Source organism: Ruegeria sp. YTSC325 (genome assembly GCF_059609525.1).
Genome location: NZ_JBXWLY010000015.1, coordinates 57,672 through 115,342 on the forward strand (window position 1 = coordinate 57,672; position 57,671 = coordinate 115,342).

General features: G+C 55.8%; 47 protein-coding genes and 1 tRNA gene (1 of these 48 only partly in view). 34 read left to right on the forward strand and 14 right to left on the reverse strand.

All coding sequences use genetic code 11. From position 1 onward, the window contains the following. Positions 1-205 precede the first annotated feature (205 nt). From AC2FF7_RS18330 to AC2FF7_RS18360, 7 genes are all read left to right on the forward strand, one after another. Positions 206-1,126: a LysR family transcriptional regulator gene (locus AC2FF7_RS18330; RefSeq protein ID WP_496906109.1), complete on the forward strand. Its 921-nt coding sequence runs from the start codon at positions 206-208 to the stop codon at positions 1,124-1,126. Positions 1,127-1,384: 258 nt separating this feature from the next. Beyond that, positions 1,385-2,968, forward strand: a complete 1,584-nt coding sequence (locus AC2FF7_RS18335; RefSeq protein ID WP_496906110.1) for an ABC transporter substrate-binding protein — start codon at positions 1,385-1,387, stop codon at positions 2,966-2,968. Between the two features lie 67 nt (positions 2,969-3,035). Then, positions 3,036-4,130 (forward strand): M24 family metallopeptidase, encoded by a 1,095-nt coding sequence (locus AC2FF7_RS18340; protein WP_480868253.1) that lies wholly within the window; start codon positions 3,036-3,038, stop codon positions 4,128-4,130. Continuing rightward, positions 4,130-5,137, forward strand: a complete 1,008-nt coding sequence (locus AC2FF7_RS18345; RefSeq protein WP_480868255.1) for an ABC transporter permease subunit — start codon at positions 4,130-4,132, stop codon at positions 5,135-5,137. The genes AC2FF7_RS18340 and AC2FF7_RS18345 overlap by 1 nt, the downstream gene beginning before the upstream one ends. After that, positions 5,137-6,039, forward strand: a complete 903-nt coding sequence (locus AC2FF7_RS18350; protein ID WP_480868257.1) for an ABC transporter permease subunit — start codon at positions 5,137-5,139, stop codon at positions 6,037-6,039. Before AC2FF7_RS18345 ends, AC2FF7_RS18350 begins: the two co-directional genes overlap by 1 nt. 4 nt (positions 6,040-6,043) lie before the next feature. Next, on the forward strand, positions 6,044-7,021 hold the full coding sequence (locus AC2FF7_RS18355; protein ID WP_480868259.1) for an ABC transporter ATP-binding protein: 978 nt from the start codon (positions 6,044-6,046) through the stop codon (positions 7,019-7,021). Next, entirely contained in the window at positions 7,018-7,974 is a 957-nt protein-coding gene (locus tag AC2FF7_RS18360; protein ID WP_170755775.1) for an ABC transporter ATP-binding protein, read from the forward strand. The genes AC2FF7_RS18355 and AC2FF7_RS18360 overlap by 4 nt, the downstream gene beginning before the upstream one ends. Positions 7,975-7,976: 2 nt before the next feature. Here the strand turns inward: AC2FF7_RS18360 and AC2FF7_RS18365 are convergent, their stop codons facing one another. After that, entirely contained in the window at positions 7,977-8,651 is a 675-nt protein-coding gene (locus AC2FF7_RS18365; protein ID WP_480868260.1) for a GntR family transcriptional regulator, read from the reverse strand. Positions 8,652-8,727: 76 nt separating this feature from the next. On the opposite strand from AC2FF7_RS18365, the gene psrA reads away from it, so the two are divergent. The 8 genes from psrA (at position 8,728) to AC2FF7_RS18405 (ending at position 18,153) form a co-directional block, all read left to right on the forward strand. Next, positions 8,728-9,981 (forward strand): iron-containing alcohol dehydrogenase PsrA, encoded by a 1,254-nt coding sequence (gene psrA, locus AC2FF7_RS18370; RefSeq protein ID WP_480868261.1) that lies wholly within the window; start codon positions 8,728-8,730, stop codon positions 9,979-9,981. 73 nt (positions 9,982-10,054) lie between these two features. Continuing rightward, positions 10,055-11,299, forward strand: coding sequence for a phosphonoacetate hydrolase (phnA, locus tag AC2FF7_RS18375; protein WP_496906111.1), 1,245 nt, complete (start codon positions 10,055-10,057; stop codon positions 11,297-11,299). 13 nt (positions 11,300-11,312) lie between these two features. Further along, positions 11,313-12,761, forward strand: a complete 1,449-nt coding sequence (phnY, locus tag AC2FF7_RS18380) for a phosphonoacetaldehyde dehydrogenase (protein ID WP_480868264.1) — start codon at positions 11,313-11,315, stop codon at positions 12,759-12,761. Between the two features lie 12 nt (positions 12,762-12,773). Then, the gene (locus AC2FF7_RS18385; protein WP_480868265.1) at positions 12,774-13,712 is read left to right on the forward strand and encodes a substrate binding domain-containing protein; all 939 of its coding nucleotides are present in this window, start codon (positions 12,774-12,776) and stop codon (positions 13,710-13,712) included. Positions 13,713-13,817: 105 nt separating this feature from the next. Continuing rightward, a complete protein-coding gene (locus AC2FF7_RS18390; RefSeq protein ID WP_496906112.1) occupies positions 13,818-14,522 on the forward strand; it encodes an NAD(P)H-dependent oxidoreductase in 705 nt (234 codons plus the stop codon). Between the two features lie 262 nt (positions 14,523-14,784). Then, the gene (locus tag AC2FF7_RS18395; protein ID WP_496906113.1) at positions 14,785-15,351 is read left to right on the forward strand and encodes a GNAT family N-acetyltransferase; all 567 of its coding nucleotides are present in this window, start codon (positions 14,785-14,787) and stop codon (positions 15,349-15,351) included. Positions 15,352-15,646: 295 nt separating this feature from the next. Then, the gene (locus AC2FF7_RS18400; RefSeq protein ID WP_496906114.1) at positions 15,647-16,297 is read left to right on the forward strand and encodes a GNAT family N-acetyltransferase; all 651 of its coding nucleotides are present in this window, start codon (positions 15,647-15,649) and stop codon (positions 16,295-16,297) included. A 110-nt stretch (positions 16,298-16,407) separates the two neighbouring features. Continuing rightward, a complete protein-coding gene (locus AC2FF7_RS18405) occupies positions 16,408-18,153 on the forward strand; it encodes an adenylate/guanylate cyclase domain-containing protein (RefSeq protein ID WP_209196227.1) in 1,746 nt (581 codons plus the stop codon). 54 nt (positions 18,154-18,207) lie between these two features. On the opposite strand, the gene AC2FF7_RS18410 is transcribed toward AC2FF7_RS18405, so the two are convergent. From AC2FF7_RS18410 to AC2FF7_RS18430, 5 genes are all read right to left on the reverse strand, one after another. Then, the gene (locus tag AC2FF7_RS18410; RefSeq protein WP_496906115.1) at positions 18,208-18,780 is read right to left on the reverse strand and encodes a hypothetical protein; all 573 of its coding nucleotides are present in this window, start codon (positions 18,778-18,780) and stop codon (positions 18,208-18,210) included. Between the two features lie 139 nt (positions 18,781-18,919). Beyond that, a complete protein-coding gene (locus AC2FF7_RS18415) occupies positions 18,920-20,221 on the reverse strand; it encodes a gluzincin family metallopeptidase (RefSeq protein ID WP_480868287.1) in 1,302 nt (433 codons plus the stop codon). Positions 20,222-20,252: 31 nt separating this feature from the next. Then, entirely contained in the window at positions 20,253-21,566 is a 1,314-nt protein-coding gene (locus tag AC2FF7_RS18420; RefSeq protein WP_496906116.1) for a TfuA-like protein, read from the reverse strand. Further along, positions 21,563-22,768 carry a YcaO-like family protein gene (locus AC2FF7_RS18425; protein ID WP_170754025.1) on the reverse strand — a complete coding sequence of 402 codons (1,206 nt, stop codon included), beginning with the start codon at positions 22,766-22,768 and terminating at the stop codon, positions 21,563-21,565. Before AC2FF7_RS18425 ends, AC2FF7_RS18420 begins: the two co-directional genes overlap by 4 nt. 1,349 nt (positions 22,769-24,117) lie before the next feature. Further along, positions 24,118-24,202, reverse strand: a tRNA-Leu gene (locus tag AC2FF7_RS18430). Positions 24,203-24,498: 296 nt separating this feature from the next. Here AC2FF7_RS18430 and AC2FF7_RS18435 point away from each other — a divergent pair. The 12 genes from AC2FF7_RS18435 to AC2FF7_RS18490 all read left to right on the forward strand — a co-directional run bounded on the left by AC2FF7_RS18435 (position 24,499) and on the right by AC2FF7_RS18490 (position 40,257). Then, positions 24,499-24,906: a hypothetical protein gene (locus AC2FF7_RS18435; RefSeq protein WP_174821893.1), complete on the forward strand. Its 408-nt coding sequence runs from the start codon at positions 24,499-24,501 to the stop codon at positions 24,904-24,906. A 3-nt stretch (positions 24,907-24,909) separates the two neighbouring features. Beyond that, positions 24,910-26,922 carry a dynamin family protein gene (locus AC2FF7_RS18440; RefSeq protein WP_496906117.1) on the forward strand — a complete coding sequence of 671 codons (2,013 nt, stop codon included), beginning with the start codon at positions 24,910-24,912 and terminating at the stop codon, positions 26,920-26,922. Positions 26,923-26,930: 8 nt separating this feature from the next. Beyond that, positions 26,931-28,634 carry a dynamin family protein gene (locus tag AC2FF7_RS18445; protein WP_496906118.1) on the forward strand — a complete coding sequence of 568 codons (1,704 nt, stop codon included), beginning with the start codon at positions 26,931-26,933 and terminating at the stop codon, positions 28,632-28,634. Positions 28,635-28,666: 32 nt separating this feature from the next. Beyond that, on the forward strand, positions 28,667-29,068 hold the full coding sequence (locus AC2FF7_RS18450) for a hypothetical protein (protein WP_480868294.1): 402 nt from the start codon (positions 28,667-28,669) through the stop codon (positions 29,066-29,068). 23 nt (positions 29,069-29,091) lie between these two features. Continuing rightward, positions 29,092-29,937, forward strand: a complete 846-nt coding sequence (locus tag AC2FF7_RS18455; RefSeq protein ID WP_496906119.1) for a hypothetical protein — start codon at positions 29,092-29,094, stop codon at positions 29,935-29,937. 67 nt (positions 29,938-30,004) lie between these two features. Next, a complete protein-coding gene (locus AC2FF7_RS18460; protein WP_480868297.1) occupies positions 30,005-32,047 on the forward strand; it encodes a dynamin family protein in 2,043 nt (680 codons plus the stop codon). Then, positions 32,044-33,330 (forward strand): dynamin family protein, encoded by a 1,287-nt coding sequence (locus AC2FF7_RS18465; protein WP_480868298.1) that lies wholly within the window; start codon positions 32,044-32,046, stop codon positions 33,328-33,330. The genes AC2FF7_RS18460 and AC2FF7_RS18465 overlap by 4 nt, the downstream gene beginning before the upstream one ends. Before the next feature lie 336 nt (positions 33,331-33,666). Next, on the forward strand, positions 33,667-35,808 hold the full coding sequence (locus AC2FF7_RS18470; protein ID WP_496906120.1) for a serine/threonine protein kinase: 2,142 nt from the start codon (positions 33,667-33,669) through the stop codon (positions 35,806-35,808). Between the two features lie 207 nt (positions 35,809-36,015). Next, positions 36,016-37,032, forward strand: coding sequence for an FHA domain-containing protein (locus AC2FF7_RS18475; protein WP_496906121.1), 1,017 nt, complete (start codon positions 36,016-36,018; stop codon positions 37,030-37,032). Positions 37,033-37,035: 3 nt separating this feature from the next. Further along, the gene (locus tag AC2FF7_RS18480) at positions 37,036-37,824 is read left to right on the forward strand and encodes a PP2C family protein-serine/threonine phosphatase (RefSeq protein ID WP_496906122.1); all 789 of its coding nucleotides are present in this window, start codon (positions 37,036-37,038) and stop codon (positions 37,822-37,824) included. Between the two features lie 19 nt (positions 37,825-37,843). Then, positions 37,844-39,106: a peptidoglycan-binding protein LysM gene (locus AC2FF7_RS18485; RefSeq protein ID WP_496906123.1), complete on the forward strand. Its 1,263-nt coding sequence runs from the start codon at positions 37,844-37,846 to the stop codon at positions 39,104-39,106. A 44-nt stretch (positions 39,107-39,150) separates the two neighbouring features. Next, positions 39,151-40,257: a transporter substrate-binding domain-containing protein gene (locus AC2FF7_RS18490; protein ID WP_170355103.1), complete on the forward strand. Its 1,107-nt coding sequence runs from the start codon at positions 39,151-39,153 to the stop codon at positions 40,255-40,257. Between the two features lie 227 nt (positions 40,258-40,484). Here AC2FF7_RS18490 and AC2FF7_RS18495 read toward each other — a convergent pair whose 3' ends face one another. From AC2FF7_RS18495 to AC2FF7_RS18530, 8 genes are all read right to left on the reverse strand, one after another. After that, positions 40,485-42,698: an NADP-dependent isocitrate dehydrogenase gene (locus tag AC2FF7_RS18495; RefSeq protein ID WP_496906124.1), complete on the reverse strand. Its 2,214-nt coding sequence runs from the start codon at positions 42,696-42,698 to the stop codon at positions 40,485-40,487. A gap of 239 nt (positions 42,699-42,937) precedes the next feature. Continuing rightward, a complete protein-coding gene (locus AC2FF7_RS18500; protein WP_480868309.1) occupies positions 42,938-44,098 on the reverse strand; it encodes a tetratricopeptide repeat protein in 1,161 nt (386 codons plus the stop codon). 111 nt (positions 44,099-44,209) lie between these two features. Continuing rightward, positions 44,210-45,235, reverse strand: a complete 1,026-nt coding sequence (locus AC2FF7_RS18505; RefSeq protein ID WP_480868310.1) for a trans-3-hydroxy-L-proline dehydratase — start codon at positions 45,233-45,235, stop codon at positions 44,210-44,212. 9 nt (positions 45,236-45,244) lie between these two features. Beyond that, complete coding sequence (locus AC2FF7_RS18510; protein WP_170754101.1) at positions 45,245-46,483, reverse strand: NAD(P)/FAD-dependent oxidoreductase; 1,239 nt, start codon at positions 46,481-46,483, stop codon at positions 45,245-45,247. Next, positions 46,480-47,412, reverse strand: coding sequence for a 4-hydroxyproline epimerase (locus AC2FF7_RS18515; RefSeq protein ID WP_480868312.1), 933 nt, complete (start codon positions 47,410-47,412; stop codon positions 46,480-46,482). Before AC2FF7_RS18515 ends, AC2FF7_RS18510 begins: the two co-directional genes overlap by 4 nt. After that, positions 47,403-48,362 carry a dihydrodipicolinate synthase family protein gene (locus AC2FF7_RS18520; RefSeq protein ID WP_496906125.1) on the reverse strand — a complete coding sequence of 320 codons (960 nt, stop codon included), beginning with the start codon at positions 48,360-48,362 and terminating at the stop codon, positions 47,403-47,405. Before AC2FF7_RS18520 ends, AC2FF7_RS18515 begins: the two co-directional genes overlap by 10 nt. 153 nt (positions 48,363-48,515) lie before the next feature. Next, positions 48,516-49,574 carry an ABC transporter ATP-binding protein gene (locus AC2FF7_RS18525; protein ID WP_209196247.1) on the reverse strand — a complete coding sequence of 353 codons (1,059 nt, stop codon included), beginning with the start codon at positions 49,572-49,574 and terminating at the stop codon, positions 48,516-48,518. Beyond that, a complete protein-coding gene (locus AC2FF7_RS18530; RefSeq protein ID WP_209196248.1) occupies positions 49,571-50,377 on the reverse strand; it encodes an IclR family transcriptional regulator in 807 nt (268 codons plus the stop codon). The genes AC2FF7_RS18525 and AC2FF7_RS18530 overlap by 4 nt, the downstream gene beginning before the upstream one ends. A gap of 139 nt (positions 50,378-50,516) precedes the next feature. On the opposite strand from AC2FF7_RS18530, the gene AC2FF7_RS18535 reads away from it, so the two are divergent. From AC2FF7_RS18535 to AC2FF7_RS18565, 7 genes are all read left to right on the forward strand, one after another. Continuing rightward, the gene (locus AC2FF7_RS18535; protein WP_496906126.1) at positions 50,517-51,776 is read left to right on the forward strand and encodes an ABC transporter substrate-binding protein; all 1,260 of its coding nucleotides are present in this window, start codon (positions 50,517-50,519) and stop codon (positions 51,774-51,776) included. Between the two features lie 96 nt (positions 51,777-51,872). Next, positions 51,873-52,796, forward strand: a complete 924-nt coding sequence (locus AC2FF7_RS18540) for a carbohydrate ABC transporter permease (RefSeq protein ID WP_480868319.1) — start codon at positions 51,873-51,875, stop codon at positions 52,794-52,796. 1 nt (position 52,797) lies between these two features. Further along, positions 52,798-53,646, forward strand: a complete 849-nt coding sequence (locus AC2FF7_RS18545) for a carbohydrate ABC transporter permease (RefSeq protein WP_170355113.1) — start codon at positions 52,798-52,800, stop codon at positions 53,644-53,646. Positions 53,647-53,668: 22 nt separating this feature from the next. Continuing rightward, a complete protein-coding gene (locus AC2FF7_RS18550) occupies positions 53,669-55,009 on the forward strand; it encodes an alpha-glucosidase/alpha-galactosidase (RefSeq protein WP_480868321.1) in 1,341 nt (446 codons plus the stop codon). Between the two features lie 13 nt (positions 55,010-55,022). After that, the gene (locus AC2FF7_RS18555) at positions 55,023-56,732 is read left to right on the forward strand and encodes an IlvD/Edd family dehydratase (RefSeq protein ID WP_353392030.1); all 1,710 of its coding nucleotides are present in this window, start codon (positions 55,023-55,025) and stop codon (positions 56,730-56,732) included. Then, a complete protein-coding gene (locus tag AC2FF7_RS18560; protein ID WP_480868323.1) occupies positions 56,732-57,496 on the forward strand; it encodes an SDR family NAD(P)-dependent oxidoreductase in 765 nt (254 codons plus the stop codon). Before AC2FF7_RS18555 ends, AC2FF7_RS18560 begins: the two co-directional genes overlap by 1 nt. 4 nt (positions 57,497-57,500) lie before the next feature. Beyond that, positions 57,501-57,671 carry the 5' end (the start) of a 2-dehydro-3-deoxygalactonokinase gene (locus tag AC2FF7_RS18565; protein WP_496906127.1) on the forward strand. 723 nt of this gene lie beyond the right edge of the window, so the window shows 171 of its 894 coding nt (coding positions 1-171); its start codon is at positions 57,501-57,503; its stop codon lies off the right edge, out of view.

Here is a 57,671-nt window from a genome sequence, read left to right on the forward strand (position 1 = left end):
CGCGAATACTCACAAAATCTGTGAGTTAGTAGTAAGTGAAATCAATAAGTTATCGTGCCTTCAATCACTTTGATCGCCTATTCACTAGCGGCTATTGACACTTATGTGTTTGAAAGTGATCGTTTCTTCATGCGCAACACTCACCGTCAGGGTATGAATCCGAAGGTGCATCAAGATGCGCGACTTGTATCAGTAGTTGGTGATCATGAATTTCAGAGACTTGGAATACGTTCTGGCCGTCGCCAAATATGGGCAGTTCAGTCAGGCGGCAGCAGCTTGCAACGTCTCTCAGCCTGCGATGTCCAATCAGGTCAAAAAACTTGAACAGGAGTTAGGGGCCGAACTGTTTTTGCGCCTCAATAACGAGGTTCGACCGACACTGTGCGGTGTTCAGGTGTTGCGCATTGCCGAACGCATTCTGAACGATGCGCAAAAGATCCGCGATACGGCGACCCAGTTCCGCGACCCCGAGGCGGTTCCATACACGATCGGAATGACGCCGACCCTCGCGCCCTACCTGACACAATATTTCTCAGATCTGTTTAGCGCATTGTTTCCCAATATGCGCGTGACGATGATCGAGGATTTGCCACAGAATATGTTGCGTATGGTCGAAGACCACACGTTGGATCTTGCTCTGGTCGCCAAGGTCAACAATTCCGAAGCGCTCGAGTTTACCTCGATCTGGTCCGAACCTCTGTTCTTGGCTGTTCGTAACGGTCACCCGCTAAGCACCTTGCCATCGATTGCCCCAGAGGACGTGCCCCGTCACGACTTCATCCGACTGCCGCATAGTTTCGGCTATGAACTGGAAAACCGCTTGCCCAAAATCGACCCGGCAAATCGCGCCAGCAAGCGGTTCGACCTGAGCGCGCTGCGGTTCGAGACGATCTGTCGGCATATTTGTCATTCCGACGATTGTACAATCGTGTCGGCCCTGGCGGCCGAGCAATTCAAACGCGACCGCTGGCCTTTGTGCTTTATCCCCTTTGACGCGCCGGGCAACCTGCGTGATCTGGGCGCGGCGACCCGTCCGGGCTGTCCAAGACGGCCGCTCTTGGATCGGATCGGGGCTTTCATTCTGGAACAGCCTCCGATCGGCGTGACCCCAACATTCCAGATGTGATCGCGGAAAGCCGGAAACTTGCGCTGTATCAAAGTCGGCGCGACTGATTCCCCTCAAAGCTAGGAACTGAACCGGGCCGTCCCGAGACGGATGGCTGTCTTTGCGGGTACGTGTTCGCGGAATCGTTAACTTTGTTGACAATGGATTTTGTATTTTGGATACATTGAGCAGTGATTTCGCGACGGCAAGCGTTGCCAAAGAGTGTTCTGACAAAAAAGCGCTAAGCGAAAACCAAGCAATATTTACTGGGAGAAACTCATGAAACTTAAGTTTTTGGCCGCAACCGCAGCGATTGCGTTGTCCAGCGCTGCGGCACAGGCAAATACGTTGGTCTATTGCTCTGAAGGCTCGCCTGAAGGTTTTGACCCGGCGCTGTTCACCGCTGGCACCACCTTTGATGCGTCCTCGCACCCGATCTATAACCGCCTGCTGGAATTTGAGACCGGCACCACCAATGTGATCCCAGGCTTGGCCGAAAGCGTCGAGGCCAGCGATGACGGTCTGGAATATACGTTCAAGCTGCGTCAGGGCGTCAAATTCCACTCGAATGACGAATTCACCCCAACCCGCGACTTCAACGCCGATGACGTGATCTTCTCGTTCATGCGCCAGAAGGATGAAGGCCACCCATATAATCAGGTGTCTGGCGGTACGTGGGAATATTTCCAGGGCATGGGTATGCCCGATCTCGTCGAGTCCATAGAAAAGATCGACGACTACACAGTGAAATTCACGCTGTCTAAACCCGAAGCGCCTTTTGTCGCCAACATGGCGATGGACTTTGCCTCGATCCTGTCGGCGGAATATGCCGACGCGATGATGGAAGCGGGCACACCTGAAAAGCTGAACACCGCGCCTATCGGCACCGGCCCGTTCTCATTCGTGGCCTATCAGAAAGACGCCGTGATCCGCTATGCGCAGAACGCTGATTACTGGAAAGCACCGGCGGATGTGAGCAATCTGATCTTTGCGATTACGCCTGATGCGTCGGTCCGTTATCAAAAGCTGAAGGCGGGTGAATGCCACATCATGCCTTATCCGAACCCCGCCGACATTCAAGCGATGCAGGATGACGCGGACATCAACATGATGGAGCAAGAAGGACTGAACGTGGGTTATCTGGCTTACAACACCACGATGGAGCCGTTCGACAACCCGAAGGTGCGCAAAGCGCTGAACATGGCGATTGACAAGCAGGCGATCATTGATGTGGTGTTCCAGGGTTCGGGGCAAGCGGCCAAGAACCCGATTCCGCCGACCATGTGGGGTTATAACGACGCCATCACCGACGATGCCTATGATCCCGAAGCGGCCAAAGCGATGCTGGAAGCCGAAGGCGTCAACGATCTGTCGATGAAGGTCTGGGCGATGCCGGTTCAACGCCCCTATAACCCGAACGCCCGCCGCATGGCCGAGCTGATCCAGGCAGATTTCGCCAAGATCGGCGTGGATGTCGAGATCGTCTCCTATGAATGGGGCGAGTACCTGTCGCGCTCAAAAGAGCTGAACCGCGACGGAGCTGTGCTGCTGGGTTGGACCGGTGACAACGGCGACCCGGACAACTTCCTGGCCGTGCTGCTGGGCTGTGACGGCCGCGAAGCCTCGAACCGCGCACAATGGTGCCACGAGCCCTTCGAAGATCTGATCCTGAAGGCCAAGCAGACCACGGATCAGGCCGAGCGCACCAAGCTGTATGAAGAGGCGCAGGTCATCTTCAAAGAGCAAGCCCCCTGGGCCACCATCGCACACTCGGTCGTTTACATGCCGATGCGCAACGAAGTGCAGGGCTACAAAGTCCACCCGCTGGGCGGCCACATCTTCTACGGCGTCAGCGTCGAATAAATCATCACTCACGGATCGGAGCCGCCCGCATGGCGGCTCCGGTTTTCTTTTTTGGAGGTCGGCCCCCATGCCGGATTTGTCCGAGTACCGTCAACTGGCAAAGGACATGTCAGTCGATGCCGTGGCCCTCGTGCCCGGTCCCAATTTCACCCGCGCGTTGGGGAAACCCTTCATGAGCCACGAGCGACCCTTTGTGGTCGTTATCCCGGCCCAAGGTAGTCCCGCCGCGATTGTCCCCAATCTGGAGCTTGGCACCTGGGCGCTGGTCGGCTTTGACGGTGCCGTGTTCGATTGGATGGACCAGACGGGCTATGACAGCGCTTTTGCCGCTTTGGCTGCGCACATGCCGCTGAAATCGCTGGCAGTCGAAGGGCAGGTGATGCGGGTCTTTGTGTCGAAGGCTTTCACCAACGCGCTGCCCGATCTGCGCATTGTGGATGCCGAACGCGAAATCTCGGGCTTGCGGATTATAAAGACCGAAGATGACATCGCGGCTCTGCAAGCGGCAATTGATATCTCGGAACGCGCGCTGGAGCGTGTGATAGCCGATGTGCGCGTCGGACAGACGGAAAAACAGATCGAACAGGCGCTGATTCAGGCACTGTTCGCCGAGGGTGCGGCCTCGTTGGCGTTCGCACCAATTGTGGCGGCCGGAGACAACTCGGCCCAACCGCATGGCAAGGCGCGAGCGGATTATCAGATCAACCCCGGCGACGCGTTGTTGTTCGATTTTGGCGCGCGCAAACACGGCTTTGCCGCTGATATCACCCGTACGTTCTTTGTGGCCGAGGTTTCGGACGAGGGCAGGGATGTCTACGACACCGTCCTGCGTGCCAACCTAGAAGGGTTCAACGCCTGCCGCCCGGGCACTACTGCGCATGACATCGACGATGCCGTCACTCGCGTTCTTGAGGCATCGCCTTATGCCGATCGTATCCGTACCAAGACCGGGCACGGGCTGGGCCGCGACGTACATGAAGCGCCCTATATCATGCGTGGAAATCATCAGGACATCCTTCCCGGCATGGTCTGGACCAATGAGCCCGGGCTTTATGACCTCGGAAATTTTGGTGTTCGGATCGAAGATGATGTTCTGGTGACGCAGGATGGCTGCAGGTCACTGACCCGCTTTCCCAAAGATCTCACAATCATAGGTCGCTGATGTTTGGCTACTTCCTTACGCGCCTTGGAATGTTCGTTCCTACATTTCTGGGCGTGACGCTGATTTCCTTCATGTTCATCCGGGTGCTACCGGGCGACCCCATCATCGTCATGGCCGGAGAACGCGGCATGACCGAGGAACGCTATCAGGAGATGGTGGTCAAGCTGGGCTTCGACAAACCGGTACTGCAGCAATACTGGGACTATCTGGTCGGCGTTATGCATGGCGATCTGGGTGAAAGCTTTGTCACCAAGAAACCGGTCTGGGATGAGTTCTTTGCCCTGTTCCCAGCCACGCTGGAACTGTCGATCTGTGCGATGATCTTTGCCGTGGCTCTTGGCTTGCCTGCGGGTGTGATTGCTGCCGTGAACAGAGGCAAGTTCTTTGATCGCGCGCTGATGTCCTCGGCTTTGGTTGGCTACTCGATGCCGATCTTCTGGTGGGCCCTGCTTCTGATCATCGTGTTTTCAGGTAATCTGGGCTGGACGCCGGTATCGGGGCGGATCGACCTGCTGTATTACTTCCCCAGCGTGACCGGTTTCATGCTGATCGACAGCCTGCTGTCAGGGCAGGAGGGGGCGTTTACGTCAGCCGTGCGTCACTTGATCCTGCCGACCATCGTACTGGGCACCATCCCGCTGGCGGTGATCGCGCGCCAGACTCGCTCGGCCATGTTAGAAGTTTTGGGCGAGGATTACATTCGCACCGCCCGCGCCAAGGGTCTTTCGCCCACGCGGATCAACGGGCTGCATGCGCTGCGCAACGCTCTGATCCCGGTGATAACAGTGATCGGCCTGTCGGTCGGCACGCTGCTGGCCGGCGCGATCCTGACCGAGACAATCTTTAGCTGGCCGGGCATCGGCAAGTGGATGGTCGACAGTATTTTCCGCCGCGACTATCCGGTGGTGCAGGGCGGGCTGCTGATGATCGCCGTGATCGTGATGCTGGTGAACCTGCTGGTCGATGTCCTTTACGGCATCATCAACCCCAAAATCCGGAGACGGTGATGGCCGAGCTTTCCGCAACTACGCCCAAGACCGAGGACCGCCCAAGCGCCCTGCGCGAATTCTGGTTCTATTTCAGCGAAAACCGCGGCGCGGTAATCGGATTGTATGTGTTCATGGCCTTCGTAATCTGCGCGGCCTTTGCGCCTTTGCTGGCGCCCCATGACCCGACCGAGCAGTTCCGCGACAACATTCTGCAACCCCCCGCGTGGCAAGAGGGCGGCAGTTGGGCCTTCCCGCTGGGCACCGACCCATTGGGCCGGGACATGCTGTCGCGGCTGATCATGGGATCACGCTATTCCTTCTTTGTGGGCATCGTTGTGGTCTGTGTGGCCGTGACAGGCGGCGTAATCATCGGGCTATTGTCCGGCTTTGCGCCGAAATGGGTCGATACGCTGATCATGCGGGTGATGGATATCATCCTGTCCTTCCCCTCGCTGCTGTTGGCGCTGGTGCTGGTGGCCATCCTTGGCCCCTCACTAACCAATGCTATGATCGCCATCGCCATCGTGTTCCAGCCCCATTATGTGCGCCTGACCCGCGCCTCGGTTCTGTCTGAACGGCAGAAAGACTATGTCACCTCGGCCCGTGTCGCGGGCGCGGGCAAGGCGCGGTTGATGTTCAAGACTGTGCTGCCCAACTGTCTGGCCCCGATCATTGTGCAGGCGGCGCTGTCATTCTCAACCGCTATTCTGGACGCCGCCGCCCTTGGATTTCTGGGAATGGGCGCACAGCCCCCCACGCCGGAATGGGGCACCATGCTGGCCGAAGCGCGCGAGTTCATTCTACGCGCCTGGTGGGTCGTCACGTTCCCCGGCCTTGCCATTCTGGTCACGGTGCTGGCGATCAACCTGATGGGCGACGGCCTGCGCGACGCGCTGGACCCGAAACTGAAGCGGAGCTGACGATATGAGTTTGTTGGACATCCGAAACCTCACTGTCGAATTCGCTACCGCCTCGGGTAAGTTCCGCGCCGTCGACGGGGTGGACCTCTCTGTCGACCGGGGCGAGCTGATGGCCATCGTCGGCGAAAGCGGCTCGGGCAAATCCGTGTCTATGCTGGCGTTGATGGGCCTGTTGCCCTGGACCGCCACAATCACCGCCGATCAGCTGAGTTTTGAAGGCATCGACCTGACCAAAATCTCGGCCCGCGACCGGCGCAAGATCATCGGCAAGGACATCGCCATGATCTTTCAGGAACCGATGTCGTCGCTCAACCCCTGTTTTACCGTGGGCTTCCAGATTAAAGAAGCGCTGCGCATCCATCTGGGCCTGAACCGCAAGGATCGTCACCAACGTGCGATCGAGTTGTTTGATCAGGTCGGCATTCCCGCGCCGGAAAGTCGGCTGAACACCTTTCCACACCAGATGTCCGGCGGGATGAACCAGCGGGTCATGATCGCCATGGCGATTGCGTGCAACCCCAAGCTGCTGATCGCTGATGAGCCAACAACAGCGTTGGACGTCACCATTCAGGCGCAGATTCTGGACCTGCTGGTGCGGCTGCGCGATGAACAGGGGATGGGTCTGGTGCTGATCACACACGATATGGGCGTGGTAGCGGAAACCGCCGAACGCGTGCAGGTACAATACGCCGGTCAAAAGGTTGAAGAACAGCCCGTCAAAGATCTGTTCCGCACCCCGCGCCATCCTTATACCTCTGCGTTGCTAAGCGCACTGCCGGAACGGGCAACTTCGAAAATGCTGCCAACCATCCCCGGTGTCGTTCCCGGCCAGTTTGACCGACCAAAGGGGTGCCTATTCAGCCCGAGGTGCAGGTTTGCGGATAACACCTGCCAATCTATCCCCCCCACACCACATAGTGAATCATTCGGCAAAGCCCGGTGTCACCATGTCGAAAGAATTGCAGCCGGAGAAATCGCATGACGGCCCCTATAGTTCAGGCAACTGCGTTGGCTCGGCACTACGAGGTCCGAGGTGGACTGTTGTCGAAATCCGCAACAGTCAAAGCCCTGTCCGGAGTAGATTTTGAACTGAAACCTGGCAAGACACTTGCCATCGTCGGAGAATCCGGCTGCGGCAAGTCCACATTGGCACGTGTCGTCACTATGATCGAAGAACCGACGTCCGGAACACTTACAATAGACGGCACTGATGTCACCCCATCGAAATGGGCCGAAATGCGTGAGACCGTTCAGATCGTATTCCAGGATCCGTATGGCTCGCTCAATCCCCGGCAACGGATCGGGCAGATTCTACAGGAGCCGCTGACCATCAACCGCCCCAACATGTCCGCCTCCGACCGCGAGGCGCGGGCGCGCGAGATGCTTAACCTTGTCGGCCTGCGCCCCGAACACTACGACCGTTATCCGCATATGTTCTCGGGCGGTCAGCGCCAACGGATCGCCATTGCTCGCGCTCTAATGTTGAACCCTAAAGTGTTGGTCCTGGACGAACCGGTCTCGGCATTGGATGTATCGATCCAATCCCAAATCCTGAACCTGCTGGTCGAGTTGCAGGAACGCCTGAACCTTGCCTATCTGTTCATCTCGCATGACCTGTCGGTAGTTAAACACTTCGCCGATGATGTGATCGTTATGTATCTGGGCCGCGCGGTCGAGCACGCCACGAAAGACCAACTGTTCGCCGCCCCCCGTCATCCCTATTCCAAGGCGCTGTTATCGACCACGCCGCGCGCGGACCCTGAGGCGCGCAAGGAACGGATCAAGCTGGAGGGCGAGTTGCCCTCACCCATGAACATCCCCTTGGGCTGTGCTTTCGCGCAACGCTGCTGGCTTGCAACCGAAGAATGCCGCGCCGCACCACCAGATCTGAGTGGTGAGTCGCATCAGGTGGCTTGCCTACACCCGCTGGATTGACCTTAGTCACCGTTGCGCGTGGCAGTCACCATCTCCAGCAACTGATCCTTGGTGCGTGCTATGTGGCGGGTCAACAGAGCGCAGGCGCTCTCGAACTGTCCGGCTCGGGCCAGCGATAACAGCTCGCGGTGGTCTTTCTTAGCAGGCTCTCGCTGTTTCATTACACTCAGGTGCATTCGGACATAGCGGTCCGACTGCAAGTTGACGCGTTGCAGGATTTCATTGCTCAACCCGCGATCAGCCGCAGCATATAGCGCCATATGGTAAGCATTGTTCAACCCGCCCCAACGGCCCACGTCATTGGCATCGTAAGACTTCTCCATCTCATCCAAAATGCGCTCACACTCGGAAAAATGGGTTAGGGTCATCCGCGGTATTGCGTGCCGGAACAGATCGACCTCAAGCAAAACGCGCAGATCGAAAATCTCGGCGATCTCGGACAGAGAATGTGTGGTCACCGACGCGCCACGGTTGTTCGTCAATTGAACAAGACCTTCGGCGTCCAGTCGTTTGAGTGCCTCGCGGATTGGCATCCGGGAAACGTCGTAATCCTCGGCCAGCGCTTCTTGCCGAATAACCTCTCCCTCGGCCATCTCCCCGCTTAGTATCCGCTCGCGCAGATCGTTTGTTATGACATCGGGCAGGCTTTGCCGTGGGATCGCGCGTGTTCCGCTCATGTGTTGTGTCTCGAGTGGTGAACTATGTATCCAAAATACAAAGTCACTTGCGTATTTCCAAGGCTCTCAATCAGTAATGTCACAATTTTACAATTCTATTGCAACACTCAATACTTATCATCCAAACAATCTATTGGACCGATGGAATAAAGTGATCCAAATTGCCGCCGAACAAAGTAGGCCAATTTCCTATGAGGGTCCAATGTGGCGCTATTCCAATCCGGTTGAAATCATGTTTGGCACCGGTTCCGTTTCGGAACTGCCAAAACTGATTGGCGGCCGAAATTATGCTTTAGTCACTTATCCAAGTGATCCTTTCCAGCGCCTGGCGCAGCGGGTCGAAGAAGCGGCTGGACCAGCTGCGGTAGTAATAAACAACATCGCACCCAACCCGGATTTCCAGCTGCTTGGGCAGCAGTGCGCGCAGTTAGCTGGAATACGGCACCAAATCGAGGTGATTGTAGCCTTAGGAGGTGGGTCCGTAATCGACTCGGCCAAGGTTTTTGCGGCCGCAGATGGCAGTTTTGACAATGTAGTGACGTATTTAGAAACCGGCGGCGGCGCGGCAAACTTGGGAACCATTCCCATTATTGCGGTTCCGACGACTGCTGGCACCGGTAGTGAGGTTACATGTTGGGCCACAGTTTGGGACGAGCAGCGCGGCAGAAAATACTCGCTTTCACGACAAAATCTCTACCCAGAAGCTGCGGTGATTGATCCTGAACTTATGGTCAACAAACCCCATGAACTGACCCTGTCCACTGGGTTGGACACACTTTCCCATGCTTTGGAAAGCATATGGAACATCAATGCAAACCCTATTTCGGCCAGACATGCCGTCCATGCAGCTGGCACCATTCTAGACACTTTGCCCGATCTGCTAAACGATCTAGGCAACCTTAGTCTGCGCACGCAGATCGCAGATGCAGCACTCAGCGCCGGGCTGGCCTTTTCCAATACAAAGACTGCCATCGCCCATAACCTGTCTTATCCAATAACCCTCGGCTGGGGTATACAGCACGGAATTGCTTGTTCGTTCACGCTGCCAGTGATCTTAAGTTCGGTCGACGGCATTGGCGGGTTTAGACAGGCTGCCCTGCACGATGTTTTCGGTTCGGATCTGAGTTCCGCTTCGATTGAACTGACGGCCTTCCTGAATCGGCTAGGTGTTTCCACCCGGTTTGCAGACTACGGCATATCCGATGCTCAACGAATGGATATTGTCGATGAAGCCTTTGCCGGTGAACGCGGTCGTAATTTTGCGGGCACAAAAGAGGCATTCCTGAAAACGCTGGACGCGCAGGATGGCAAAAAACCCAAGGTCGCCTGAACCATCTTTCAAAACAGACCCCGTGTGTCAGCTACTTTTGATCTGACCATCGCTCATACGCAAGGACCGCCCTATGACAGCTCAAACCCCGATCACCGCAAATGAACGAGTTTATCCGACGCCCAAAGTTCCCGCGATTGCGATTTGTCTCGATGGCTGCGAGCCAGAGTATCTGGATGTAGCCATCGCCAAAGGGCTGATGCCCACGCTCAAGCGAATACGTGAGACCGGCACGGACCGACTAGCGCACTCGGTCATTCCGTCCTTTACCAACCCCAACAACCTGTCAATCGCGACCGGACGTCCGCCAAGTATTCATGGAATCTGTGGGAATTACTTGATCGACCCCGACAGCGGTGAAGAAGTAATGATGAATGACGTTCGTTTTCTGCGCGCGCCTACTATCTTTTCAAAGTTCTACGAGGCTGGATACCGGGTCGCCATGGTGACTGCCAAGGACAAGCTGCGCGCTTTGCTTGGTGCCGGATTGAAGTTTGACGAAGAGCGCGCCGTCGCGTTCTCGTCCGAACGCTCGGGCGAGACGACAAAGGCCGAACACGGTATCGACAACGCAAGCCAATGGCTGGGAATGCCTGTGCCCGAAGTGTACTCGGCGGACTTGTCGGAATTTGTTTTCGCTGCGGGTGTGAAGCTGTTGGAGGAGTTCAAGCCTGATATCATGTACCTTTCGACCACAGACTACATTCAGCACAAATTCGCGCCTGACCAGCAGGGTGCACTGGATTTCTACGCGATGTTCGACCGGTATCTGGCGCAGTTGGATGCTATGGGCGCAGCCATCGTCGTCACTGCAGATCATGGCATGAAGCCCAAACACCATACGGACGGAACACCTAACGTAGTCTATGTCCAGGATCTAATGGACGACTGGATGGGGAAGGATGCAGCCCGTGTGATCCTGCCGATCACTGACCCTTATGTGGTTCACCATGGCGCGCTTGGCAGCTTTGCCACCGCTTATCTTCCTGAAGGTGCGAACCGTTCCGATATTGTGGACAAGCTGAAAGCGACCGACGGTATCACCCATGTCCTGACCAAGGAAGAAGCCATCGCGGAATACGAACTTCCTGGTGATCGGATTGGGGATATTGTCATGGTCTCGGGTGAGAATATCTGCATCGGCACCTCCGAGGATCGTCATGATCTGGCCGCCTTGAAAGAACCGTTGCGCAGCCATGGCGGCCTGACCGAGCAAGAAGTTCCCTTTATCGTCAACCGCGTCCTGGATTTACCCTCGCAACCAAAACTGAGGAACTTTGACGCGTTTTTCTATGCTACCACCGCCGCAGCGCAATAAAATGGACGGGATCATGAACGCTTCAGACATTCGCCACGAAGGAATGCGCATCGGAGGAGAGGTTGTCTTTACCGATGCCACTGTACCGGTCCACTACCCCTATACGAATGAGGTCGTGGGCACCGTCCCGGCAGGGACAGCGGAACACGCACGCAAGGCATTTGAGATTGCCGCAAACTACACGCCGAAACTGACTCGATACGAACGCAGCCAGATCCTGCAGCGCGCGGGCGAGTTGATCGGTGAAAAGCGGGACTACCTGGCCAAATGGTTGACGTTGGAACTGGGCATTTGCCATCAGCATTCGATTTACGAAACGAAACGCGCGCAGGACGTCTATCAGTTTGCCGCTGCCGAGGCGTTAAAAGACGATGGGGAGATTTTCTCGTGCGATCTGACCCATAACGGGAAAGAGCGTAAGATTTTCACCAAACGTGAACCCGTCAAGGCAATCAGCGCCATCACACCGTTCAACCATCCGCTAAACATGGTCAGCCACAAGATCGCTCCGTCAATTGCGACCAATAACTGTATGGTTTGCAAACCCACCGAGTTGACGCCGCTAACTTGTTTGGCGCTGGCCGATATTCTGTATGAGGCCGGTCTGCCGCCCGAGATGTTCCAGGTTGTAACCGGTTGGCCGCAGGACATTGGTGACCAGATGATCACCAACGAAAACATCGACATCATCACCTTCACCGGAGGTGTTCCGGTTGGCAAATTGATCGCGTCGAAAGCCGGATACAAACGCCAGGCGCTGGAGTTGGGCGGAAATGACCCATTGATCGTTCTGAACGATCTCAGCGATGCTGATCTGGACAAGGCCGCCACCATCGCGGTCGCAGGTGCAACCGGCAATTCGGGCCAGCGCTGCACTGCGATCAAACGCATTTTGGTACAAGAAAGCGTGGCCGACAAATTCGTTCCTCTGGTGTTGGAGAAAGCGAAGGCGATCCGGTTCGGTGACCCTCAGGACCCGGAAACTCAACTGGGCTGTGTGATCCATGACAAAGCCGCCGCGCTGTTTGAAAAACGCGTCCACATGGCCGAAGCCGAAGGTGCGGAAATCCTGTACCACCCCGGTCGCCAGGGGGCATTGCTGCCTCCGATTGTGGTCGACAAGGTTCCCCATGACAGCGAGTTGGTGATGGAAGAAACTTTTGGGCCCATCGTACCTATCGTGCGCGTGCCCGATGACGATGCGAAGGTTATGGAAATCTCGAACGGTACCGAGTTCGGCCTGTCCTCGGGCGTGTGCACCAACGATTTGAACCGGGCAATCGCCTTTATCAACGGGTTGGATGTCGGCACTTGCAACATCTGGGAACAACCAGGCTACAGGATCGAGATGTCGCCCTTTGGCGGGATCAAGGACAGCGGCAACGGCGTGAAAGAAGGCGTAATCGAAGCGATGAAGTTCTTTACCAACGTCAAAACTTATTCGCTGCCCTGGCCCGGCTAGTGGCGCAGATGGGTGTTTCGTATTATCCCTGACGCCATGTCATTTGATTTGAAAAACCTAAACCTGTTTGTCCGAGTGGCCACCCTAGGTGCTATTGGACGGGCAGGGGCGGAGTTCGGGTTCTCGGCCACCAACACCTCACAACGCCTGCAGGCGCTTGAGACCGAACTGGATGTCAAACTGCTGAACCGCACCACGCGGGCTGTATCCCTGACCCCGGACGGAGAGCTGTTTCTGGAGCATGCCAAGCGCATCCTCGAAGACGTCGAAGATGCGCGCACCATGCTGTCTGGAAACTCTGGAACAGTATCAGGCAAACTGCGGGTAACAGCATCCGCGTCATTCGGGCGGTCACATATAGTGCCACATGTACCCGAATTCCTTCGGCTCTACCCGCATGTAGAGCTTGATCTGAACCTAACCGATACGGTGCTCGACATTGTGGAACTGGGGTACGATCTGGCGTTTCGTCTGGGCGATCTTGGCCCATCCAGCCTGTTGGCCCAGAAACTGGACGATGATCCGCGTCTACTGGTTGCGGCACCTTCCTATCTGGAACATGCAGGGACGCCTGAAACTGCGGCCGACCTGGCCAATCACGCTTGCCTAACAATGCACCCACGCGAGGTCTGGCACCTGATTGATCAATCGGACACCATGCATGATGTGCGCGTGTCTGGCCCCGCGACCGTCAGCCTTGGTGATGCAGCGATGGATTGGACGCTGGCCGGATTGGGGATCAACAAAGCCTGCCTGTGGCAGACCGGAGATCATATTCGATCCGGGCGTCTGGTTCGGGTTCTGCCTCATCTGCGCGCCTGGCCGGATTCGAAAATCTGGGCCGTGCGCCCACCGGGCCGATTGATGCATGCCCGAGTCCGCGCGTTTTTGGATTTCATGCGTGTTCGGATCATCGCCGCCAACAAGGTGCTCTACGCCGATCTGATCTGAAGCTATTCTTCCGGTATACGGGATTATCATTTCCGAATTCTGCAGATAGCGGCAGACAATGGAAGGGCATAGATGCGGCTCATCACCAATTCGGAGCCTCATTCCATGAAAGACATCATCGAAACCAGCGATGTTCAGACTCAGATCATCGACGCCTTCAATTTCCGCCACGCAACTAAAGTGTTCGATCATGAGCGAAAAGTCACTGAGAGCGAATTCAACACAATTCTGGAAGCGGCACGCCTGTCGCCGACCTCGTTCGGGACCGAACCGTTCCAGTTGCTGGTTGTGCAATCCCCCGAGAAACGAGAGCTGTTTCGTGACTTCACCTGGGGCGCGAACGGCGCCACGAATGGTACTGCCGGACAGCTTGGAACCGCAAGCCATTACGTGATCATCCTGTCCCATACCGGCGCAACCATGAAAGCAGGGTCGGATTATTTGGCCCAGCACAACCGCGAGGTGAAACAGTTCCCCGAAGAAGTCATCGAGATGCTCGGGGGGGCTTACGCCAAGTTTCAAGCGCATGATTTCAAATTGGAAACCGACGCGGATATCAAAAAATGGGCTGCGCGGCAGGCTTACATCGTTCTCGGCAACATGATGACCGCCGGTGCGCTTATGGGAATTGATTCATGCCCCATCGAAGGGTTCGAGTTGGACAAAACCGAAGCTGTTTTGCGCGATCATTTCGGGATTGATACCAACCTCTACAAACCTGCCGTCATGGTGGCGTTCGGCTATCGTGCGGATGGTCCGATGTTCCCCAAAACGCGCCGCGAGATGGCCGATATCGTCACATGGGTGTGACGTATATGCCCGGCACGACGTGCCGGGCACCCCGCCTGCTACCTCACAAACACACAGCACGAGGCGCATGGTGCATAGCTGACTCATGTATCAAACAAGCATAATCGGACAATCTACTGACAGCTCAGGACAGAGAGCATCTGGAACGCTAGGTCAGTTCGAAAAAGTTTGCCAAATATGTCATAAGACTAAATTACAGAACGTGATTTGAAAGATCCGCGAAGACAAGAAAAACGGGGAACCAAACGAAAGCGGCGGCGCAATGGGTTCAACTTCCCTACATCTGGACAATGACCGAGGCTTCAAGGCAAGGTTGGACAACGGTGTCAGCATCTACGTGCGCCCAATGGGCGTTTCCGACAAACATCTGATTGCGCAAGCAATCCATGATCTGTCCGACCAATCCCGATACATGCGCTTCTTTTCTGCGTTTCACGACGCCCCAGAACCCGTTTTGGACCTTCTGGCCAACGTGGATGGCGACAAGCACGTAGCTTGGGGTGCCGTAGACACTGAACAGAATGGGCGGCCCATCGCCGCCGTGCATGCAATCCGGGGTAACCGGCAAGACAAGGATGTCGAAATCGCTTGTACGGTTTTGGACGACTATCACGGTCACGGCATATCCCACCTTTTACTGGCGGCCACCGTGTTCGACTGTCTGGCTTTAGGGGTCGAGCTCGCTCATGCTGAAGTTCTGTTCGGAAACTATAAGGCCAAGGGTTTGTTCGAAGGGTTGAATGCCGACCTCGTGGAAAGCGACGAAACACTGTTGTATCGCATGGAATTGCCTTCACTCTTACGGAAAAAGCGGCGGTCTCCGCGCTGAATGGTGAAGAAGTCCCGGCCCTGATTGACACCGGTTTCTACTATTACGACGCGTCGAACATGGACGACCCGAAGATCTCGGCCGTTCTGTACGACTAAAACCACCCACTCACGGTGACTTTTCCGGCCCGCCAATTTGGCGGGCCGGATTTCGTTTGGATTTTCAAAACGCAGTTTAAACTAAAGAATCGATCTGGCGATCGCTGCCAGTTTCGCAATGAAACTTAGAAATTGCGCAAGGAATGTGCTACTGTTCCCGATATAGTTGTTTTTATACGTTAAAGGTTATTACTTCTGTGTCCGATAAATCGAAAAATCTGTTTCGGCTTCGACCTTTGGAAAGGGCTGATGTAGAAACCGTCGCGCCTTGGTTCCAAAACATTGAAGACCTCGCTCTGTTTGATCGAACATCCCGCATTCCCCAAAACCGCCTCCAGACTGAAGACAGTTGGAAAGATGCCTTCACATCTGAAGGTTCCGGCTGCAAATGCTGGTTCATTGTTGAGTCCGAGGAAGAAGAAGCCTTGGGCATGGCTGGTCTCGAGGGGATTTCAAATATCAATCGCGACGCGGTCGTTGCAATGTTTGTACACAAGTCCGCACGTCGACACGGAGTTGGAATCCGAGCAACCGCGATGATCGTTGACTTTGCGTTCCGACAACTCGGCCTGAATCGCTTGACTTCATATTACCGCGCCGACAACCACAGCAGCCGTGACCTTGTCAGTAGAATTGGCTGCCAGGTCGAAGGTACAATGCGGCAAGCTTGGTTTGCGGATGGAGAGTTCCACGACATGATTGTTGTGGGCATCCTAAAGGACGACTGGATGCAGCACAGAGAAGTTCTCGCCTCGGAATTATCCACGGATACTGTCGTGGAAATGGGAGCATCGGCCTCATCAAACTGGTCATGGCCACCCAGGTTGGCAACAGGCAGCGAAAGGTAGAAACAGCCGACAGTCGAAAAAACTAAAAATTGCTATATGTTGAAACGGGTGCCTATTTGGCACCAACTAAACGAGTATTGCCTGTGAATACCTCTAGTCCGAATTTTTCAATGACGCAAAAGCTCGGTGCTGTTTTGTTCGCCGACGTGGTCGGCTATTCCCGCTTGATGAGCGAGAATGAGCTGGACACATATAACGCTCTGAAATCGTTACTATCTCATCTTGAAACATGTTGTGCAAAATATCAGGGGCGGGTCGTCGAAGTACGTGGAGATGGGCTGCTTGCCTTATTTGAAACGGCCACAAGCGCAGTTGAATTTGGCATCGAACTGCATCGGATCGCAAGCCAACACAACGAAACTCGAACAGATGATCAGCGAATCAAATTCCGCGCAGGCGTTCATCTCGGTGAAATTCTGATCGATGATCGCGGCATTCACGGCGACAATGTCAATATCGCGGCGCGGTTGCAGGAAATTGCAGAACCCGAGCGTGTTTACGTCAGCTCTGCAGTCTATGACCAAGTCTGCAACAGGCTGCGGTACGGCTACGAATTCCTGGGCCCCAAGCAGTTAAAAAACATACTCAATCCTGTCTCGACCTATTGTGTGCGCAGCGAAGTTGCAGGCGCGACAATGGCCGGCACCATGCGCCCGGAAACGCCCACGAGTCAGGTTCTGGAACGACCGGACACTCCGTCCGTTGCGGTGCTTCCCTTCGGCAGCCAAGGCGGAGATGAATCCGACAGTTGGATTGCCGAAGGCATGACCGACGACATCATCATGAATCTGTCAAAGTTCAGGAACCTTTTCATAATCGCGCGAAACTCCTCTTTCTTTTTCAAGGCACAATCGATGCCTCCAAAAGAGGCCGCCCAGCGATTGAATGTACGCTACATCGCGCGGGGTAGCGTCCGCCGGTCGGCCAGTCGAATTCGCATTTCGGCGGAACTGGTGGACGCCACCACCGAACGGACGATTTGGGCGGAACGGTTCGACCGCAGAATCGACGATATTTTCGACATATTGGACGAGGTGACCGAGTGCATCGTCGCAGCGACCGCCGTGATGATCGAGTCCCATGAAAAGCAGCGAATGATCCAGGCGATGCCATCCGACCTCGAAGCGTACAGCTCGGTTCTTCAGGGGCAGCATCACATCTTCAAGTACACGCGAAACGACAATCGCAAGGCGCAAAGCTTCTATCAATCGGCACTGGAACGCGACGAAGGGTATGCCCGCGCGGCCGCAGCGCTGTCGCGCACACTGAATATAGACTGGCGGTATTCCTGGACCGAAGACCCAAGCACCGCGTTGGATCAGGCTCTGAGATTTGCGCAACGTGCTATCGAGCTCGACCCGACTGACGCGCGTGGGTTTGGCGAACTGGGTTATGTCCACCTGTATCGCAAAGATCACGATGCATCGATCCAGTCATACCAGCGCGCCTTGGCGCTGAACCCAAATGATGCAGATATGCATTCGGACTATGCCGACGCGCTGGCGCATTCGGGCGACAACGAAACAGCAATCACCCATCTGCAACAAGCAATGCGGCTGAACCCGTATTTCCCGGATCAGTATCTGTGGCACCTTGGCGGGGCATATTACAACCTTCGCCGCTACGAGGATGTTATCGAAACAGTCAACAAAATGAACAACCCAACCGAAGGTCAACGAATGCTTGCAGCGAGTCACGCCCAGTTGGGCAATATGGAGATGGCCCGGTTGATTGCTGACAAACACCGAGAAGCGCATCCAAATTTTTCTTTGCAACGGTGGGCCAAGGTTATGCCCGACCGTTTGGAAGACGATACCCAGCATTTTGTCGAAGGATTGAAAAAGGCTGGGTTCTGAATAAGAAAAAGGGCGCGACGAGCGCGCCCTCGTTACATTGATCGTAAGCGACCCTCAGTCGCCGCCCCGGACTTTGGCCCCACTTACTTTGGCGCCGCTAACCTTTGCGCCTGATACTTTGGCACCGCTTACCTTAGCCCCGCTCACTTTGGCTCCAGATACCTTTGCGCCACTGATCGCCGGGCTATCGAAGCCGAAATAGATATCCAGTAGGACTTGCTCGAACTGGCCAGCCATCACATCCATGCGCATGGTCTGATCGGACTTGTCGTAGTTCCAAACACGTATGTCATCAGCAACCTGATAGTCTGCGGCTGCAACCCCACCAATAGACGGGTTTTTCGGGGCCCGTGATGCGTTGTCGTCTGGAACGTTTGCTTTTGCAACTTCCTTACCGTCACCATGCACTAGAAAAATCACAGGTTCGGGAACGTCATAATATGTGCCTTCGTAAGCAAACCCATAAATTTTTGCGAATTGTGCTTTGTTGTTTCCTTCATCGCCCAATTGCTTTTCCAGATGCTTGTTGTTGCCCTGGCCGTTGTTCGACTTTGCTGTATAGCTTAAGTCTTCCAATACTCTTCCGTAAATCAACACTTCTGAAAAACTGAGTAATGTCTCCGCCATAAACTCATCTCCCAATTGCGGTCGAGATGCACCAACCACCTCGCCCTCCACCACGACCCAAATTATCGACGGGCCAACAAATCCAAAAAATCATCCTATTCCTAAATGCCATAATTTGAATTGAAAAAAAAGAACTTACTCACTCTGTATCCGGCACCAAAGTTCGAACCGAATTGGCATGACTGTCTTCGTCTGGGTTCGGCAAGCGCGGACCTGCCGTCGTCAAACCAATATCGCGCATCCGAAAATTACCCTCGATTATTTGCCGGAATGCGCCGCCGGTAATTTCCTGATCCACAGTAACTAGTGCTTTTTCGACCCCAAAATAACTGAGGGTATCAGCATCCAATAGGCTCCAGGTATCAGCTAAATAGGTCCCCAAGTAGTCGCGCGCCTCAAGTAGGGCAACGCGGAAACCCTCGGGGTTTTCCGCGTATCGCTTGTCAAAAACGTTTTGCATGACAGCGCTGTAATCGGGCGAGTCTTCCAATTGGTCCGACAGATCCTCTTCCTCAGGTGAAATCAGACCGTGTAGCAAAAGGCGTTCGTGATAAATGTCGACGAAAATGTCGAACATTGCTCCGGTCAACGGCTCAGAAAGGGCATGTTCGCTGGACCAACCCGAGGAAAATTCCGAAAGGGATCTGTTATTAGCCGCCGTTCTGATTTGCGCGTTTTCGGACAATTCTGCAAATCGATTCAATCGGTTGAATGTGTAGAGATTGCCCCGAGTGTTTTCCAACAGCTTTTCAACAACTGATCCAAAATGCAAAGACGCCAACAGCGCGACCAGATCGGCAGCGGATTCATGAAACCCGTAATACTCGCCCGAAGCGTCGCCATCGGCTGGCATTCCAATCACGCTATAAATTATGGCGTGACCAATTTCATGCGCCACGACATCGAAATTCAGACTGTAGGGTCGGTATTCGTTACCGTGCTCATATGTTCCACCGGTTTCCAGAAAGCCCCACCCAATATGAGCATTGTCTAGGCTGGGTAATAAAGACAGTTCCAAACGGTCGAAATCACGCGCGAAATGCCACGGGATGGGGCGGTCGAAATAGCCTTGCCACACATCCATGGTGAAATGAGCGGAACCGAAAAGATGCGCCGCTTCGAAGGACGGATCGGATGGGTCGATATGGATGAAATTTCCCAGTTCATCTGGCATTGCGGGCGGTTGTATATAGCCATCCCACGGGGGTAGGTACATGCCCGGTCCGTTGGGACCTGGAACAATGGCACCATAGGGTGTCGTTTTACCAACCGGATTCACCGTGTACATACGCGGACCAGAAGGTCCGGGACCGATGCTGCCTTGTGGTGCAGATATCTCGACCAGTTCCAATTCTGCGTCAGGTTCGAGAAAAGGCGACTGTGGAAAAAGCAAAAACCGAGTGCCTGGTTCCTCATTCTCCGTTTCTTCGGGTAAGTTCATAATGCGCCCTCCCGCTTGGTTCGCTGGTCCGTCACGCGTCAGAAGGCGACGAGCTATCGGTCCTATGGCAAAATAAAAACTCGGCTTCTATCAAATCGAACAAGGCATCCCGATCGGGAAGTCCCAATGAAACTGCGTATGAGTCAAAATCATCCGGTATGTCCCGGTCAAGTATTGTTTCAAAATACCACAACACCATCGACAACCTTTCGGCGTTCGCCATTTGGCTGGTCGAGAGGGATAAGGCTGCCTTTTCTTTTGCCCGGTCGCGAAACTCGGCATAACGGCCGGCACGGCATAGTTCAGAAATGAGCTGAACCTCAATCCGGTTTTTTCTATCGGCAATCGCCCCTTCAATTCGAGTATTATCGATCAGCATGGCCTCGTAACTATCAAGACTTAGATCGTTGTCATCGAGCCACCGCATTAAATCGGAATGACGTGGCAGACCCACGCTGGCCCGGTGGAGCGACATTTGGTGCATGACCGCGTCTCGGTCTAGCGAGTTTCCAGTACGCACATCCGCTTCCTGCGCCAATAGGCTTAGCGCGGCGCGTTCGCGCAATCTGGAAAAAAGCTGAGGGTTCAGACGCAATTCATCCAACACCGCGTGACCGTTGGTTGTTTCTCCATCAACCCGGGCGCGCAACCCCTTCCAAACCAGCGTCCTTTCCATTCGAATTGGGTTTTCTAATGATGGGGTAGATCTGGCCAAGTGTTCGGCCATCTTTCGAAGCATTGCAAAAGCGTCCTGAGCCTTCGCATCGACCTGCCCGGTTTGCACCCAAGCTTGGAAGTCAGCGATACCCTTAAGATGACTGAGGGCCTGGCAGATACTTTCCCAGCTTCTTTGCTGGTAATGAATGCTTTTTGCCACGCCTAGCATTTCATCAGCATTCGCCAAAGACACCAGCCCGTCGGCCACCGCCTTTGCCACCGTCGCACGCACCGACACCATCGGGACACTAAGCGAAGGATATCCAAGCTCTGCTGGTCCATGCAGGACGGCAACTTCATCATCGTCCTGCAAAACATCCGCGCGGTAGTCTTCGAAAATCTGCCCGACACCGATCATTCCCATGTCCGACAGCTCTGCAGCCCTGAGCGCACCCATACTGGCGCTTCCGAAGACTGGTATACCCTGCTCCATAGCCCAAAGAATTTCCTTGTGCCAAACCGACGGCACCCCTTCGAAATATCCGTCGATAATCCCGATAGCATTTGGTCGGTCGCGCGCGGCCCGATAAACATCCCCCTGCCGAACCGGAGGGAGTATCGTGGCCTCCAAATACTCTGCTATCCTTTCATGGGGCAGAGTGGGGCCGACAAATACAACGACACTCATGCCTGGGCACCGCCAACAGCGTTCGCACGGCGCCCCGGAACATAATCGGGGTCATCATGCGGGGCCTCAAGACCGGGAATAATCGCCCTGACAACCGAAATATCCAATTCTGAGCGAGACAGATTGACGACTACTGTTTGAGCAAGTCCAACCTCGCGCAAACGGTTCAGTAACAACTCTATATCTTCGTCAAATGAATCGGTTGAGTAGGTGGCGCACTCTGAAAAATCCTGCAGCGGAGAGGTTTCTTTGATCAGGTTCTGTACAAAAGCGCTCCGATCAATTTTTGCCTGATCAGTAAACTCTGACGGATCCAAATCATCCCGTGCCCCAGAGATATAGGTCAGACGTGTCTGCGCAGCTTCGGTCACCGCGCGCAAAAGTGCAATCGCACGATCCGGGTGACACCCATCTCCGATGCCAATATGGCCGGTCTTACCTTCTGGTTCGCAGATCACACAACGAAAACAAGCGATGCCAACATCAGACGTCGTGTCCCAAAGACCAATCTCCAACCCCGCATGTGAGATCATGTTCAGAGCCTGTTGGCATCGGTCGTCTTCAATTGTCCTGACATCTATCCGATGTGGATTTACCATATGATGCCAGAGGGTTGTCGCGTCTCTCTCAATCACTTCACAGATTGCATGGCAACTTGCTTCGGTCACCGTATTTCCAGACGCCAGCCCATTGGTGGTTCTTGGAAAAGCGCAATGCCCTCCAACTGGGGCACTGGTGTAATCCGTGTCTACCATCTCTAAAGGAACCCAACAGTCTAACTGTGTATTCAGTTCATGGCCCTGAACCCACATAATAGCTTGATCTGGATCGAAACGCCCTCCGGCCACACGGGGCAGGGCGTCAATGTCAATAATAAAGGCCCGCCGGATCAGATCATTGTAACGGGCCAACTGTTGCGGAAGTTGAATCTGTTCTGCATGCCAGGACTCGATCGCCTCCATGACGCCTGAAGCCCGGGCCGCGCTAAGCGACAAGCCTTTTCCTAAAGACACTGCAACCGACCGAGAGTTTGGTCGCGTCACCATAACCGTCGGCAAGCCTATTCGATCCAGACCTGTCAGGTTGGCCACTCGCGTAATACCCATCGCCTTCAGGTGTGGCTTGACCAAGCTGAGCGTTTGTTCAGGGTCACGCGCCCGATGCGTGTCCAAAATGTATTTTTTCTGTGAGTTTAAGGACATGAGACGAACCCAGAACAAACCAATCAGGTGTTTAACATGATGTTGAAATCAATATGAAACACGATGGTTGATCAAAGATCAGCGGTCAACAGTAACACGTAGAGCCAAGCAGAGTTGTCACGATTTTTAACATAACTATCATTAAGCCTATCTGGCGAGAGGAAGCGAACACGTCCTAAACTAGGGTCGCCACAAATACCCTACCTTGCTCAAAGCAACTGAAACGAGGATGGGCCCAAACAGAGCTCAGTCTATGTGAGTGTCTGTCTGATGTCAGCGCCAATGGGACAGTTCGGGTCGATTTGATATGAGCGAGTTTCTGGCTCATCGTACGGCCCCAATGGCGGGCCACTTTTTCCAGGTCAAGGTCATCGGAATCGGTAACCGCTTGTCCCACCCGACAAAGTCGCAGGAGTAGTTGATATCGGCCCTGCCGTGGAATTGCTGCCTGTCCGCAACAGGTAAAACCCGTCTCAAACCGACGAGCATTTTCTTTACCAAAGCTCGCTCGACACCCTGAGCATTGGTTGTTGCCAACCTTTCGGCCATGTTCAAAATCTGGTGCTTTGCGTTCATAGCAGCCCCTTCTTTCTAAGCCAGCCCACAAAGCCGCCACGAGATCTTGGAGCCATTTTTTACAGCAACCATTGCTGCGGCCTTTAGCTCTGTATCAGAGGCACCAGCTGCCCATAGAAGCGTGATACTCAGCGCTTCTGACGCACCTTGAGGTCCAATGGCGGAACCAGTCGCTGTGGTGTCCGTTGGCTCTCTCTGCTACGTTATACGCGGTCTCAGTGGGTAACGATCTGAGGCAAATGTAAGCCAATCCTGCCAAATCTTCTTCGGACAACAGGCGCGCAAGGACGTTCTGAGACCTTAGCCAATTTTCGGTATCACCAAGCACAAAACAGGCCCTTGTAGTCATCATGGCGCGATCCCTGCGGTCCAGTTTTGCCAGCTCTGTGGGCCAGGAGGCAACAACTTCGGCAAAGTCCTTCATTCGCCCTGCCCCTCCACCATTTGAGCCGCTAAGGCGATGGATGCCGCCCTAGTCAACACAGGAGGGGAAGGATGACGATTCAGACACCGATAATCACAGACGAAGCTAAGTTCGTGACAGGCATTCAAGCCATTAGGTCAACCCGCTGGCCATTCGGCAGACGCAAATTCCATGAGATGGTTAAAGCGAATCTCGTAAAGGCGCATTTCGCGCATGCCGGCGCCCGGCCGCTCTATTACGTGGAAGAAATCGACGCCGTTTTTCAGCCCCTAGCGTGTGAAAAGGCGGGGCCACAGCGGGGGCCAAAACTATAAAAACACTAATTTAATTAATGATTACAATGAATACTTGGTGCGGGTGGAGGGACTTGAACCCCCACGCCTTGCGGCGCCAGAACCTAAATCTGGTGCGTCTACCAATTTCGCCACACCCGCATCCTAGACAGAACCTGTCAGAGTGATCGGGTGAATAGCAAAGCTTGAAAGCAAGTGCGAGAGGGAATTTCATCCAGAGCAAAGGTTTATTCCACGATTTTCAAAGAATCCTACGCACGAAATTCACGCACCACATTTGCGCCACAATTCAAACGCCAAAAAATCTTATTCGCGTCAAAATAACACCGCCTTGCCAGTAGTTGATGGGGGCTGAGGACTTACCGAGTCTTTTTGCCTCTGGGCCACATACGAGTTTCCAGCTCAACTTCAACAAAAGGGTCGTAACTGTGACCAACATGATGAACTCTGCTGCTACCGAGCAAGACGCCGTTGGTCTTGCACGCGAAAGTTTTCTTGGTGAACTCAAAACCCTGACCAAAGATCATCCCGACACAGGGTTTGGTATCTCATTGCGGACCCATTCGGGTGGCCACTACCTGTTAGCCAATTCCCGGATGCCTCTGCCCAAGACCAAATCCGCAGGTTTCCCGACCGGCCGTCGTCTTGCCTGCCTGGAAAACAGTGAGTGTTTCAGCTCGATCGAAGTGCTTGCCGATTCCGGAGCCTATGAAACAATCACCCCTGTCGACGAAGCGGCGATACTGGGGAATGCTTTGAACCTGATCGCACGCATCGATACGCTGACCAGCACCCAGCCCGATCAGGTCCCACACCATATCGCCGCGACCGGAACCGGAGGCTGAACTATGGCGCGCAATGACCATCTTTTGTCCGTTGGCAACGAAGCTCTGACGCCTATGACGTCGGCCATGTCCGCGCTGACGACGCAGATCGACCAGCTGACTGAGGTGGCAGACGCGCGCTCGACCGCCCGGCTTGCCACGCTGAAAACTAAGATCGAAAATTTCACTGCCAACGTTACGTTGGTTGGTCAGGTTAAGGCGGGCAAGTCTTCGATTGTGAACATTTTGGCCGGGCGCCCTGCCCTGTTGCCCTCTGATGTAAACCCGTGGACCTCGGTGGTCACGACGTTGAACATCAACACCCGGACCGAAGGCGATACACGGTCCAAGTTCACGTTCTTCGAGCAGGAAGAATGGGACAACCTGATGATCGGTGGTGGTCGTTTGGGCGAACTGGCAAATCGTGCTGGGGCAGACGACGAAATGGACGATATCCGCCGTCAAATCGGCGAGATGAAGGATAAGTCAGAAGAACGCTTGGGCAAGCATTTCGACCTGATCCTGGGGCAAAGCCACCAATACGACTACTTCGACGAAGAGCTTATCCAGCGCTATGTCTGTCTGGGTGATGAGGATGATCCGGACATCAATCCGAAAACCGGACGATTTGCCGACGTCACCAAGTCCGCTGACCTATTCATGGACATTCCGCAGTACCCCATTTCGTTGAAGCTCTGCGACACACCCGGCGTGAACGATACCTTCATGGTGCGCGAGCAGATCACTCTGCGCAGCCTGCGGGGGTCCGAAGTCTGCGTTGTCGTTCTGGCTGCAAGCCAGGCGTTGACAACTATGGATATGGCGCTGATGCGCATTATCGCACAGTTTGAAAACCGCCAGATTATCCTTTTCGTCAACCGAATTGACGAACTGGCGGACCCTGTAAATCAGGTTCCGGAAATCCGAGATCGCATCCAAGACACGCTCAAGCAAAACAACATCGACGCCAACACCAGCGTCGTTTTTGGCAGCGCGCTCTGGGCCGAGGCAGCGATCACCGGGAATCCCGATATCCTGACCGAGGAATCGCGCGAGGCTTTGAACACTTTCTATCTGGCCGCCGGGTTTGGCGATCAGGCACCCTCACTCGACAAAATCTGGGCGCTTTCGGGCTTGCCAGACCTTTTGCTGGCCATGAATGAACGGATCGCAGAGGGGGCAGGCAACCGCCTTCTCGAGCGCGTCCGCCACAGGGCGCGCAATATTGCAAGCCAAATCCGCGCCACTGCAGTCGCCAAGAGCCTGTCTAATAGCGACGGCATTGTCCGAGACCTGGATGGAGTGTCGACCGAAGAGGCAATCGCAAAGATCACCGAACAATACGAAAAGAAAGTGGCGGAACTGACCACGTCACTACGTGACAAAGTGATCGAACGTCTGAAGTCGGCGGAATCCAATTTTGTCAAACGTGCAACGGACTCTTTGATCTCTCATCTCGAGCAGAATGGAGAAGAAGGCACGTGGCAATATGATCCGGCAGGATTACGCACCTTGCAAAAAGCAGCCTATTTCAGCTTTGCACGCTCGATGCGCAAGGAAGCCGGTTCGCTGTACTCAACCGCGGCCTCGGATGTCGAAGCCCTGTATCAGAAGCTCTTGGGCAATCATCTAGGCGAGTTTGCCATCGAAGCCCCCATCGTGCCACGGGTCCCGCCCCCATTGGGAATTGGCCGGACCATCGCACTGGATTTGCAAAGCACATGGTGGCGTCGTTGGTGGCAGCGTCGTAAAGGGTTCGAAGCCTATGCTGCGGACTATACGCGGTTGATAGCTTCCGAGGCGAATTCGATCACCAAAGACATCGAAGAAAACCAGGTTGCTGCAGTGTTGGAAAATGTCCGTGCTGTTCTGTCAGACTTCTTGCGTGAGCAGAAAGAGACATTGCTGAGCATTTCGGCCTCGGCCGAAGCCGTTCCAAATCCAAACGCAGCACTGTTGGCGGGTGGGGCGCCCCAGAAATCGCGGGACGATATCCTGGGCGATATCCTGAAAGATCTTAGCAACGAGGCAGCATAAGTAGCGACATGGCAAAAGATTCACAAACCCGCTTCGTTTCATCCAAGGCATGGGAACGCGTCGAGCAATGGTCCCGCCGCAAACCTATCTTCGCTCTTATGGGCGAATTCAGCGCCGGCAAATCCACCTTGATGAACTTTCTACTGCGGTCGCACACGCTGCCAACGCAGGTGACGGCAACTCAACTGCCGCCGGTTTGGTTCAGCTGGGGCGATCAATCTGCTTACGTTCAGCGCGACGATGGCTCGCGCGATGATATCACGTTGGATCAACTGGAAACCGTCGGAGTGAACGATGCTCAGTTCATTCGGATTTTCCTTGAAGCTGACATTCTGGAGGCCGTTGATCTAATTGACACGCCCGGTATCTCGGACCCCAAAATCTCGGACGATGTCTGGCGGCGCGCCGTTGGTCAGGCCAATGGTGTGTTGTGGTGTACCCACGCGACCCAGGCCTGGCGCGAGACCGAACGCGCAACATGGGTGGCGTTGCCAGAACGGCTTCAGAATAACTCGTTACTGTTGGTGACGCGTGCCGACGTGTTGGGCCCCAAGGATCGGCAAAAAGTCCTGCGCCGCGTCAATCGCGAGGCCGGGCATCTGTTCAATCGTTCGATCTTGTTCTCGGCTCGTGATGCAATTACCGCACGCGACAAAAGCGGCGATGCCGAGCTTTGGGCACGCAGCGGCGGCGGCAAGATGGTCGACAGCTTCCTTGAGATTACGGAACAGATCATGGACCATCGCGCCGATCTTCTGGCGCGGTACCAGATCGACGACAGCCTATCTCCCATGGCGTTGCATGATCGTGTTGACGAGATTCAGCAGGATCAGTCTTCTCCATTGCAGTTGGTGAACCCGGAAGTCGATCCATTCGAACTGGATCGCGACGAAGTTGTCACCAGTTTCCCCGTGCGCCCTGCCCGCGTGGAATTGCGCGCTGACGACAGTGAACGCGCTCCTCGTATCGAGCCCGATGAGGCAGATCGTCTGAGGGCCGAGATGACCACCAGTACAGTTGACGCAGCACCGATTGCGGACACGCAGGAAGAAGAGGACGATCTGCGCGCTTTCTTCCGCGAGTCGCCGAGCCCTACGTTGAATCTGACCGATGCACCGCTGAACACGTCCGACGAAGATGAGTATGACCTGTTGGACGAAGAGGACTTAGAAGACGAAGACTTAGTCGCAGAGGTCGCGGCTGAGGACGCTGAACAGGATGAAGACGTTTCCGACACCTTTATGGTTTCGCTTGAAGATAAGCTGTCGGTAACACCTGAACAGACGGAAGACACCCGGGAAGTTGCAGAAGGAACACCCGCTGAAACATCGGTTTCTTCTATCACGGCGCTCATGGCCGAGCAGGCAAAACATAGCGAAGAGTTCGAGCCAGAACCCGAGACCTCGGGGTTGATCGATATGCAGGTCGTTTCGCTGCCGAACGGGTCGGAACCACCGGTCCACAAGGAGCGACTGGAGGATGTACTGAACGCTCCTGCGGGCTCTCCTCTCAGCGCCGCCGCCATGTGGCGCGAGATCTCTGAAGATGAGGAGCTGCCGCAGGACGCCGAAGGTTTGAAAAAAAAGTTCATGTCTTTCCTGGACGAATACGATCAGATCGCGGCGGAACACTTTGCGCGCGGCACCAAATCCACGGTGACACCATTGCCTGAGGCAAACAAAAACGGCGGGGCCGAGTGGCATGTATTGTAACAGGTTTCTGAAATAGAAAAGCAGTACGTAAGATGAAAATCGAAGCCGCTTTGATCACAGCCACCGAGACCATACCCGACTGCATCGCAGCCGGGTATGTCGATATGGAAACGGGCATGTTGCTGGGTGCTCATGCGCCCGACCCGCAAGACCAGAGTGTTCTGGACACTCTGGCAATTGCTGTTGCCAACCTGTTTCAGGGGCGCGGTGTCCGTGGGTTTGAGGCGCTTTTGCGCAGTATTGGAACGAAAGACACACAGGAAGAGGGCTTTGGCGAAATCGCGGTATTGGCTGGCGACCGGATCAATATCTTCCTGCGCACTCCTGCGTACCCGGGTCACGTTGTCTGCTACATCTGCCGCAGCAGCGCCAATATCGGTTTGGCCCTTACAAAATCACATCTAAGCCTCGCGCCGGTTACGGCGGCGGTTTGAGCGAGACCAGAGGAGGTCACAGTATGATGGATGCGGAAATACTCGACCTGCTCGAGGATATTGGACGTTCGTCCGTGGCACGCCAGAACCCCGCCGTTACGTTGACAGGTGATTCAGCGCAGACCCGGCGCGATCAGGTCCTGCGCACCATTCGGGGAACGATACTACCGCGCCGTCTGGAGTTTACAGCGGCAAATGGCGATTGCCTGGCTATCGAAGTGAACAGCTCTAGGGTGACGGATGTATTTCGCGTTCGAACCGGGATCGCCCCTGACTTCGAAACCCAACCGCGTGATACACTGGCTAAGAAACTGGCCGAAATCGTTACGGATATCGCGTCAGCTCCTGGACCGCTGAGTTTGATATCGTTGCAACCAGACGCCGTGCTAGAAGCCGACGACGTCGGCATCACTTTCAGCGAGATATCGAAAGCCTGTTTTCAGGTCGAACTGCCATCTGAACCGATCGTTTCAATCGTGCCAGAGCCCGCTACAGACGACGTGCCAGCCGACGAACAGTCTGTACTTACGAGCGGGTTCTTTGACGGCGCGGCATCTTTCGCGCTTGGCCGTATCCATATCGGGGATAAGTTCGACGTCCACACCGACGGCGTTTGTGCATCAGGGCAGCCAGTCTACGCCGACCAAACCGTTTTGGAACAATTCGTCAAAGACCTAGTCGGTTGGAGCGAGGATTCTACAAATGACGATCGCGGTCCTCAGTTGATCGTAATGCGACCAGCCGGCGGCAGGGGAACTGCGCTGGCCGCGCTCAAAGATGGTCAACAGACCGCTATTGTGATCCATGAAAGCCGCAAACTGGGTGCCGCGGTAAACTTGTGGAAGTCTCTAACAGGCTCAGGCAGATGACCGGGCCTGAAGCGTTCAAATTTTCGGCGAATTCAATCTGTGAGTTCGAGTAACCAGGGTAAGTGTTATGAGTGAAAATCAACGTCGCGAATTAATAAGGGTTGCCGAAGATCTGAAAGGTCTAAGCAACGAAGAAACACGTCAGTTTATTTCCCGTATTGTCGCTGATCTTACGGATCTCAAGCCCTCTATTGCCTTTGTCGGGCAGATCAAAGCGGGCAAATCGCGGCTGATTAACGGGTTCACCGGTCAGGCAGAGTTTCTGCCTTCGGATGTGAATCCTTGGACGACGGTCATTACCGACATGCATTTCGGGCATCCTTCGGGCCGCACCAGAGGGGCCGAGTTTCATTTCTTTGACAACCGGCAGTGGCAATCTCTGATCGCCGAAGGTGAAGAGCTGCGCAATATGTTCCCCGATGACGAGGACAGTTATAAGCGCGAGATTATCGAAGAGCAGGTTGATGCGATGAAAGCGCGCGCCAAACTGCGTCTGGGTATGAGTTACAAGGACCTGTTGGGTCAGCACCACGACCTCGATAATCTGACGACCGACGATTTGGCGCGGTACGTTTGTGCAGGCGACGACCCGACTGACGACGGGAACCATGACCCCGGCTCGGACCGCGGTCTATACAGCGACATTACCCGAAAGGCTGAGGTCTATTTTGACATCGGCCATTTTCCTTTTCCGCTGACAGTCACGGACACGCCCGGAGTAAACGACCCGCTTTTGATCCGCGAAGAAATCTCGCGCCAGTACCTTAAAGAATCAGACTTTTTCGTTGTCGTATTGTCGGCGCACCAAGCCTTGTCACGGGCGGACCTGAAATTGTTCCGCTTGATGCAGGCGCTCGAACTGGGTCAAATCGTAGTGTTTATCAACCGCGTGGACGAGTTGGGCGGTGGTGCAGAGGATGCCGTCAAGGTGCGCGCCGACGTAATAGATGGGCTGGACAAGGCGCTTGGCAATTCGGACATCGATGTGCTGATGGGCAGTGCGCAGTGGGCCCACTACGCGCTTACGGGCGACGATACTGGCGTCAACCATGACCACGTCCTTGCATGGCTTCGCGCCCATCCCGAACAGATGAAGCAATATCTGGACGGTGTTGAAGAAATCAAACAAGGGCCCGGTCCGATCAGCCGCGAAGGCGTCCTTAGGTTTGCTGCGATGATCGCATCTGGGCTTCCCGATCTGCGTCGCCACGTTACCAGCGCTTTGACCCACGGCCCGCGCGATGAACAGCTTCGTATGGCATGGCAACACTTGGACAGTTTCGCCAAGGGAGAGTTGGAACGGTCTCGTGCGCATCTGCGGGCCATCGAGGAAGAAATTTCTGGCAAACCGGAAAGCGAAGATGACAACGACAAAACTCTGGCCGGGTTGCGCGCGAAAGTGGCTGACAAGACGTCTGAGATCATCGACGGAATGGATGAAGTTCTAGCCAATCTGCGCGGTGTCATGGACGATACAGTGGCCGAAGCGGTATCGGACGTGGTGCGTGGACCCAATGGGGATTCACCCTTGCTGGCAAAGGGCGGCGAGACGGAACTGAATTTCGGCCCGCTGCGCGATCGTATGCGCGAACTAGTCCAAGGCGCCACTCAGGTTATTCGCCAGCGAATGCTCAGTGAATTATACGCGATCGACATGCAAAGCAACGCCGCCTTGCGCGCCCTGCCCGGCTGGCAGGATCAGACCGACAACCGAATGAACACAAGCGCTGTACGGTGGTTCCGGCCTGACACAACGGCGCTGACACGCGGAATTACGGTTGAGCTGCGCGTGACATGGCTGTCGCGCCTGATTTCGCGTAAAAGCGTTGTTACCCGCGCTGAGAACATGATCGTTCAGGAATTTGAAATGATCGGGGATGATCTGGTCGACACTGCTCGCAGTGACTTGCTTGAGCGGTTGAACACAGTTCTGGATCATTACATGGCACTTTTGGCAGGGCACCTTGAAAGTCGCTCTGGTTCAAGCGAAACAAATGCCAAGGCCGAAGCGCAAGAGGCGTATAACAATGCCCGGCGTGTTGCAGACGAACTGGACACCGTTTTCGGAGCTGACGCCGCGAACGAGACTTTACCTGAGGCAGCTGAATGATCGAATTTCCGGGAACCGAGAAGGAAGTGCGTAAGCTTGAGCACTTTCTGACCGCGACTGAAGACCTTCCCACTGACGCCAAGCTGGACGAAATGCGCAATCGCGCATTGGCCCATGCCGAGCGCCTTTCGAACGCGGTCAATATCGGCTTCGCCGGAGAATTTGGTGCCGGGAAATCCAGCCTTGCCAATATGCTGGCGGGTGCCGACATTCTACCGACCGGCCCGCAGCATCTGAAACTGCCGCTGGTGATCGTTGCCTATTCCGAAACTCCTGAAACGACAGTGGGGTGGTGGGGCAAAGAACCCAAAGTGTATTCCGGTATTGCGCTGGAAAAGGCGGCTCAGGAAAATCCAGATTTTATCTCTGTGGGGATTAACACCCCTGCCCTGCAGGAGATTTCGTTGTTTGATTTGCCTGGAACCGGCGCATTGGACGACAGTTACAAGCCAACACTGGATTTGTTGAAATTCGTCGATTGCGCGATCTGGTGTACCAATGGGACCCACGCCTGGCGTGAGACCGAGCGCCATCTGTGGTCCCAGGTTCCGCAGGAACTGCGTGCTAATAGTTTGCTGGCCGTAACGCATGCCGATTTGCCGCCTGTCCGTGATGCACTGGACCGGGTCCTTGCGCGATTGAACAAGGAAAACGGCGAAATGTTCCGCTCGGTGTTGCCAATTGGCACGCCGGTGGCAGTACGGGCCATGGCGCAGGAACCCGAACCAGACTTCGCCCTTTGGGAAACTTGCGGCGGGCAGAACTTGGCCGAACAGGTATTGGAAATCGCATCAAACCGCCGCCAGCATGACATCTCCGCTGCGCAAAGAGATCTCGAGAAAGACTTTTTACCCTTTCTGCAAACGCTGGATATTGACGAACCCGAACCAGCGCAGCCTGACACAGCCAAGATGCAGGCGGTCCTGGAATCCGCGCTGCCACCGCTGGAAAATCCGATCCTTGAAGACTGGCTTGCCGCGATCGCCAGTATCTATGAGGACTTGCGAGAATCCTCCGAAATTGAACCCACGGCCTTTTTGACCAGTTGCCAAGAAATCGTCGAGGATTTCGCCGAACGTTTGGAACAGGGCGGAGAAATAGATCCGCAGGCCGATTGGATTCCAGCTGAATTCGAAAAAGCCACGGATTTGCTGTTGCTGCTGCAATTTGAAAGCGGCGATGCGCCTTTGAAGGATGCGGTCAGCATTCTGGCCCAGCTCAGCGACAACCTCGCTTGGGCAGGCAGCCGGGTTGAGTCATCACAACCGCGTACCGGCACTTAACGCAATCACGTTAGGATTGTGCCTTTAAGCTGCGATTCGTCGTGTCAAGAATCATGCGTTCATTGTTTCGGAATCAGTGAACAATCATTCCAAAACCGGCCTTCAGTCCGCATTCTTTTGCACCAACACATCAACATTTAGCTTTCTGCCTTAGCGCACCACCAGATGTTGATTATTGCGCCTTCCCGTTCTCAGTGAAGCCATGAGGCGGCCCCAATAAAGTCAAATTTGAATCGTCTAACATTCTTAGTTGTCCTGCGGTTGTGTTTGTTTGTGAGTTGACGCGCTGTTTCAGCAAAAATGCGGCCGCAAAATGATTAGAATGGGCGGGAAGAAATGAGCCATAATCAGGCTGTCGATGCGACGCACGACGAACCTAAAATTGAAGGTCTGCAACCGGGCGCAAAGCTATTGCGCGGCCAGTACGAGATCCTGCGGTTTCTCAGCAATGGCGGTTTTGGGATCACATATTTGGCGCGTAACAGCCTGGACCGTGAGGTCGTGATCAAGGAATGCTATCCGGGCGCTCTGTGCCAGCGTAACGGTGATGCGGTCGAACCCATCGACCCCCGGCAAAAAGAAGACTTGCGCGCAATCATTGATCTGTTCATTCAGGAAGCCCGCAATCACGCACGGCTGGTCCATCCCAATATTGTCGACGTGCATCAGGTGTTCGAAGACAACGACACCGCCTACATTGCAATGGACTTCATCCAGGGTTGCGATCTTCTGGACTACGTCGAGAACCCCGACAACAACGCCGGACCTGACTTTATTGTTCAGGTAACCGAGAAAATGTTGTCGGCGGTGTCATTCATCCACCAAAGCGGAATGTTGCATCGCGACATCTCGCCCGACAACATCCTGATTGACAGCAACGGTGAACCCGAACTGATCGATTTTGGCGCCGCGCGCGAGCAGGCCGCGAACCAATCTGCTGCACTTTTGACACTGCGGGTGATCAAAGACGGCTACTCTCCGCATGAGTTTTACGTACGCGGAGCAGAACAAGGCCCCAGCAGCGATCTCTATGTACTGGCCGCGACTTTGTATCACGCGATCAGTGGCGAGCGTCCGGTCGATGGGCAATCCCGGTTGAACGCCTTCAACAATGGCACCAAAGATCCGTACCTTCCTCTGGCTGGACGGTACAAGGGATATCCCGACGGCTTCTTGGAAGCGATCGACAAAGCGATGGAGGTTCACGCTACAGACCGTCTGCAAACGGCATTGGACTGGTTGCGTATGTTCCGCGGCCCCGGCGTGATGTTCGATACGTTTGAATATCGCCCTGTTTCCGTCATCGTCGCGATGGATCGTTTGGACGAAGAGGCAGAAAAAGCTCGGGTCAAAGCAGAAAGCGAAAACGCCGAGGCTGTCGTGACAGCCTTGCTTGCGGGTAATCCTGACATCGCCCTGGGTCATGAAGACAAGAAAGAGGACGAACTGGCGACTTTTCAAGCACCCGAGGAGCCTCCGGTCGCAGTTGACACGATCGTAAAGAACGGCTCAGGCGGCGGGGCTAAAATGATGGCCGGTGTTGCGGTTGTTGCTATTGCCCTAGCCGCGGGCGGCTATTTCGCAATGTCGGGCAAAGACGAGCCTGCAATACAGCCAACCGACCCCGAGGTCGCCCTCGCGCAGATTGAGGCGGCCGCCGAGATCCCGGAACCCGCCGCTATAGATGAAGCCGAAGTTGCAGAACCAGCCACAACAGACGACGCAGTCAACGTCGCGATCGAAGAGACACCCAAGCAGGTGGAGTCAGAGCCGGAACCTGTCGAGCAGACCCTGGCTGAACCGGCTGTCACACAAGAGGCAGAAGCCCAGACAGCCGAACTCCCTGCCCCTGCGGATGACACCCAAATTACCCTTGCCGAGGTTCAATTCGCCTTTTCGCATTGGGACGTGGAAATCCCATTTCAGATTTCCAAACGGCGTGTCTCGACTGGCAATGTAATCGCCGTCACTGGAATCGACCCGACTCAAGATATGTCGGTGATCGGCGAATGGGTCGAACGTGGCGCCGCAATCTATACCCTCAACGGAGAGCCAGTACAGTCCGACGCAAGTTTTGCAGCACAGGTGTTGAACGACCTGAACGTCGACCCCGATGGCTATATCCGCGTCACAGCTCGGTATCGTCCGCTGGGTGAAAAAAGAGCGATGAACGGCCTTCTGGCATTGCCGGCGATGCGCATGGTCGGCCTGGAAAACGGCTATGGCCTGACAATCCGAAATTCAGACGGCCAGGGGTGGTCAACGATAGTCAAGACAGTACCGACTGACACTGCAGGCGGACTGCGCGAAGGCGATGTTTTGGTATCGGAAGCGCAGACGGGAAATGTGTTGGATGGCCCTGAAAGCCTGGATGCAATGCTGACGGCTCTGGTCGCCGAGAACCAACCACAAGCCCGCCTGACCGTTTTGCGCAACGGAGCCCAAACCGATGCCGTCATGCAACTAGCGCAGGAGTAATTCACCCGGTTCGTTTTGTATCCGCCAGTGTGTGTTTGCTGAGGATCGTGCGCAAGTTCGTACATCTCTGTCGGGGCCCGGCCCGTCGCGGAAAGTAACAGTGACTACGGTTTCCAATCATCAGTGCCATTGCGCAGACCTGCGCGAAGGTGAGTAGCAGCCCCATGGGACTGAAGTCCCGTGCACAGAAGCAAAGGTGTCGTCACCATGTTCAAATACAAAAGCCCTCTGAGCCGGCTTCTAGAAGGTGCCGGCAAGCCGAAAGAACCCGAAACCGAAGAGGTTACCGAGGTCAGCGCTGACAAACCCGAACCGATTGCGGATTTCAATGCGCTGCGAGTCGCTCTGGCGGGTAACAACATGCCGTCATCGGGTAGCTACGAAGACACAGAAGATCTGCTTCCCGAAGAGGACATGCCAGAGTTCGCAGAGAATGAACCCGTGGCCGACGCCTCGGATGACAAAATCCTGTCTGAAGTTGTTGCCGAAGCGCACGAGCCTGCAGACGAGATTGAGCCAGAACAGGTCGAAGAAGACCCAATTGTAACGCTCCACGTCGCCACCGAGGAAACCATTGCCGAAACCGAGGTCGTTCTGGTCGACGCCACCACTTCGGAACCCGTGATCGAAGTCGTTGCCGAGGAACCCTCAGCCCAGATCGAAGAAGTTACCGCGGAAGTGGTCGATGGACCTCTGGCGCCTCAGTCAGAAGAAACCACAGCCGAGGTGGTTGAGACACCTCCCGCCCCGCAAGCGGTACAATCGGATCGTCGTGGACGGGTCAAAACCACCTTCTTGGGCTTTGAGCGTGCCGACACGCATGTGCAGGATCTGATGGAAACATCCGAACCAGTGGCCAAGACGGAAAGCGCGCAGCAAACATTCCCGGTTGGTTGGTTGGTTGTGACGGCCGGCCCAGGACGCGGAGCCTGCATAACGCTGACAGAGGGCCTGATGCAAATCGGGCGCAACGACGATCAGGCCATTCAGCTGGACTTTGGCGACACCGGCATTTCCCGCAGCAACCACGCTGTCATCGCCTATGACCCCGAAGATCGCAAATGCTATCTGGGTCATGGCGGCAAGGCCAATCTGGTGCGCCTGAACGGCAAGCCCGTCCTTAGCACCGTAGCGCTGAACAGCGGCGACTTGATCCGCATCAGCGAAACCTCAGTTCGGTTTGCGGCCTTCTGCGATGATGGCTTTGACTGGCGGGACGCCTGATAGATGCTGGCAACCCCGGCATATGACATTGCGCTGATCCTAGATCAGGGTCGGCGTGAATCGCAGGAAGACGCGGTCGCTGCGCGCATGTTCGATGCAGCGGGAGCCGGGTATATCGTGGTCGCCGATGGCATGGGAGGGCACGCGGCGGGCGATGTAGCATCAGAACTTGTCATAACCGCATGGCGCGAGGCGCTGGACGCTGAACTGGAAGAAACCGTACCAACCGAGAGTGCGCTGATCGACGCGTTGCCATTGGCCGCCATGCAGGCCAATGCCGCCGTGGCACAGCATTCCGAAGAACAGGGTGAGGGGTTCAACATGGGTTCAACCATGCTGGGCATCCTGCTTTTGGAACAGCGGGTTTTTTGGATCTCGATTGGCGACAGCCCCTTGTACTTGTTTCGGGACGGAATGTTGCGGCAAGTCAACGAAGATCACTCGATGGCGCCGATCATCGACGCGCAACAGGCCGAGGGCAAGTTGACCCGAGAAGAGGCGCTGTCGCACCCGGATCGGAACCAATTGACCTCAGTCATCATGGGTGCCGCTATCCTGAAAGTGGATTGCCCTGAACTCCCGCTGGAACTGACCACATCGGACGTACTGATCGCTGGCAGCGATGGGCTTCAATATCTTAGCAACCCCGAGATTGAGCACATCCTGCAGACGCAGTCGAAGGCTTTGGCACAAGATATCGCAGACGCGCTGTGGCGCGCCTTGCGCGACAAAAACGACCCCGATCAGGACAATGCGTCCATCGCAGTTCTGAAACTGACAAGAAACGATTAAAGGCAAAGCGACAGGACACATGAGACCTCATCTGATCATCTCCAGCCTGGCTCTTGCGGCTGCGACCGGCACCGTCTCGGCGCAAGAGGCGTGCTCGACTTACGAAATTCAGCGCGGCGACAGTCTGCGCGAGCTGGCTATTCAAGTTTATTCGACCGAAGATTTTGGCATCATCTTTGACGCCAACCGCGATGTAATCGGGAACAATCCGAACATAATTCGTGTGGGTGACGTACTAACCCTGCCTTGTCTTGAAGATGTAGGCCGAGCCCCCACACCCCCTGCAACCGAGGCTGAGGCAATGGCCGCCGAGATGGCGTCCGAACTGGTCAAGGCCGCAGAGGAGCGTGCTGCAAAGGCCATTACCGAAGCTGAAGCGCGCGTCGCGGCAGCCGAGGCAGAAGCCGAGCAAGCCAGCCAGGAAGCAGTTTTGGAAGCCAAAGCTGCAGCCCGGCAGGAAATTGAAGCTGCTCGCGCCGAAGCGGCCGCGCTGATCCGGGATGCGGATGAAAGCGAGCGGCCTGAAATTCGCGACCGTCAGCTGTTGCTGATTACCGGCGGCAACTATGCACCTTTCACAGACGAAGCTCTGCCGCATCGGGGGCTATACACAAACCTTGTGGAAACCGCGATGCTACGTGCAGCGCCGGAACAGGGATACAAGATCCAGTTCGTCAACGACTGGTCCTCGCATCTGGACCTTCTGATGCCGACACTGGCCTTTGACGCAACCTTCCCTTGGTCGCGACCGGATTGCGACGAACCCGCGGCCTTGTCGGAGAAAGACCGCAACCGTTGCGAAACCTACGACTTCTCGAACCCATTCTATGAAGTGGTCGACACCTATTTCGCACGCGAAGGTTCTGGCTATGAGCAGACCCTGACCTATGCTGATTTCGCCGGCACCACGATCTGCCGACCCGAAGGTTGGACGTTGTCCCATATGGACGCAGTTGGCCTTTACGAACCCGCAATCTCACTTTTTCGCCCAGTGTCCCCTGACGACTGTTTCCATGCAGTCATGGAAGGCCGCGCAGATATCGTCGCAATCGAAGCCCACCTGGCTGTCGAGGCGATATCGCGCCTGGGATACGAACACCGCATCATCGAAAACCCCAACCTTGCGGCGATCAAGTCGCTTAACGTCATGACCCACAAAGATAATCCGGATGGGGAAGCGATCCTTGAGACGCTCAACCAGGGTCTGGCAATCATGCAGAAATCCGGAGAGTGGCGCGACATCGTGTCAAACGCTCTGCGGTATCAAATGGAAAATGGCTAAGGCCCCAATTGGCCTAACAACAATAATGTCTGGAGGATGAGGACATGTTTAATATTGATCTGAAGAAAGTTGCGCTGTCGGCCACCGCCGTCACTGCCCTGAGCGCCGGAGCCGCCGCGGCACAGGAAGCCTGCACAAACTACACCGTTTCCGATGGCGACACGATGGCGACCATTGCAATCGCAGCCTATGGCACATCGAACTACCAGCCGATCTTCAACGCGAACCGCAACATCATCACCAACCCGAACGCTCTGGAACCCGGCCTTGTTCTGGCTCTGCCCTGTGAAGATGGCAGCCTTCCCAACGGTCAGTCCGCGCAAGAGATCATTGCAGCCGAAGAACAACGCGCGGCAAGCGTCAAACGTTCGAACGTATATGCGCCGCCCATCAAAATGGTTGCGGGCAACGGCTGGGAGCCCTTCACCACTGAAGGCCTGAGCGGCGGCGGCATTATGACCCGTCTGGCGACAACCAGCCTACAGCGTGCGGGCAACCAGCGTGACTATTCTGTCAGCTTTGTCGATGACTGGTCTTCGCACCTGGAAACTCTGCTGCCGCTCGGCGCGTTTGACATTTCGATCGCCTGGACTGTGCCGGATTGCACGAACCGCACCTATGAATGGTCCCCCGAAACCGAAGCACGTTGTACGCAATTCGTGGCCTCGGTGCCGGTTTATGATGTGGTTGGCGGCTTCTATACCCTGCCCGAAAGTGACTACACAAACGCCACCACTTTCAAAGATTTCGAAGGTGCAACTGTCTGCCGTATGCAGGGTTGGAGCATGGTCGTTCTTGAAGAAGTTGGCCTGAACTACGACAACACAACTGTGGTTCAACCAAACTCGGCACGCGAATGCCTGGATGCGGTTTTGACCGGTACTGCAGATGTCGCCGCATTCGAAGTGGAACTGTTCGCTGCGACCATGAAAGACATGGGCCTGACCTCGAGCGACATCGTAGAAAACCCCTATGTCTCAACACTGTCGTCGATGAGCTTCCTGGCGCACCGCACCAACCCGTTCGCTCGTGAATACATCGCGATGATGAACAAGGGTCTTAATGAGATGCGTGAATCCGGCGAATGGTATGCGATCATCTCGGATACGTTGCGCGAGCAGAACGAAAAGCTCAACGCAGCGTCCAACTAAGGCTAAACAAGAAAGGGCCGGTTGAAAAACCAGCCCTTTCTTAGACTACCCAGCCCCTAAGGGAATCCCCCAATTACCAGACTTTTCTGGAAGTATAGGATGCAGCTAACACACCAGGTGAGGTTTCGAACTCTCCACTCACTCTAAAAGGGGCCGACTTTGGGGGTCGGCCCCTTTTACTTTTCTAGTTTCTTTGCGCCTCACGCCATAACGCGGGCCAACCGATGTTAATCGATCAAACCGTTCAAAGTTGCACTCGGGCGCATAACCTTTGCGGTCTTAGCCGGATCGGTGTGATAGTAACCACCCAGATCAGCAGCGCTGCCTTGCGCGGATGCCAGTTCCGCCAGAATCGTCTCTTCTCCGTCTGCAAGTGCCGTCGCCAATGGTGCAAATTCGGCGGCCAGTTCGGCATCGTCCGATTGCGCGGCCAACGCCTCGGCCCAGTAACGGGCGAACCAGTAGTGGCTGTCGCGGTTGTCGGGCTGGCCAACTTTGCGGCTGGGCGAGCGATTGTGATCCAGAATACCCTGCGTTGCGGTCTCGGCCGCAGCACCCAGAACGCCTGCCTTGGCGTTGCCTTTGCTGTCGGCCAGGAAGTTCAGCGATTCACCCAGCGCGCAGAATTCACCCATCGAGTCCCAGCGCAGGTGGCTTTCCTCGACCAGCTGCTGCACATGTTTTGGGGCCGAACCGCCCGCACCGGTTTCAAACAGGCCGCCGCCATTCATCAGTTTGACGATGGACAGCATCTTGGCCGAGGTGCCCAGTTCCAGAATGGGGAACAGGTCGGTCAGATAGTCGCGCAGTACATTTCCGGTGATCGCAATCGAGTCGTTGCCTGCGGTGATCGTCTCTAGCGATTGACGGGTCGCTTCACGCGGGGCCAGGATCATGAACTTGTCAGCCACGCCAGCCGCCTCAAGCGCCGGTGTGACGTATTTGATTAGTTCAGCATCATGGGCGCGATTGGCGTCCAGCCAGAAGATCGCTTCGGACCCAGTCAGGCGCTGACGGTCCATGGCCAGCTGGATCCAGTTCTCGATCGGGGCTTTCTTGACGGTGCAGGACCGCCAGATATCGCCCTGCTCGACGTCGTGCGAATGCAGCGTCTCGCCATTGGCCAAAACGATACGGATAGTGCCGTCGGCAGGTGCCTGGAACGTGGTCGGGTGGCTGCCGTATTCCTCAGCCTTCTGCGCCATCAGGCCCACATTGGCGACCGCACCGGCAGTGGCCGGGTTCAGCGCGCCATTGGCTTTGAAAAAGTTGATCGTCTCGTCATAGACGGGTGCATAGCAACGGTCGGGGATCACGCAGTTGGTGTCACCTTTGGCACCGGCCTCATCCCAGCCTTTACCGCCCGCGCGGATCACGGCGGGCATTGAGGCGTCGATGATCACGTCCGACGGTACGTGCAGGTTGGTGATGCCCTTGTCGCTGTCGACCATATACATGGACGGACGGTCGGCCTTAATCGCGTCGATGGCGGCTACAATCTCGGCATTGTCTTTGACCCGCTCCAGCAGATCACCAAGGCCCGAGTTCGGGTTCACACCCAGCGCATCCAGCTCAGCACCAAATTTGTCAAACACCGGAGCCAGCCACGCCTTAACCGCATAGCCGAAGATAATCGGGTCCGAGACCTTCATCATCGTGGCCTTCATATGCAGCGAGAACATGGTGCCGTCTTTTTTCGTGTCCTCAATGGCCTCAGCAAGAAACGCGGACAGAGCTTTGACGGACATGAATGTCGCGTCGGCCACGGTGCCCTCGGCCAGCGGCCAGCCGTCTTTCAGAACGGTGGTGGCGCCGTCTTTGCCCACGAATTCGATCTTGGCATCGCCTGCCTGGGCGGCGGTGATGGTGGCCGATTTCTCGTTTGCGTAGAAATCATTGCCGGACATGGACGACACTTTGGTTTTGCTGTCCGAGACCCATTCACCCATCGAATGCGGGTTCTTTTGGGCGTAGTTTTTCACTGCTTTTGCGGCACGACGGTCGCTGTTGCCTTCGCGCAAAACCGGGTTCACGGCCGAACCCTTGATGGCGTCATAGCGCGCACGAATGGCCTTTTCTTCGTCGGTCGAAGGTTCTTCGGGATAGTTCGGAATGTCGTAACCCTGTGATTGCAGCTCTTCGACGGCGGCCACCAGCTGCGGGACCGAGGCCGAGATGTTGGGCAGCTTGATCACGTTGGCTTCGGGGGTTTTCACCAGCTCACCCAAAGCGGCCAGATCATCGGTGATGCGCTGTGCATCTGTAAGGTTCTCTGGGAAGGTCGCCAAAATGCGCCCGGCCAGAGAAATATCCTTGGTTCCAACGCTCACGCCCGCGGCGGATGCGAATTTGCGAATGATGGGCAGGAACGAGGCGCTGGCCAGTTCGGGCGCTTCGTCTACAATGGTATACAATATGTCGAAGTCTGATTTATCTGCCATATTCTTTTACCTTTTTTAAAGCCTTTCGGGGCGTGCGTTCCAAGAGCTGGCCACTTCTGCGTGGCCAAAGCGGGGCGCGACAAGATTACCGCCCCAACGGTGACTCTGATTTGACAGGGCCTCCCTTAAATCAGGATCGCCTTGGGATCAATTCCCTATCTGGGGCGCAAATTGACACGGGTGGGTCGATTGTTCCGCATCCAGCACGACAAAAACACAAACCGAAGGAAAAAACGCAACTATTGGTCAGTCGATTCCGACACCGGTTTCTCAAGTTGGAAGAAGCTCATGTCCCAGGCAACTCGTAGGACATAGTCCTGGACCACCTGATCCAAATGATCTTCGGACCCGGCATAAGCCGCCCATGGAACGGAAACGCCAGCCGGGGCAAACAAACAGTTCAAAACCCACTTTCGCCCGGCATATCCGAACCTTTGCAGCGCCGATTCCAATTCTGATTTCGCCAAGTCAGGCCTGCCTGCCAAAGCAAAAAGCCGACCGCTCGATAGCAACTCTCTTTCGCCGCGCCACATATACCAATCAATCGCTGCGTCATACCATCGCGTGAAAAAGATGCCCTTATCTTTTTCGACGTCACCCTTCTGAAGGACGGCAATCTTCTTTATATATTCGATCCCCTTGTTCTCATCACCGATCTTGAGATGAACCAAAGCCGGCCAGTACAAATCTGATGCTTTGCCCGGCTCTAGCCGCGCAAGGTTATGTGCCGCCTCAAGCGCACTGTCGTGGTTCCCGGTGTATTTCAGGTCGTAAAGCAGTTGAGAGAAATACACCCAATCTTCGTCCGGCCAGCGATCCTTGGCCTGTTTTAGGAACGCCTCAACCCCCTCAAAGCCGTTCAATTCATAGCTTAGATCCAGCAACTCATAACCCGCCTTTCCATAGCCCGAGTCGATCTTCAGGGCCGTTTGCAACCCGCGCCTTGCTGCCAGAGGACGCCCGTTCCGTCTGTCAAAACCGGATTTGCGGTACAGGGCAAACAAACTGTCAGGATCTATCTGCAACGCGCTGTCATAATCCGCTGCTGCCGCCTGAGTGTCACCAAGGGCGTCATAGGCGAACGCGCGTCTTAAGAGTGAATTTGCGTCATTGGGATACACGGCCAAAGCATGAGTGTAATCCGCAACCGCCATGTCAAATTGCCGGTCGCGGTGATACGCCCACCCTCTGAATCTAAAAAGCGCATTACGATTGGCCTCGTTAGCTCCGTTCCCATTCAACAGCGTCGTACACGCAGACACTGCCTCGGTGTGCTTTGCCTTGCCGCCGAAACAAGTCAGCGAAAGCTCGGAATAATTGACCGAGGATCGAGACGGCGCGTTTGCTGATAACAGCAGCGCGGTTGCAACAATAAACAGGGCGGCAATCCGAATTTTCAAGAGTATCCCTTAGCAGAGGCAACTCTCCTTAAGGTAGTAATGAGGCCTGCCGCTAAAAAGGTTTGAGCCGTGCAACAGATCGCACGTGATGCCTGCAAGGCACGGTGTCGTCTAAACGCCCCAAGTGTCGCTTAACCGATACCCGCCTTGCCATGGGTCATCGGGATCCAGCATGTGCTGATGGGTGCCGGTGATCCAACCTCGGCCACTGATCTCGGGGATAATAGCAGGTCTGCCTTCCAGATCCGCATGCCCGGTAACGCAGCCTGTGAAACGCGAACCAATGATCGAAACGGCCTCGAATGTTTGACCAACAGCCAGTTCTCCCTTGGCGGCCATCAAGGCCATTCGAGCCGAGACAGCCGTTCCCGTTGGCGAGCGGTCGATCTTGCCCGGTTGAATCGCCACGGCAGATTTTCCGGTCAAGCCAGTCGGAGTCGCCTGAACCGGGCCGCAAAACGCACAGAATGAGATATGGGTCCAATCCGGGTTCTGAGGGTGGGTAAAACCCAGCTGTTCATTCGCAGCATTGGTAATCGCTACCCCAATGCGCGCGAGATCCCGAGCCTCGTGCGCTACGATATCAAAACCCAATGTCGCCGCGTCGACCACGACAAAGCTGTCGCCGCCATATGCTGTGTCAACGACCAGCTCCCCCACACCGGGCACATCCAGTGTAGCGGCAATTTTGTCCGCGAAACTGGGCAGGTTCCGAACATGAATACGCTCGGCTTTGCCATCGCGACATTCAGCACGAACCCTGACCAGACCTCCCGGCGCTTCCAGCGTCAGATGCGTTTCCGGCTCTTGCATCGGGATCATACCGCTGTCCAGCAAAACGGTAGCGACGCAGATCGCGTTCGAACCGGACATGGGCGGCGTATCTTCGGGTTCCATGATGATGAATGCGGCATCCGCGTCGGGATGTTTGGGCGACACCAAAAGGTTCACGTGGCGAAAGACACCACCGCGGGGTTCATTGAGAACAAAATTGCGCAAAGTCTGATCCCGCGCAACGAACGAGCGCTGTTCCCACAGGGTATCTCCGGGCGGGGGCAACACTCCCCCTACGATGACGTCACCCACTTCACCCTCTGCATGGGCCGATATGACGTGGAGTGTTTTGACGCTGCGCATTTGACCTCTCTAAAATCGAGTAGCCGCGTAAGGCGTCATCGGGATGGGCAGTTCATCGCCGTCGACCAGCCCTGCTACAAGTTCAGCCGTACCCGCCGATTGAGTTAGCCCCAGATGCCCGTGCCCAAAGGCGTAGATGACATCAGGTGCGTGCGCAGCCGCCCCAATGACCGGGATACTATCCGGCAGGGATGGCCTGAAGCCCATCCATTGCGTTCCCCCCGCCGTGTTCAACCCCGGCAGAAATTGAGTCGCTTTGTTCAGCAGCGTGTCGGCGCGCTTGAAATTAGGAGGCAAAGTCAGCCCACCCAATTCAACCGCACCACCAATGCGCACGCCGCCGTTGATGCGGCTGGCGACAAACCCATGTCTTGAAAAGGTCAGATGCATCCGCAGATCGAAAGCGCCGGGTGGCAAGGTTGTGTTGTAGCCGCGCTCGGTTTCTAGCGGGATATGGTCGCCCAGTGTTTGCGCCAGATGATGCGACCAGGCACCCGCAGCCACAACAACTTTTGTTGCGTCCAGTGTCCCGTCGTCAACGGTTATCCGCACACCATGTTCTAACGGAGTCAACGCGCGAATATTGCGCGTTTCGATCCGCCCCTGCCTTTCACGAAACGATTTGGCCAAATGGTCGACCCACTGCTTTGGGTCGATCACGTTAAGCCAGTTTGGGGTGAAACCAGCATGGGTGAACCGTCGACTAAGTCCCGGCTGTTTCTCGGCGATCGCCTCGGGTGTCTCAAGCAGTTCAAATTCGATTCCGTGCGCGCGTCTAAGATCCCAGGTTGGCAGGCTGGCGCGATATTCGGTCTGGGACTCATACAATTGCAGTTGCCCATCGCGCTGCATCATCTCTTCGCCATTGACAGAAGGGATCAGTCGCTCCAGAGCGGCGCTGGAAATCTTCATAAGGTTCGACTGCGCGCCCAACAAATCCGTATAGCGCGACGGCTGGCTAGCTCGCCAAAAGCGATACATCCAAGGTGCAATCTTGAACGCATAGGCTGGAGGTATCGACAACGGGCCCAGTGGGTCCAGCAACCATTTCGGCGCTTTGCGCATGATGCCTGGAGTCGCCAGCGGTTCGACCTCGGGGAAGGCAAAAGCCCCGGCATTTCCGGCCGAGGTTTGCGCGGCGACTCCGTCTTTGTCCAGCACCAGCACCGAGTGTCCCCGGCGCTGTAACTCCAGCGCGGTTGTGATGCCGATGACTCCGGCCCCAATGACAACAACTTGCTGAGTCATAACTGAATGCCGTTGCGGAACGGATCAGCTGCGGCAAAAATCAAATTGGCCTGAGCCATTATATGAGCCTGCCCGGTAATCGAAGGGATAACTCCACCTTCGTGGCCAGGCTGATACGACAGGCGATACGTGCTACCAATAATGCTTTGTTGAACGATTTCCTCGCCTGGGACCAAAGCACCATCTGCCGCCATACAAGCCAACAGGGCCGAGCATCCCGTCCCGCAAGGCGAACGGTCATGATTGTCGTCCGGGCACAGCACAAAGTTGCGGCTGTGAAGGTCCGGGTCGATTGGCGTGTCCTGAAGGATGACATGATCAATCAGCTCGCCCTTTTCGCCCCCGATGCCCTGAGCGATCGACGCCTTGCGGATGGCAACAGTCAGATCGGTCAACGCGCGAATTCTGTCAGACGTTACGGGGATCGGGCTGGGATCAACGATAAAGAACCAATTGCCCCCGTAGGCAACGTCGCCCACGATTTCACCGTGGCCCGGTACGCTTATTGTCACGTCACTATGGACCCGTCGGCTTTCGATATTTCTGACTGTCACAGTGTTTTCGTCATGCAGAGTAACCGCCACTACACCGGCAGGAGTTTCAATTCGGTGCTCTCCGACATCAATGCGACCCAGATGAGCCAGTGTAACCGCCAGCCCGATTGTGCCGTGGCCACACATGCCCAACACTGCATCCACGTCGAAATAGATCACACCAGTCACGCAGGTCGGGTCGACCGGTTCAACCAACAAAGCACCGACCATTGCCGGTTGTCCACGAGGTTCAAGAAGGACGGAGCGGTAGAACTCTCTGTGATCGGACTCCAACCTCCGTGCACGGTCAGCCAATGGACCAGTCCCCAGATCCGGCGCGCCGTCAAGGATGACCCGCGTGGGCTCCCCGCCGGTATGGCTGTCGATCACATGCATTCAGCGATCACTCCACCCTGTTTCGACCAGTTTGCGAACCATGCACCGAACAGCGCGTATTGCTGTTCGCAATAGTTGCGTTGTGCATCTGTCAGTTCATCTGTTTCGTTGAAGTGCAGACGATATTCCTCTTCCCCGTTCAGAACCAGTAGGTGTTTGTAGTAGAGCACCAGATCCGGCCCTTCGTCAAAGCTGGACAATACATGAATGGCTTCGGTCAACTCTTGTGCGCGTTGACGGGCTTCCGCGTGGCCTTTGGCTGCCTTTTTAGACAACGCGGCCAGCAATAGCGCTTCGCGCGGCAATGCAGTCCCAATCCCGGTGATCGAGCCGGTGGCACCGCAATTGACAAAACCGTGGTAAACCTCGGTATCAACCCCTACCATCAGCGTGACTTGATCGTCTTGGCTGGTGATGTTCTCAGCCGCATATCGAAGGTCATCCTTGCCCCCGAACTCTTTGAAACCGATCAGGTTGGGATGTTCCATGCGCAAAGCAAAGAACAAGTCAGCGCGCGTTGCGAACCCATAATAGGGACTATTGTAAATAATCGCGGGCACGTCGGGTGCGGCATTCAGAATCGCCTTAAAGTGGTTCTTCTGCGCAGTCGGAGAGCTACCACGGGACAGAACACGTGGGATCACCATCAGCCCCACAGCTCCGACTTTTTGAGCGTGGGCGGCATGGGCAACAGCGGACTTGGTGTTGATTGCCCCGGTGCCGACAACGACGGGCAGACCGGCAGCGACCAGACGCTCTACCCCTTCCATGCGTTGGGCATCAGTCAACAGCGGCCAATCCCCCATCGAGCCGCAATAGACAACCGCCGACATGCCTGCGTCGATCATCTGACGTCCTTTGCGAACCAAAGCGTCAAAATCCGGCTGGCGATCCGCTGTGCATGGGGTCATGAGCGCGGGCATAGTGCCGGTAAAAACGTTGGTGGCCATCGGACAATCCTTCGAAAACACAAGTTTGAGAACGCAGCGCATGCGCTGCTTTTCTCTGCGTTATCGGATACTGGATACAAAATCCACACTCAAATGACTAAAAAGGCGTCGAACTCAATGCACGACGCCCTTCTAGCCCAAAATCTACAAACACTATCGCAGCCGTTCGCCTGTTTCGTTGTCAAACAACATCGCCCGCTCGGCCGAGAACGAGATTCCGATTCGTGCGCCTTGCTTGCTGCGTTCATCGTCACGCTCTTCGATGATCAGCTTGTCGCCATTTGCGGTCAACAGATAAGAATAGCTGACACCGCCAAGCGCTTCGGTCAGGTCCACGGTGCAGGTATCACCTGTACGATCGACCAGAAGGTGCTCAGGCCGTATCCCCAATGTCACTTTCGTCGCATTTGCGGGGACAGAAGACGTCACCGGTACAGGATGATTGAACGCGGGGTGCGTTACACGGCCATCAACCACGTCACATTCCAAAAAGTTCATCGCTGGCGAACCAATGAACCCGGCAACGAATCTGTTGTCCGGGTCGCGGTACAAATCCATCGGAGCACCGACCTGTTCGATTCGACCATCTCGCAAAACAACGATCTTGTCGGCCATAGTCATCGCCTCGACCTGATCGTGGGTCACATATATCATGGTTGCGCCGATTTCATTGTGAAGGCGCGCGATCTCAACCCGCATTTCGACCCGCAATTCGGCGTCAAGGTTCGACAACGGCTCGTCGAACAGGAACACGTCGGGGCCGCGTACAATGGCCCTGCCAATGGCAACACGCTGACGCTGACCGCCGGACAAGGCCTTTGGTTTCCGTTTCAGGTATTGATCCAACTTCAGAATAGCTGAAGCCTCTTGAACTTTTTGGTTTATCTCGGCTTTCGCCACGCCGTTCATGCGCAGACCGAACCCCATATTCTCGGCCACAGTCATGTGCGGATAGAGTGCGTAAGTCTGGAACACCATCGCAACGCCACGCTTGGCTGGGTCCAGATGTGTCACATCTCTTGCGCCGATGTGGATTTCGCCTTCGGTGGTTTCCTCAAGTCCAGCAATCATCCGCAGCAGTGTGGACTTACCGCACCCTGAAGGGCCAACGAAAACACAAAACTCTCCGTCTTCGATCTGCAGATCGATTCCATGAATAACCTGCGTCTCGCCATATCGCTTGATCGCACCGTTCAGAGTGACCCCTGTCATGTCCCTTGCATCCTGTCGCTATTTCCGTTTGGGCGGGTTTCCGGGAACCGCCATGATTGCGCCTCAGCTCCGATCTGATCGGCCACACGGCGGACCCGAGGCACCCAAGCTTGTAGCTGGGCAAAACTCATCCGCTCAGTTGACCCGGTGATCGAGATCGCCCCCAGCATGCGCCCCCCTTCTGTCAAGACCGGGCAGGCAACGCAGATAATGCCGGGCTCATGCTCTTCGTCGTCCACAGCATATCCGCGCTCTCGGATCGCAACCAAATCAGCACGCAATAGCTGCTCGGAAGCGAGCGTCTTGTCTGTAAAGCGGTGAAAGCTCTGCTGTGAAAGAGCTTTGGCCAGTTGGTCAGGCTCCAAATGTGCCATCATTGCCTTGCCGACACCCGTACAATAGGCAGGACCCACCTTCCCCGCTTGCGAATACATTTCGACCGGCTGCGTCGCGTTTCTTTTGTCTACGTACAGAACCTGACCGGAATCCAGCTGCGCCAAATGAACAGTTTCCCCGGTTTCACGGCTAAGAGCGTCCAAAAATGGCCGGGCAATCGGCGCGAGCGAGCTTTGGGTCCACGCTGCGTGGGCCAGACGCACCAGACGCAGCCCCGGCGCATAGGTCTGTCTGTCGGGGTCATAAGACAACATACCCTGATTGGTCAGCGATTGGAGAAACCGATATAGCGTGGCCTTTGGGAAATCGCTGTGTTCAAGCAATTCGCCAAAGCGAACCGGACGCGCGAAAGCCGCAACCTGATCCAGCACATCACAAGCTTTACCTATCGTTCCGTCACCAGCCACGGGCGCGCATTCTCCTCCACTTACCCAATGGCCGAGGCCACGAGGGTCTTGACAAGACTAACCGAGTCGATGTGTAGTTTTCAACATATAAAACTGAGTTCCACAATATGGAACCATATGGAAGCTAAGGGAGGAAACCATGCATTCCATCTACAAGCGCACAACGGCCGCGCTGGCCATGAGCGTTGCACTTGCTGTTCCGGCATATGCCGAACTGACCGGCGAGCTGCGAATCTTCCTCGATACATCGAACCCGGCGCCCCGCGCGACGATGGAAGCGATGATCGACCGTTTCGCAGCCGAGCACCCCGAACTGGAAATCGAAACCACGGTGATCGACCGTGAGGCGTACAAAACGCAGATCCGCAACTTCCTGACGGCTGACACGCCTGATGTTGCCACTTGGTATGCGGCCAACCGTATGAAACCCTATGTCGAAGCTGGCCTGTTCGAAGATGTCTCGGACCTGTGGGCGGAGCCTGAGATCGCGGAAAACCTTGCCTCGACCAAAGGTGCGATGACCATCGACGGCAAGCAGTGGGGCGTGCCCTATACCTATTACCAGTGGGGCGTTTACTACCGCAAAGACATCTTTGATGAGTTGGGCCTGTCCGAGCCGACCACCTGGGAAGAAGAACTGGCGAACTGCCAGAAGATCGTCGATTCAGGCCGCGCCTGCTACACGATCGGTACCAAGTTCCTTTGGACCGCAGGTGGCTGGTTCGATTATCTGAACATGCGTACCAACGGCTTCGATTTTCACAACCAGCTCGCCAATGGCGAAATCAGCTGGGAAGACGACCGCGTCAAACAGACCTTCGCCAACTGGAAACAGCTGATCGACATGGGTGCGTTCATCGACAATCACCAGACCTATAGCTGGCAAGAAGCCCTGCCCTTCATGGTCAATGGCGAAGCAGCGGCATATCTGATGGGTAACTTCGCCGTAGCGCCGCTGCGTGAAGCAGGCCTGTCCGACGACCAGCTGGACTTCTACCAGTTCGTGGCCATTAACCCGGACGTTGAACTGGCCGAGGACGCGCCGACCGACACGTTCCACATCCCTGCCAATGCTTCGAACAAAGAAGCCGCACGTGAATTCCTGCGCTTTGTGGTCTCGGCTGATGAACAGACCAAAATCAACAACGGTTCGAACCTTGGTCAGTTGCCGGTGAACGCCAAATCCTCGGTGGACAATGACAAGTTCCTGCAGCAGGGCTTCAACATGCTGTCATCGAACAGCCCCGGCGGCGTTGCCCAGTTCTGGGATCGTGATGCGCCTGCTGAAATGGCCAAAGTATCGATGGAAGGGTTCCAGGAATTCATGGTCAAGCCAGACAACGCTGACCGTATCCTGGCCAAGCTGGAACGCGCACGCCAGCGTATTTACGACAACTAATCCGGGCAGAGCGGGGCAAAGCCCGCTCTGATCCAGAACCTGCGTAAGGCGGGTGCCAACCCGCCTTACTCCATTGACCAAACCCCGAGATCCAAAATGTCCGCTGTCGACGTTCCCGAACAAGAAAGCTGGTTCCATAGAAACCAACAGCGTATCGCACCGTGGCTGTTTCTGGCCCCCGGCCTGCTGTTCTTCATGGTCTATGTGATCATCCCGGTCTTTCAGTCTTTCAACCTGTCGCTTTACGAATGGGACGGGCTGGGCGCGGCGGAATATGTGGGGTTTCGCAATTACGAAGACCTGTATTGGGAATGGGTCGACCGGGATGCGTTCTATACCTCGCTCAAGAACAACCTGATCTGGCTGATCCTATATCTGGCCTCGATCCCGGCGGGCCTGTTCATCGCGTTATTTTTGAATCAGACAGTTGCGGGCATTCGCCTGTATAAGTCTCTGTTCTTCTTCCCCTTCGTAATCTCTCAGGTCGTGGTGGGGCTGGTCTTTACATGGTTCTACGACCCAACCTTCGGCCTTCTGAACGAGTTTCTGGGCTTCTTCGGCCTAGGTCCGCTGAACGTGCTGGGGGATGAGCGGTTCGTGACCTATGGCATCATCGTCGCGGGCCTCTGGCCGCAGACGGCATATTGCATGATCCTCTACCTGACCGGCCTGAACGCCGTGGACCCCGAACAGATCGAGGCCGGACGTCTGGACGGTGCAAAAGGCTGGCGGATGCTGTGGCACATCATCCTGCCCCAACTGCGCCCCGCCACCTTCATCGCCTTTGTCGTCACAATCATCGGCGCGCTGCGCAGTTTTGACCTGATCTCGATCATGACCCAGGGCGGGCCGTTCGGATCGTCCCGCGTACTGGCCTATTACATGTTCGAGGTCGCCCTGTCCGAATACGGCTTCCGCATGGGATATGGCGCTGCCATCGCCGTGATCCTGTTCCTGATCATGCTGTGTTTCATCGCCTATTTCCTGTGGTCGATGTACCGCGAAGAAAGGGGGCACTGACATGTTCCCCAAACCCATAGAAAAACAACCCCGCGCGGCCCAGATCACCTATCAGGCCATGCTGCCCATTGCCCTGCTGTTGTGGCTGGGGCCCTTGCTGGCGGTGGCGCTGTTTTCGGTCAAACCGGCGGCAGACTTCACCAATGCAAACTACTGGGGCCTGCCCTCCAGCTTTGAGGGCGCAGTCAACTATGGGCAGGTGTTCTTCAATTCCGACATGCCGCGCTACCTGCTGAATTCATTCCTGATCACCATCCCCACCGTGATCGGCGCGGTGGCACTCAGCTGCATGACCGGTTTTGCATTGGGCATCTACAAGTTCCGCTCGAACCTGTGGATTTTCTTTCTGTTCGTCGCCGGCAATTTCGTACCCTTCCAGATCCTGATGGTACCTGTGCGCGACCTGACGCTGGAACTTGGCCTCTATAACACTAAAACCGGGTTGGTGCTGTTCCACATCGCGTTCCAGACCGGGTTCTGCACGCTGTTCATGCGCAACTTCATCCGCGCCCTGCCGTTCGAGTTGATCGAAGCCGCGCGGGTTGAAGGCATCAGCGAGGTCCGCATCTTCTGGTACGTGGTCCTGCCACTGATGAAACCGGCGATTGCGGCGCTCAGCGTGCTAATCTTCACCTTCATCTGGAACGACTATTTCTGGGCCGTAGTGCTGACCCAAGGCGCCGAAAGCCAGCCTGTCACGGCGGGCATTACCAGCTTCAACGCCCAGTTCCGCGCAGCCTACCAACTGATGAGCGCGGGTTCGATCGTCGCCGCCCTGCCGCCTGTGGCCATGTTCTTCCTGATGCAGAAACACTTCATCGCAGGCCTGACGCTGGGGGCCGTGAAATGACATCAAATCAGAGGTTTACAACATGGTAAAGATTGCCTTTATCGGCGCGGGCTCGACCATCTTTATGCAAAATATCGTGGGTGACGCGCTGCTGACCCCATCTCTGGCCGACAGCCACTTTGCCCTGATGGATATCGACCCCAACCGGCTGGCCGAAAGCGAGGTCGTCGCTCGCGCCATGATCCGATCGGTTGGAACAGGGGCCAGTGTCACCACCCATACAGACCGCCGTGCGGCGCTGGAGGGCGCAGATTTCGTGATCACCGCCTTTCAGGTCGGTGGCTACAAGCCCTGCACGGTGACGGATTTCGAAATTCCCAAGCAATACGGCCTGCGCCAGACCATTGCCGATACTTTGGGCGTAGGCGGCATCATGCGCGGGTTGCGCACCGTGCCCGTGCTGTGGGACATCGCGCAGGACATTATGCAGCTGTGCCCCAATGCCACCCTACTGCAATATGTCAACCCGATGGCCATCAACACCTGGGCCTTGGCCGAGCAATTTCCGGCGCTGAAGCATGTAGGCCTGTGCCATTCGGTCCAGAACACAGTCGAAGAGCTGGCCCATGATCTGGATCTGCCCAAGCACGACATCCGTTACAAGGTCGCCGGGGTGAACCACGTTGCCTTCTTCCTGCGGCTAGAGCATCAGGGGCGCGACCTCTACCCCACCTTGCGGCAGGGATATGCCAGTGGGCAAATTCCGAAGCCACCGCTGCTGATGCCGCGATGCCCCAACAAGGTGCGGTATGAGGTGATGGATCATCTGGGGTATTTCTGCACTGAAAGTTCTGAACATCTGGCCGAATATGTGCCATGGTTCATTAAGGACGGACGCCCGGACCTGATCGAGCAGTTCTCGATCCCGCTGGACGAATATCCCACCCGCTGCGAGGAGCAGGTCGCCGCTTGGCAGGAACAGGCCAAGACCCTGACGGATGGGCGCGATATCGACGTGACCCGCAGCCATGAATTCGCCGCCGACCTGATGAACGCCATTGTCACTGACACGCCCTATGTCGCTTACGGCAACCTGCCCAACACGGGCCAAATCCCGCAATTGCCGCTGGGCGCTGCGGTCGAAACCCCCTGTCTGGTGGACAGCAACGGTGTGCAGCCTTCGGTCGTGACCGACATCCCGCCGCAACTGATCGCGCTGATGCGCAGCCAGATCAACGTGCAGGAACTGACAGTCCGCGCGCTGCTCGACCAGAACCCCGAACACATCTATCACGCCGCGATGATGGACCCCCACACCGCCGCCGAGCTGGACCTGCGCCAGATCCGCCATCTGGTCAGTGATCTGCTGACCGCGCATTCCGACTGGTTGCCGGACTGGTGCCAGCCCGCCAAAGCCGCTTGAAAGGGCTTCGCAAATGACCAAGAAACGCCGATCAGAACACTGGTATGGAAAGCTGGACAAGGACGGGTTCATCCACCGCTCGTGGATGAAAAACCAGGGCTTTCCAGACCACGCTTTTGATGGCCGCCCCATTATCGGCATCTGCAACACATGGTCGGAACTGACACCCTGCAACTCGGGCCTGCGCGATCTGGCCGAGGGCGTAAAGCGTGGCGTGTGGGAGGCAGGTGGCTTCCCTGTCGAATTCCCGGTCATGTCGCTGGGCGAGACCCAGATGAAGCCCACCGCCATGCTGTTTCGCAACCTTTTGGCCATGGATGTCGAGGAATCGATCCGCGCCTATGGCATTGACGGTGTTGTCCTGCTGGGCGGGTGCGACAAGACCACGCCGGGCCAGTTGATGGGCGCGGCCTCGGTCGATCTGCCGTCAATCGTGGTCAGTTCCGGCCCGATGCTGAACGGCAAGTTCAAGGGCAAAGATATCGGCTCGGGCACGGATGTGTGGAAGTTCTCGGAAGAGGTCCGCGCGGGCGAAATGACCCTGCAGGATTTCATGAACGCCGAATCCGGCATGTCGCGCAGTAAGGGTGTCTGCATGACCATGGGCACGGCCTCCACTATGGCGTCCTTGGTTGAGGCAATGGGCATGTCCCTGCCCACCAATGCCGCTCTGCCCGCCGTTGATGCGCGCCGTATGGCGCTGGCGCATCTGACCGGAAAACGGATTGTCGAGATGGTGGACGAAGACCTCAAACCCTCGGATATCCTGACCAAAGAGGCGTTCCAGAACGCTATCCTGACCAATGCTGCGGTGGGCGGGTCGACCAACGCGGTGGTTCACCTGCTGGCGCTGGCGGGTCGCGTCGGCGTGGACCTGACGCTGAAGGATTTTGAAATCGGGTCAGAGATCCCGCTGCTGGTGAACTGTATGCCCTCGGGGCAATACCTGATGGAGGATTTCTGCTATGCCGGTGGTGTTCCGGTGGTGCTGAACGAACTCAAACCCTTCCTGCGGCCAGCGAAAACGGTTCTGAACAAGGATATCTCGGCCCATTTTGACGGTGCTGAGTGTTATAACTCCGATGTTATCCGGCCCTTTGACGATCCGGTCAAACCTGCGGCGGGGCTGCGGGTCTTGCGCGGCAACCTCGCGCCCAACGGAGCCATCGTGAAACCCTCGGCGGCGACAGATGAATTGCTGGAAACCGAAGCCGAAGCCTATGTTTTTGAAAGCATCGAAGACCTGAAGGCCAATATCGACCGCGATGATCTGCCAGTGACGCCCGAGACCATTCTGGTGCTCAAGGGCTGCGGCCCCAAGGGCTATCCGGGCATGCCCGAGGTCGGCAACATGCCGATCCCGGCCAAGTTGGTCAAAGAAGGCGTGCGCGACATGATCCGCATCTCGGACGCGCGCATGTCGGGCACCGCTTTTGGCACCGTCATCCTACATGTCAGCCCCGAGGCGCAGGCGGGCGGCACGCTGGCGTTGGTCAAGACCGGTGACCGCATCCGTGTATCGGCCAGCAATGGCGAACTGGAACTGCTGGTGGATGAAAAGGAGCTGGACGCCCGCCGCGCCGCGTGGCAACCGGACGATCCGCATTACACCCGCGGCTATGCCCGGCTTTACATCGACCATGTGCTGCAAGCCGATCAGGGCGCGGATCTTGATTTTCTGGTGGGCAAAGACACCCGCCTTGTCACCCGAGAGAGCCACTGATGACCCAACCCGCCACCTTCCACGACCTGAACGGGGCCTCGGTCTACATCACCGGCGGTGGGTCCGGCGTGGGTGCAGCCCTGACCGATGGGTTTATGGCTCAAGGGGCCAATGTAGCCTTTATCGGACGCTCAGACGCCAGCGAATTTGTCGAGCAGATGCGCGACAAGTACGGCCGCGCACCCTTATTCCTGCAAGGCGACATGACCGATATCGACTTGCTGCACGCCACCATGCAACAGGCCGCCCAGGCACATGGCCCCCTGAACGTGCTGGTCAACAACGCTGCCAATGACAAGCGCCACTCGCTTGAAGAAACCACGCCCGAATTCTGGGACTGGATGATCGAAGTCAACCTGAAGGCTTATTTCTTTGCCTGCCAGCAGGCCGTGCAGCAGATGACGGCGGGCGGGGCGATCATCAATTTCAGCTCCATCAGCTACATGATGGGGAATGGGGGCTATCCCATCTACACCACCGCGAATGCCGGTATCACCGGCATGACCCGGTCGCTTGCGCGTGAGCTCGGGCCCCAGAACATCCGTGTCAACGCCCTAGCCCCCGGCTGGGTTCTGACGCAAAAACAGCTGGATATGTGGGCCACGCCCGACGATCTGGCCGCCCACATGGAACGGCAGTGCCTCAAGGAGCACTTGACCCCCGAAGACATGATTGCGCCTACCTTGTTTCTGGCCTCAAACGCCAGCCGCGCCATGACCGGACAGTGCATGGTGGTAGATGGCGGCGTCGTGGTAACGGGGTAGCAGCATGAGTATTGAATGGATTGCAGCGGATTGGGGCACCTCTCACTTGCGGGTTTGGGCCATGCAGGGCCGCAACGTTCTGGATCAGGCTCAATCCGACAAAGGGATGGGTAAGCTTCCGAAAGATGGGTTTCAAAACGCGCTGTTGGAACTGATCGATGACTGGTTAGGGGAC

Coding starts and splice junctions, on each gene's coding strand:
- AC2FF7_RS18420 (WP_496906116.1), bottom strand. CDS start 21,566: ATGAGTGTCGTTGTATTTGTCGGCCCCACTCTGCCCCATGAAAGGATA.
- AC2FF7_RS18425 (WP_170754025.1), bottom strand. CDS start 22,768: ATGTCCTTAAACTCACAGAAAAAATACATTTTGGACACGCATCGGGCG.
- AC2FF7_RS18485 (WP_496906123.1), top strand. CDS start 37,844: ATGAGACCTCATCTGATCATCTCCAGCCTGGCTCTTGCGGCTGCGACC.
- AC2FF7_RS18350 (WP_480868257.1), top strand. CDS start 5,137: ATGGCCGAGCTTTCCGCAACTACGCCCAAGACCGAGGACCGCCCAAGC.
- AC2FF7_RS18490 (WP_170355103.1), top strand. CDS start 39,151: ATGTTTAATATTGATCTGAAGAAAGTTGCGCTGTCGGCCACCGCCGTC.
- phnA (WP_496906111.1), top strand. CDS start 10,055: ATGACAGCTCAAACCCCGATCACCGCAAATGAACGAGTTTATCCGACG.
- AC2FF7_RS18460 (WP_480868297.1), top strand. CDS start 30,005: ATGAGTGAAAATCAACGTCGCGAATTAATAAGGGTTGCCGAAGATCTG.
- AC2FF7_RS18475 (WP_496906121.1), top strand. CDS start 36,016: ATGTTCAAATACAAAAGCCCTCTGAGCCGGCTTCTAGAAGGTGCCGGC.
- AC2FF7_RS18480 (WP_496906122.1), top strand. CDS start 37,036: ATGCTGGCAACCCCGGCATATGACATTGCGCTGATCCTAGATCAGGGT.
- AC2FF7_RS18365 (WP_480868260.1), bottom strand. CDS start 8,651: ATGAGCGGAACACGCGCGATCCCACGGCAAAGCCTGCCCGATGTCATA.
- AC2FF7_RS18540 (WP_480868319.1), top strand. CDS start 51,873: ATGTCCGCTGTCGACGTTCCCGAACAAGAAAGCTGGTTCCATAGAAAC.
- AC2FF7_RS18340 (WP_480868253.1), top strand. CDS start 3,036: ATGCCGGATTTGTCCGAGTACCGTCAACTGGCAAAGGACATGTCAGTC.
- AC2FF7_RS18440 (WP_496906117.1), top strand. CDS start 24,910: ATGGCGCGCAATGACCATCTTTTGTCCGTTGGCAACGAAGCTCTGACG.
- AC2FF7_RS18330 (WP_496906109.1), top strand. CDS start 206: ATGAATTTCAGAGACTTGGAATACGTTCTGGCCGTCGCCAAATATGGG.
- AC2FF7_RS18505 (WP_480868310.1), bottom strand. CDS start 45,235: ATGCGCAGCGTCAAAACACTCCACGTCATATCGGCCCATGCAGAGGGT.
- AC2FF7_RS18555 (WP_353392030.1), top strand. CDS start 55,023: ATGACCAAGAAACGCCGATCAGAACACTGGTATGGAAAGCTGGACAAG.
- AC2FF7_RS18345 (WP_480868255.1), top strand. CDS start 4,130: ATGTTTGGCTACTTCCTTACGCGCCTTGGAATGTTCGTTCCTACATTT.
- AC2FF7_RS18390 (WP_496906112.1), top strand. CDS start 13,818: ATGAAAGACATCATCGAAACCAGCGATGTTCAGACTCAGATCATCGAC.
- AC2FF7_RS18435 (WP_174821893.1), top strand. CDS start 24,499: ATGATGAACTCTGCTGCTACCGAGCAAGACGCCGTTGGTCTTGCACGC.
- AC2FF7_RS18465 (WP_480868298.1), top strand. CDS start 32,044: ATGATCGAATTTCCGGGAACCGAGAAGGAAGTGCGTAAGCTTGAGCAC.
- AC2FF7_RS18550 (WP_480868321.1), top strand. CDS start 53,669: ATGGTAAAGATTGCCTTTATCGGCGCGGGCTCGACCATCTTTATGCAA.
- AC2FF7_RS18410 (WP_496906115.1), bottom strand. CDS start 18,780: ATGGCGGAGACATTACTCAGTTTTTCAGAAGTGTTGATTTACGGAAGA.
- AC2FF7_RS18450 (WP_480868294.1), top strand. CDS start 28,667: ATGAAAATCGAAGCCGCTTTGATCACAGCCACCGAGACCATACCCGAC.
- AC2FF7_RS18545 (WP_170355113.1), top strand. CDS start 52,798: ATGTTCCCCAAACCCATAGAAAAACAACCCCGCGCGGCCCAGATCACC.
- AC2FF7_RS18360 (WP_170755775.1), top strand. CDS start 7,018: ATGACGGCCCCTATAGTTCAGGCAACTGCGTTGGCTCGGCACTACGAG.
- phnY (WP_480868264.1), top strand. CDS start 11,313: ATGAACGCTTCAGACATTCGCCACGAAGGAATGCGCATCGGAGGAGAG.
- AC2FF7_RS18415 (WP_480868287.1), bottom strand. CDS start 20,221: ATGAACTTACCCGAAGAAACGGAGAATGAGGAACCAGGCACTCGGTTT.
- AC2FF7_RS18495 (WP_496906124.1), bottom strand. CDS start 42,698: ATGGCAGATAAATCAGACTTCGACATATTGTATACCATTGTAGACGAA.
- AC2FF7_RS18405 (WP_209196227.1), top strand. CDS start 16,408: ATGACGCAAAAGCTCGGTGCTGTTTTGTTCGCCGACGTGGTCGGCTAT.
- AC2FF7_RS18560 (WP_480868323.1), top strand. CDS start 56,732: ATGACCCAACCCGCCACCTTCCACGACCTGAACGGGGCCTCGGTCTAC.
- AC2FF7_RS18395 (WP_496906113.1), top strand. CDS start 14,785: ATGGGTTCAACTTCCCTACATCTGGACAATGACCGAGGCTTCAAGGCA.
- AC2FF7_RS18470 (WP_496906120.1), top strand. CDS start 33,667: ATGAGCCATAATCAGGCTGTCGATGCGACGCACGACGAACCTAAAATT.
- AC2FF7_RS18510 (WP_170754101.1), bottom strand. CDS start 46,483: ATGACTCAGCAAGTTGTTGTCATTGGGGCCGGAGTCATCGGCATCACA.
- AC2FF7_RS18520 (WP_496906125.1), bottom strand. CDS start 48,362: ATGGCCACCAACGTTTTTACCGGCACTATGCCCGCGCTCATGACCCCA.
- AC2FF7_RS18335 (WP_496906110.1), top strand. CDS start 1,385: ATGAAACTTAAGTTTTTGGCCGCAACCGCAGCGATTGCGTTGTCCAGC.
- psrA (WP_480868261.1), top strand. CDS start 8,728: ATGTCACAATTTTACAATTCTATTGCAACACTCAATACTTATCATCCA.
- AC2FF7_RS18515 (WP_480868312.1), bottom strand. CDS start 47,412: ATGCATGTGATCGACAGCCATACCGGCGGGGAGCCCACGCGGGTCATC.
- AC2FF7_RS18455 (WP_496906119.1), top strand. CDS start 29,092: ATGATGGATGCGGAAATACTCGACCTGCTCGAGGATATTGGACGTTCG.
- AC2FF7_RS18355 (WP_480868259.1), top strand. CDS start 6,044: ATGAGTTTGTTGGACATCCGAAACCTCACTGTCGAATTCGCTACCGCC.
- AC2FF7_RS18535 (WP_496906126.1), top strand. CDS start 50,517: ATGCATTCCATCTACAAGCGCACAACGGCCGCGCTGGCCATGAGCGTT.
- AC2FF7_RS18445 (WP_496906118.1), top strand. CDS start 26,931: ATGGCAAAAGATTCACAAACCCGCTTCGTTTCATCCAAGGCATGGGAA.
- AC2FF7_RS18525 (WP_209196247.1), bottom strand. CDS start 49,574: ATGACAGGGGTCACTCTGAACGGTGCGATCAAGCGATATGGCGAGACG.